The organism is Amycolatopsis pithecellobii (assembly GCF_009707865.1).
GTDB classification, from domain to species: domain Bacteria; phylum Actinomycetota; class Actinomycetes; order Mycobacteriales; family Pseudonocardiaceae; genus Amycolatopsis_E; species Amycolatopsis_E pithecellobii.
In genome coordinates, this window is record NZ_WMBA01000051.1 from 1 (window position 1) to 56,057 (window position 56,057).

The following is a 56,057-nucleotide window of genomic DNA, read 5'->3' on the forward strand; positions in this document are numbered from 1 at the left end:
GCGTGCGGTCACCCCTCGCCCGCCACCAGCCAGCCCACCTCACACCGGAGCCATCAATTCTCCGCGGCCTTCGGTGTCAGGTCGGCCAGCAGGCGGCGCTTGCTTTCGGCCAGGGTGGTGCGCATCTCCTCCACCAGATCCGGCGGCGCCTTCAGTGGCGAGCCCGCGTCGAACGGGGGCTGCGGGTCGTATTCCATCCCCAGCTGGATCCGTTGCGCGACGCGGTCGCCCGCCAGTTCCTGCGCCAGCCGCAGGCCCATGTCGATCCCCGCCGAAACGCCCGCCGCCGTGATGATGCGCCGCTCCGGGTGCACGATCACGCGCTCGTGGTCCGGATCGGCGCCGAACGCGGCCAGCTCGTCGTAGGCGACCCAGTGCGTCGTCGCGCGCAGGCCCTTCAGCAGGCCCGCCGCCCCCAGCAGCAGCGCGCCGGTGCACACCGACGTCGTCCACTGCGTCCGCGGGTGCACCTCCCGCAGCCACTCGATACACGGGTCCCCCACGATACTCATCCGCCGCGTCACGAAACCGCCCGGCACGATCACGATCTCCGGGTCCCGGTAATCGTCGAACGTCCTCGTCGCCGTCACCGCCAGCGCGCCACAATCGTCCACGACCGGACCCGCTTTCGCTGCCACAAAAGAGATTTCCCGCCCCGGCAGCATCGCCATCACCGCATACGGTCCCAGCGCGTCGAGCGCCGTCATCTTGTCGTAGACCACCACCGCGATCTTCATTGTCCGTCCTTCGCTCGTGCGGTCGCGATCACCTGCGCCGCGATCTTTTCCCGGCCCTCCAGCAAATCCACGCTCACCACGTCCAGCAGTTCCGCCACCAGCGCGTGCCCTGCCTGTTCCGCGCCCCACGTATCGATCTGCGGATCCGGCACCCGCCCGGCGAGCGCCAGCGCGGCACGGTAGGCGTCCCGGGCGACCGCACCGTCCACCACGCCGCTCACCGATTCCAACTCGGCCGCGGTACGCGCGGCAGCCACGACCCCGTCACCCACCGGCAACGTCCACGTGTCACGCAAATCCAGTTCGCCGAGCACCGCCAGTACCCGGTCGTTGTCGGCGGCCCGCGCGACGGTGACCCGCACCCCCTTGCCGTCGAACAGCCGCGGCACCAGGCCCCGCTGTTCGAGCGCCTGTGCCAGCCGCGCCGCACCGGAACCCGCCGGCAGCCACAGGAAATTCGCCTGTGACCATCCCAAACCCAGCCCCATCGCGCGGATCGTCGCGGCCATCCGCTCCCGCTCGGCCACGACGCGCTCGGCCCGTTCCCGGACCTGCGCGGCGTGGCGCACCGACTCGATCGCCGCGACCTGCCCCACCGTGCCGATGTGGAACGGCGTCGACAGCGCACCGACCCGGTCGACGATGGCGGGATGGCCCAGCAGGTACCCGATCCGCAGCCCGGCCAGACCGTGTGCCTTGGAGAACGTCCGCAGCACCACGACGTTGTCGTAGCGGTCGATCAACGCCGCCCCCTGGTCGATATGGCACGCCGTCACGAAATCGGCGTAAGCCTCGTCGACCACGACAATGCAGCCTTCGGGTACCCGGCTCGCGATCCGCGCCACCCGGTCCGCACCGAGCGCGCCGCCGGTCGGATTGTTCGGACTGGCAAGGAAAACCAGCCGAGTCTCCGGCCGCAACCCGGCGACGAGCGTGTCCACATCCGGCACCGTGGCCGGCATGTCGGCGACGTGGACCGACGCGCCCGTCCACGTCGACATGATCCGGTAGAGATCGAATGTCGGGCCCGGCACCAGAACCGCGGAATCCCCACGCAACTCCGATCGCACCAGCTGCGCCAGGATCCCGCCCGAACCGGCTCCGACGGCAACGCGGCCGGGGTCCACTCCGTGATAAGCGGCGATTGTGGCGCGCAGTTCCGTCGCCCGTAGATCGGGATAGCGGTTCGCGCCGTCGTCTCCGGTGACGGCCCGCAGGATCGCGTCCCGCACCGAGGGCAGCGGCCCCCATGGCAGCTCGTTCGACGACAGCTTCACGACGTCGGAAATCCCGTACTGCTGCTGGATTTCGGCCGCGGACCGGCCCGCGCGGTAGACGAGGCTCATCGCACCGGGTCCAGGTTTTCGGCCTTGAACTTCTCCAGGAACCGCAAGTGATCGGACAGGGTTTCGTTGCCGATTCCCTTGCTGCTCACGGCAAGGTGGCTCACGCCGAGCTTCGCCCACTCGCGGCATTCCTGCCCCCACTGTTCGGCGGGCATCCGGCTGGTGACCAGCCGCGCCTGGATCCCGAACGCAGCGGGATCACGGCCGTGGGACTCGACCAGCGACCGCACGCGTTCGATCTGCGGCCCCAGCTCCGCGGTGAACGTGCCGCCCGGGATCCAGCCGTCCGCCAGCCGCGCGACCCGGTCGATCGCCGGTTCGGCCGGGCCGCTGCCGAGCCACAGCGGAACCGGCTCGGTGGGCCTCGGGTTGATACCGGCGTCGATGATCGTGTGGAACTCGCCGTCGACCGTGGTCGTGTGCTCGCCCCACAACGCGCGCAGGACCGAAATCTGCTCCTCGTAGCGGGCCGCGCGCCGGCTCCACGGGACGCCGAGCGATTCGTACTCGACCTTGTTCCAGCCGAGGCCGACCCCGAGCCGCAGCCGGTTTCCGCTCAACAGAGCCACTTCCGCGGCCTGCTTCGCAACCAGCGCGGTCTGCCGTTGCGGCAGGATGAACACACCGGTCACGAACTCGATCGAGATCGTCACCCCGGCCAGATAGCCGAACAACACGAACGGTTCGTGAAACAGGTTGTCCGCGTCGTAGGGACCGGTCCAGTCCGGCCGCGTCCCGCGCCCGGCGCCGAGCACGTGTTCGTACTGCAGGATGTGGTCGTAGCCAAGGCCTTCCACCGTCTGCACGAAGTCGCGGAGGTCACCGGGGTGCGCGCCGACCTCGTCATGCGGCAGCAGTGCGCCGATCTTCACTGTCAGCTCCTTTTCAGCGGCTCGAGTGTCCGCGGGAACAGCGACCGCCGCGTCGGCGCGGAAATCGCGGCGGCCGACATCGGGACGTCGACCACCGTCGGCACCGGATCGGCCATGAATTCCTTGACGATGCCGTCGATATCGCGGGGATCGGCGAGGGTGTGCGCGGTCATCCCGAGCGCGCGGCCCAGCGCGGCGAAATCCGTGCGGTGGAACCGGGCCAGCTCGCCGTCCGCGCCCTTGAAGTTCAGCTTGTGGATCTCGGACCCGAACCCGCCGTCGTTCATCACCAGCACCAGGACCGGCAGCCGTTCCACCGCCAGCGTCTGCAGTTCGCCCAGATGCATCAGCAGGCTGCCGTCACCTTCGACGAGCACGAGCGGCGTTTCCGTACCGACCGCGACGCCGATCGCGGTCGGCAACCCGTGCCCCACCGCGCCGAATCCGTAGGCGTAGGTGAACGACGCGGGGCCGGGGCGGGTCAGCCCCATGGCCGCGAACGACCAGAAATGCCCGACACCGAACACGGCGCCGACCGCGGGCGGCAGGGTTTCGTCCAGGACGCTGATGACCTCGGCCGGATCCACGGTGCCCGGTTCGGGCTGGATCGGCGGCACATCGGGAATGGGGTCGGCCAGCTGCGCGCGTATCAGCTGGGTGCGCAGCCCCGCGGCGCGATAGCCCCGCTGGTCCAGTTCCGTGTGCAGCGCGCGCACCCCGAGCCGGGCGTCGGCGTGCACCACGACGGAGTCGAGGATGACGCCTTCGTTCTCCAGCCTCGGTTGCGCGTCGATCCGGATGATCCGCTTGCCGTGCAACAGTGCACCATTGTCGGTGGTGAAGTAGCCCAGCGACGCGCCGACCGCGACGACAAGATCCACCTCGCGCACGATTTCCTTGGCAGCGGCCGAAATCAGGCCGCCGACGAGGCCGACGTCGAACTCCTCACCGAGGAACAGGCAATTCGCCTTGAGGGTGGTGCCGAGTACGGCGCCGATCGTGCCGGCCAGCTGGACGATGTCCTCCCGCGCGGCCACGGCGCCCTGCCCGGCGAGGATGAGCGGCCGTTCGGCGGTCATGATCTCGTCCGCCGCGAGCACGATCTGGTCGTGATGAGATATCACCGGCGGCGCGCTCACTCGCACATCGGCCGAGCGCCGGTACGGGTGCGGTGGCCGCCACGGCACTTCCTGCAGGTCGTACGGGATGCTGAGGACGACCGCCGTCCGGTCCCGGTATGCGAGGGAGAACGCTGAGCGGATCGTCTCGAACAGCTTGCCGGCGTTGCGCAGCGGCAGATAACGCGCCCCGGTGGCCTGGACGAAACCGGCCGTGTCGCCCTGCTGCGGGTTCCACGCCATGCCGGTGGGGATCTCGCCGGCGAAGACCACCAGCGGTGTCCGGTTGCGCACCGCCGCGGTCAGCGCGGTCGAGATCTGCGAGACGCCGGGCCCGCACGTGACCGAGGCGACCCCGACCCGGCCGGTCGCCCTCGCCCACCCGTCGGCCATCGCGACGGCCGCGTTCTCGTGGCGCACATGCACCAGCCGGATCCCATGCCGCGCGGACATGTCCGCCAGCGCGAGCATGTTCCCGTCGCCCATCAACGCGAAGACGACGTCGGTTCCCTCACCGGCGAACGCGTCCCCGATCGCCTGGTACATCGCGGGATCGGTGTTCGGCGCGCCCACGTCAGACCGCGCTGACCCGCGCGCCGTTCTCCGTGCCCTTGCGGTGGATGAAGCCGCCGTCGTCGGCGCCGGTCTCCCACGGCTTGGCGCCGTCGAGCACCTCGCCGGCCCAGGGCCGCCAGCGGCGGATCCGGAACTTCCACTCCCCCTCGACCCGCACGATGGTGTCGACGTAATAGCCGACGAAAACCAGCGAGTGCTCGTTTTCGATGCGGCGCGGCGCGAAACACATGGACTTGACCACGACCTTGTCGGGTCCGTCGCTGTCGTAGACGGAATTGCCGACCCAGTGCTGCAGGCCGCGGGACCGCGGTCCCTGCTTGACCTCGCGAGCGAGCTCGCGCAGCTCGTCCGGGCCGGTGTAATACCCGCCCATGCCGTCGAAAACGCCGTCCTCGGTGAACAGGGCGACGTACTCGTCGAAGCTTCCGGTGTCACCCGCCCACGCATAACGCGCGAACAGTTCGGTGATCTCCGCGCGATCCTGCGCGGAGACGGAGGTGCCTGCCATGGTCACAGCCTTTCTGGGAAATGGTCACGCCGACCAGGGTGCGGGGAGAACGATCGAGGGTTCCAGTTCAGCCGCGGACGTCACGCCCAGCACGGCCAGCGCGATGTCCAGCTCCTTGAGGTACAGCTCGACGCTGTGCCGCACCCCGTCGGCGCCGCCCACGGCCAGGCCCCACAGCAGGGGCCGTCCGATGAGGACGGCATCGGCGCCCAGCGCCAGCGCCTTGACGATGTCGCTGCCGCGCCGGATCCCGCCGTCCACAAGGACATCGACGCGACCGGCGACCTGCTCGACGACGGCGGGCAGTGCCGATGCGGTGGACAACACCGTGTCCAGCTGCCGGGCGCCGTGGTTGGACACCACGATCCCCGCGGCCCCGGCCTGGATCGCCAGTTCCGCGTCGCCCGGTTCGAGCAGGCCCTTCACGATCACCGGCAGCGGCGAGGACGTCACCAGCTCCGCGACGTCCTCCCAGGTCTGTGCGGGTTCGAGGCTGCCGGGCGCGAGATCGGCGAGGTTGGGTGAGCCCGGCCGCGCGAACTGGGCGCGCATCGAGCGGTCCCGGCGCCCGGCGACCGGCTGGTCCGCGGTCAGCACCAGCGCCTCGAAGCCGCCCCGCACGGCCCGGTCGACGAGCCGCTGGGTGATGTCGCGGTCGGGAAAGATGTGGATGTGCATCCAGCGGGTGGTATCGGCCGCCTGCGCGGCGACGTCGTCGGCGTGCTGGGACGCCCAGCAGGACATCGTGTAGATGCCGCCGGCCGCGCCGATTCCCTGGGCGGCGGCGATTTCGCCGCCGGGGTTGGCCAGGGTTTGCCACGCCATCGGCGCCATGATCACCGGATGCGGGCGGCGGACCCCGAGGATCTCCACGGAAAGGTCGCGTTTGGACACATCGACCAGCACCCGCTGCCGCAATGCCAGCCGCTGCCACGCGACCACGTTGTCCGCCAACGTGATCTCGTCACCGGCGGCGCCGGCGAAGTACCGCAGGACACCGTCGGGCAGTACCTCGGCGGCTCGTTCCGCGAACTCGGGGAGGGTCAGCGGTAAGGTCGATGTCATTGCGGCACTCCAACCTCGTCGCGGAACCGCTGGAGCAGTTTCAGGTGTTCGTCCACTGTGGACGCTCCGCTCCAGATCGTGGAAAAGCAGAAGTGCGTGAAACCCATCTCGAGGTAGCGCCGGTAGTGCTCCACCCAGACGTCCGGACCGCCCTGGCGGGCGGAAAGCCGTGCCTGCAACCCCATTTTCCCCGGATCGCGGCCGGCTTTCCCGGTCAGTTCGCGCAGTTTCTCGACCTGCGGCGCGACGATGTCCGGCTCGCGCGAATCGGGCATCCACCCGTCGGCGAGCCTGGCGACCCGGTCGAGCACCGAGTCCGCCCGTGAGCCGTACCAGATCGGGATGGGCCGCTGGACCGGCAGCGGGTTGAGGCCCGCATACGTCACGTCGTGCCACTTGCCGTGGAAATCGACGACGGGCTCGGTCCACAGGTTGCGCAGCAGCTCGATCTGTTCCTCGATGCGCTGTCCGCGCCCACCGAACCGCTCGCCGAGCGCCTCGAACTCCACGTCGTTCCAGCCGATCCCGACGCCGATGCGCAACCGTCCGCCGGTGAGCAGGTCGACTTCGGCCGCCTGTTTGGCCACCAACGCCGTCTGGCGCTGGGGCAGGCAGAGGATTCCGGTGACCAGCTCGATGGTGGAGGTGACCGCGGCGAGGTACCCGAACAATACGAAGATCTCGTGAAACCGGTCTTCGGAATCGTGGAACTCGTTCCAGCCAGGCCGGTGTGCCGCGCTCGCCCCGAGCACGTGATCGTAGGTGAGCAGGTGATCGAACCCCATGCCTTCGACGGCCTGGACGTAGTCGCGGGTCGCGATCGGGTCGAGTTCCAGGTCGCTCTGCAGGAACGTGGTACCGATGCGCATACTCAGCCCGCTTCCCGTCGCACCGCGGCGACCAGTTCGATCTCCACCGACATGTCGGCGGGCAGCGAGGCGACGCCGATCGCCGACCGGGCGTGCTTGCCCGCGTCACCGAACACCCCGACGAGCAGATCGGACGCCGCGTTGATCACGTCGGACTGGCGCGAGAAACCCGGTTCACAGCTGACGAAACCGACGACTTTCACGATCCGCTCCACTGTGGACAGTGAGCCGAGTGCGGCGGACAGCGCGCCGAGCGCGTTGACCACACACAGCTGGGCGGCCGAGCGGGCGTCCTCGATCGACACCGCGGCCCCGACCGGTCCTTTGTAGACGATCTTGCCGTCCTTTGCCGGTGGCTGACCGGAAACCCACGCCAGCCCGCCGTGCACGACCACCATTTCCAGCGGTCCCGGGCGCGCGGGGAAGGCGGCGAGCTCGTGACCGAGGCCGGCCAGTTTGGCTTCCGGCGTACTCATTTACTGCTCTCCTCGTAGGTCGGCCGCACGACGGCGACATCGTCGGGAATCCCGATCCGGGAGACGCCGCGCGCCCGGTCGGCGGGGTTGAGCGCACCGTCGGAGCCGGCGTCGGTGACGAGCCTGCCACCGAGATACACGCGGCGAAGCTCGTCCAGTGCACCGATGTCGTCGAGCGGATTTCGGGCCCACACCGCGAAATCGGCCACTTTGCCGGGCTCGATCGTGCCGATCCAGTCGTCGGCCCGCATCAGCCGCGCGCCGTTGATCGTCGCGGCGCGCAACGCCTCGGCCGCGGTGAGCCCGACGTCCACCAGCCGCTGAATCTCGCGCAGGCCACTTTCGGCGATCGGGTACTTGTCACCGCCGCTGCAGATCGTGATACCGCTTTCCTTGGCACGCAACACAGTCTCGCGATGCGCGGGAGCCAGCCGGGACGCCTTGGCCCTGGTCGCGTCGGGCCACATGTGCTCGCAGGCGAACTCGTCGTCGTGCGTGACGCCGATTGTCGGCACCAGGAACGTGCCGCGCTCGGCCATCATGTCGATCGTCTGCTCGTCGAGGTCGTAGCCGTGTTCGATCGCGTCGATCCCGGCGTCCAGTGCGTCCCGTGTCGCCTGGCCGCCACCGGCGTGCGCGGTGACCTGCCTGCCGCGGCCGTGGGCGATGGTGCAGATCGCCGCCACTTCTTCTTTCGTCAGCTGCAGATCGCCGACTCCCTCACCGGCCTGCATTCCGCCGGTCACCACGATTTTGATGAGATCGACGCCCATCGTGATCTGCTGGCGGGTCTGCTTCATCGCCTCGGTCGTGCCGTCGATCTCGATAGCGTCCCGCACGTACTGGTATTGCTTGGGCCCGCGGTTGAGGTGCCCGCCGGTGCAGCGCATCAGATGCCCGGCACCGAAAATGCGCGGCCCGGTGAACTGACCGGTCGCGAAGGCGTCGCGCCAGGCGAGGTCGATGTACTCGGCCTCACCGGTGACGCGCACCGTCGTGATGCCGACCCGCAGCGCGTCGATGGCGTTCTGCCCCGCGCGGATGCTGCGCCGTGCCTGGGTTTCGAAGAAACCGTAGTTCGTCGGGTCGGGGATGAGCAGGCCGAGATGCGCGTGACAGTCCCACAATCCCGGGGTGACCCACCCGCCGCCGAGATCGACGACCCGCGCGTTCCGGTCACGCCCGCCAGGTGCCCGGCCCACGGCGGTGATCCGCCCGTCCTCGACGTGGATCTCCGCGCCGCTCAGCACATCCCCGTTCTCGACGTCGATGACCGAGCAGTTCGCCAGCACGAGCGGGGTCACCGGTGCACGTTCCGTCATCCGCTCACCCCGACATTCGCCAGGCACGGGAACCCGCCGAGGCACGGGGAGAACCCGCTGATCTTCTTGCCGTACGCGATGATCTCCAGTGGACGGATCACCACGATCGCCCCGAGCGGGTCGGTGACCAGTTCCTTCGAAACCGACTGCAGCTGGCTCCCCTGTGTCGCCGGATCCGCCGAACTCCTTGCCGCGTCGACGGCCTTGTCGACGTCGGGGCTGCTCAGGTTGCCGGGGTTCGTGGTGCCGCCGGGGCCGAAGACCCGGGCCACACCGGTGGCGAGGTCGAACGGGGTGAAGAAGCCGGTCACCGTGGATTCGAGTGTCTTCTTGACCCACATGCCGTCCGAGACCGCATAGCCCGCCGACGGGATGTCGATCTTGAGCTGGATGTTGAGCTTGGCGAGCTGGGCCTGCATCGCTTCGGTGAGCGACTTGTAGGCGGGCGCGATCGTCGTCGTCAGCGGGAATCCGCCCGCGTAGCCCGCCTGTGCCATCAGCTGCTTGGCCTTCTCGAGGTCATAGGGTGCCGTGACATTGCCGCCGTGACCGATCGTGCCCTCTTGGAACACCTGGCCGGAGATGTCGGCCTTGTCGAGGTACAGCGTCTTCGAGATGGCCGCCCGGTCGAGTGCCAGGCTGATTGCCTGCCGTACCAACGGGTTCTTGTACGCGGGCACGTGATCGGGGTTGACCTGCAACGCGATGTACTTCACGCCGGGCGCGTCCATGGTGTTCAGCTGACCCGCCTGCGCGTCGGCGATCTGCGACGGATCGATCTGGGCCGCGTCGTCCCGGCCGGTGCGCACCGCGTTGAGCCGGGCTGTCGCGTCGGGGATGAAGTCGATCGTGACGTTGTCCAGCAGCACCGATTTGGCGTCCCAGTAAGCGGGGTTCTTCTTCAACGTGATGGACACGCCGGGCTTGTAGGCGTCCATTGTGTACTGTCCAAGACCGACCGGGGCGTTCACGAGCCCGTCGAAACTCTTCGGCGACGCCATCATGCCCGCGCGGTCGGCCAGGTCCATCACGATCAGCGCGTCCGGTTTGGTCAGCGTCAGCTTGACGTGCGTGGGATCGAGAACCGCCGTGCTCTGCAGGCTGGTCAGCAACGCGGCCGTCGTCGAGGACGGGAGCGTCTTGGACCGGTCGAGGTTGGCCTTGACCACGTTCGCGTCGAACGGCGTGCCGTCGGGGAAGGTCAGGCCCTCGCGCAGGGTCAGCGTCAGCGTCTTGAGGTCGGGAGAGAACTGCCACGACGTGGCCAGCCCCGGCGCCGGCTTTCCGCCGGCGTCGACGTGGACCAGGGTGTCGTAGATCAACTGCAGGATATTGTAGTTCGGGCCGCCCGAGGTCAGCGCCGGGTCGAGCTTGTCGACCGCGAGGTAGTAGGCCAGCCGCGCCGAACCACCGGGCTTGGGCGCCGAGGTGGACGTGCCGGTACCGGCGGTGTTCGCGCCGCCGCACGCCGACAGCGTGAGGACCGCGGCGAGGGCCATGGACAGGAACGCCAGATGCGCCGGTCGTGCCGAGCGGGCTGATGAGAACACCGCTACCTCCGGGGAGTTTGATTTCAAGTATTTTATCAATTATCTGGCCAGACCGCGACGGCGTTTCCGAACCGTTGCGGCTAGCTCTCCGGCGTCGTCAGCAGGTGACACGCCGCGGAACCACCGCCCGCGACCGGGACCGGCGCCGGTTCGACGTTCCGGCAGATGTCCATCACGCGCGGGCACCGGGTGTTGAACCGGCAGCCCGCCGGGACATGCCGCGGATCGGGAATGTCCCCACCGAGGATCACGCGCTCACGATGCCGCTGCGCCCGTGGTTCGGGCACCGGCACGGCCGACAGCAACGCCTGGGTGTAGGGATGCGCCGGTGCCGCGAAAAGCCGCTCGGTCGGGCTCTCTTCGACGATGCGACCGAGGTACATCACGATGATGCGGTCCGCGATATGCCGCACCACCGCCAGGTCGTGCGAGATGAACAGATACGACATCTCGAGCCTGCGCTGCAAGGTTTCCAGCAGCGCGACGATCTGGTTCTGCGTCGAGACGTCCAGCGCCGAAACGGCCTCGTCACAGATCAGCACATCCGGTTCGACGGCGATGGCCCGCGCGATGGCGATGCGCTGCCGCTGCCCGCCGGAGAACTCGTACGGATACCGGTCCAGGAACGCCGGGTTGAGCCCCACCAGCCGCATCAGCTCGGCGGCCCGATCGGACCTGGCCCTGCGGCCGGAATCGGTGTGCACCCGCAGCGGCTCCGTGATGATCGTTTCGATCGTCATGCTGGGGTCCAGCGACGAGAACGGATCCTGGAACACCATCTGCACCCCGCGCCGGTACCCGCGGAACCGCCGGTCGGACAGCGCACTGATTTCGGTGCCGTTGAGCACGACCCGGCCCGCTTCCGGTTTGACCAGGCGCATGATCGCCCGCGCGGTGGTCGACTTGCCCGAACCGGATTCACCGACAAGGCCGAGCGTCTCCCCACGATCGAGGGTGAACCCGACGTGGTCCACCGCGCGGACATTTGCCTTGCTGCGCAAGGGAAGTCCGCGAACGGGGAAGCTCACGCTCAGGTCCGACACCTCGAGTCGCGTGGTGCCCACCGGGGCGGCCAGTTCACTGGTGGTCATGGCGCGCCCTCACTGTGCCTGTCGTTGACAATCCGACCGCAGTCACGGCTGTCCGCGTGGCGTAGCCCGGCTTCCGGTTGATCACGGGCGGCCTACATTCGGTCGGATTGCCAAGTGGAGTTCGTCGGCACGGATACATCGGTGCTGTTCCCCTTCCGGACCCGTGACCAGTGCGACCGTCTCGTGCGCGCAGGCCTCGACGGCGAACGGGCAGCGCGGCTCGAACCGGCACCCGGTCATCGCGGCCGGATCATCCGGCGGCCGGCCGGGGATGGACACCAGCGGCCCCGATATCCGGTCGATCGTCGGCGTCGCCCGCAACAGGCCACTGGTGTAGGGCTGCCGTGGATGCGCGAAGATCTCCTCGACGGTGTTGTGCTCGACGACCTGTCCCGCGTACATCACCACGACGCGATCGCACACGTCGGCCACCACACCCATGTTGTGCGTGATGAACACCAGCGCCAGCCCGAGTTCCCGCTGCATCCGTTTGAGCAGCTCGAGAATCTGGGCCTGGATCGTGACATCGAGCGCCGTCGTGGGTTCGTCGGCGATGAGCAGCCGTGGATCGGACGCGATCGCCAGCGCGATCATCACCCGCTGCCGCATCCCGCCGGACATCTCGTACGGGTAGCTCTTCGCCCGCGACGCCGCGCCCGGAATGCCCACCAGATCCAGCATTTCCACGGCCCGCTTATGCGCATCGGCACGCGAGCAACCGCGGTGGCGCCGGACGCCTTCCGCGATCTGCGCCCCGACCGTGAACGCGGGGTTCAGGCTCGTCATCGGCTCCTGGAAGATCATGCTCATTTCGTTGCCGCGCAAGTCTTCCAGCTCGGAACGGCGCAGGCCGACGAGTTCCTTTCCGGCGAGCTGGATACTGCCCGAGCCGACCTTCGACGTGCGTTTCGGCAGCAGCCCCAGCACCGCGAGACTCGTGATCGTCTTGCCGGAGCCGGATTCACCGACGATGCCCAGTGTTTCGCCGGCGTGCACATCGAAACTGACGTCGTCGACGACCTTGCGCCAGCCGCCGCCGGACAGCAGTTCCACGTCGAGATCGCGCACCCGCAGGGTCGGTTCGGTCATCGTCGCGACTCCCGGCCGATCGAATCGCGGATCCCGTCCCCGAACAGGTTCAGCGCGAGCACGGTCAGTGCGATCGCGGCACCGGGAAACAGGATCAGCGTGGGTGCCTGGCTGATCCGGCTGAACGCGTCCCCCAGCATCGTCCCCCAGCTGGCATCCGGTGGCCGCACGCCGAGGCCGATGAAGCTCAGCGAGGCTTCGACAAGCATCGTCGCGCCGGCGAGCAGTGACGTGAAGACGATCAGCGGCGGCAGCACGTTCGGCAGGATGTGCCGGAAGATGATCACCGGGGTCGAGGTCCCGATACTGCGGGCGGCCTCCACATAGGTTTCTTCCTTGATGTGCATGGTCGTGCTGCGGACCAGCCGCAGCACCCGCGGGGCGACGATCACGCCGACCGCGAGCATCGCGTTGGTGACCCCGGCCCCGGTCACGCTGATCACGCCGATCGCGAGCACCAGCGCGGGAAAGCTCATCAGCGCGTCGGTCAGCGCCATGATGACCTGATCGACGCGGCGGCCCAGATAACCGGCGGCAAGACCGGGGATCACGCCGATCACCAGCGCCGTCGCGGTGGCCACGCCCGCGGCCTGCAACGAGACCCGGCCCCCGTACAGCAGCCGGGAGAACACGTCACGGCCCAGCAGATCGGTGCCCAGCCAGTGGCTTCCGCTCGGCGGCAGCAACGACGCGCTCAGGTCCTGCGCCAGCGGATCGTACGGGGCGATCAGCGGTGCGAGCACACACGTGACCAGCACCAGCAGCAGGAAGATCAGGGCACCGACGGCGAGCCGCTGACGCACGAACCGGCGCAGGAACCGGTATCGCACGCGCCGCGCCGGAACCCCGCCGTCATCGCCCGTGCCGGCCAGCGCCGCGTAACGGTCCCAGGCGTCGACCGTGGTTTCCGGTCCGGCTCCGATGGCCGGGTCGTTTCGCAGTGTCACGTCGCACGCACCCGCGGGTTGAGGTAGCCGTAAGCGATGTCGGTGAGCAAGTTGACTCCCATCACGATCAGGGCGGTCACCATGACGACGGCCTGAATGACCGGCAGGTCCTTCTGTCCCACCGCGGAGATGGCGAAACTCCCGAGCCCCGGCAGGTTGAAGATCTGCTCGACGACGAGAGAACCACCGAGCAGGAACGAAACCTGGAAACTGAAGATGGTGAGAATGGGGGCGCCGGCGTTCTTCAGCGCGTGCTTGAGATTGACCTTGTGCGAGCGGATGCCGATCATCCGCGCGGTCCGGATGTAGTCCTGCTGCAACGTTTCCGACAGCGCGCTGCGGGTGTGCCTTGCCAGTTCCGCCGCCGCCGCGAGGCCGAGGGTCACCGCGGGCAGTGTGATGTGCTCGAGCCAGCCGCCGGGGTCGGTCGTCCACGGCACGTAGCCGACCGCGGGCAGCACGTTGAGTTTCAGCGAGAACCCGATGATCAGCAACAGCCCCAGCCAGAAGGCGGGCATCGCGATACCGACCGTGCTGAGCGCGGTGATGGCCCGGTCGAGCACCGTGCCGCGGTGCGTCGCCGCGAGAATACCGACCGGAATCCCGATCGCCAGTGCGACCACGAGTGCGGCCACCGTCAGCGAGAGGGTGACCGGGAAGCGTTCCTGGATCGAGGACACAACCGAGGTCTGGTCGTACAGCGAGGTGCCGAAACGGCCCTGCGCCAGCCCGGAAATCCAGTGCCAGTACTGCTCCCAGACCGGCTTGTCGAGGCCGAGCTGGCTGCGGATCGCCGCGACCTGTGCGGGATCCGCATCCTGGCCCGCGATCGCCGACGCCGGGTCACCGGGAATCAGGTAGACCAGGCCGAAAGCGCCGATCGAGACCAGGAACAGCAGCGGGACCATCCGCGCGACGCGCCACGCCGTCAGTCTCAGCATCGCTCACCCACCGTCCAAAGTGCAGTCCGGTCCGCCGCTGGCCGAACCGGAGCCGCACGGTGCACACTGGGACACCGTTTTGGCCTGCCGGGTCGGTTGGTGCGGTTCAGCATGAACTCGGGCTGACCACATGTCAATGTCTTTTGATCTTTGATATGTAATCCAAGCACTCCCACTGCGTTGATCCTCGCGCATCGCCAGAGATTTGACAACAGATCAAATCTGGCCTTAACGTTCCCGCAACAACCTCGATCGATGGGACCCCCGTCATGGAAATGACCGGCGGCGAGGCCCTGGCCCGCCAGCTCGTCCTCGAAGGTGTCACCGATGTGTTCGGCGTCCCCGGTGCCCAACTGGACTGGGCTACCGACGGACTGGCACAGGTGGCCGGCAAGATCCGCTTCCACAACACCCGGCACGAGCAGGCGACGACGTATCTGGCCGACGGTTACGCGCGGGCGAGCGGCCGTCCCGGGGTGGCGATGGTGGTGCCCGGCCCTGGGGTGCTGAATGCGCTGTCGGGTCTGGCGACCGCGTGGGCGTGCTCGTCGCCGGTGCTGCTCATCGCCGGGCAGATCCCGTCGCACACACTCGGCCGTGGTTTCGGGATGCTGCACGAGATCCCGCGCCAGTCCGAGATCATCGGTGCGCTCACCACGTGGCAGCGGCTCGCCCGCCGCCCGCAGGACATCCCGCGGCTGGTCCGGGCGGCGTGCACCGAGCTGGCGACCGGACGTCCGCGCCCGGTGGCGCTGGAGATCCCGCCCGATATCCTGCAGGCCACGGCGGAGGTCGAACTGTGCGCGCCCGAGCCGGGTTTCGACGGGCGGATCCACCCCGATCCGGCGGTCGTGGAGCAGGCCGCGGCCGCGCTGCGCGGGGCGGCTCGTCCGGTGATCGTCGCGGGCTGGGGGGTGCAGGCGGCGAACGGGTCGGCGGCGGTCACCCGGCTCGCGGAGACCATCGGTGCGCCGGTGGTGACGACCCTGAACGGGCGTGGCGCGATCTCCGACCGCCACCCGCTCGCCGTCATGCCCACGCCGGGGGTGGACATCCTCGCCGAGGCGGATGTGGTGGTCGCGATCGGCACGCGGTTCATGTTGCTGTCCGGCGATCCGGTGCCGGTCGCACCCGGGGCGCGGGTCATTTCGGTCAACGCCGACCTCGACGATTTCGCGGCACCACGGCCGGTGGACGTCGCGGTCCAGGCCGATGCGGCACTCGGCGCGGAAGCCATCGCCGAGGCCTACGGTGCCCCGGCCGACACCGGTCCCGCGCGGGAACGGGTGGATGCGGCGCGGCGCGGCGCCGAGGCCCGATATGCCGCGGTCACACCGCAGGCGGAGTACGCGAAAGCCTTACGTGCAGCCATTCCCGATGACGGGATCCTGGTGAACGAACTGACTCAGGTCGGGTATTTCGCCAATGCCGCGTATCCCGTTTACCAGCCGCGGACGTTTCTTACACCGGGGTACCAGGGCACGCTCGGCTACGGTTTCCCGACCGGCCTGGGCGCCAAGGTCGCGCGGCCGGATGTGCCCGTCGTATCGATCAGCGGTGACGGTGGTTTCGGCTGGAACCTGCAAGAACTGGCGACGGCGCGGCGGTTCGGTATCGGGCTGGTGGCGGTGGTGTTCGTGGACGGGCAGTTCACCAACGTCAAACGCCTGCAGCAGGCCAAGTTCGACGGCCGGGTGATCGGCTCGGACCTCACCAACCCGGATTTCGCCGCGCTGGCGGAAGCCTTCGGCGTGACCGCCCGCCGCGCCGACTCCCCGGAAACCCTGTCCCACGAACTACGGTCGGCGATCGCCGCCGATGAACCGGCCCTGATCGCCGTCACGGTCGGGACGATGGCCGACCCCTGGCCGCTGCTCCCCACCCGGCCGGGCTGACTCCGGTCGGGTGGCATGGCCCACCGCCGCCCGCCGGAGCACCACTCACCCGGCCCCGCACAACAGCCACTCACCCGGCCATGCGGCGGACAGCGCCGAAGGGCACACCCGTCACGGCGCGGGCGCCGATACGAGCTACTCCGCCGCCGCGCGGGTTGCGGCCTCCTCGGCGCGTGCCACGGCCACCGCACCGTTGTGCATCACGTGGTCGTACATCAGCTGGCCCGCGGTCGCCGCATCGCCGGCGCGGATCGCGTCGATGATCGCGGCGTGGCCGAGGACCTCCCGGTCGGCCTTGCGGATACTGCGCAGCTCGGAGTTGAGATTGACGAACGGCGCCGACGCGCGCAGGAACCGCACGAGCAGCCCTGACTCGCCTGCGTCGTTGATGCGCTGGTGGATCGTGTGGTTCACGCTGCGCGCGGTGACCGCGTCGCGCGCCCTGATCGCCTTCCACATCTGCTTGTCCAGCTTCTCCAGCTCGTCGAGCTCCGCGCCGGAGAGGTTTTCGACCGCACGTTCGGTGAGCGTCCGCATGATGAACGCGTGCATCTCGAACACGTCCGCGACGTCGGTCGGGGTCAGCTCGACCACCTGGAAACCGCGATGCACGTGGCCGGTGACCAGCCCCTGCCGCTCCAGGATGGCCAGCGCCTCTCGCACCGGAGTCGTACTGACGCCAAGACGTTCGGCGAGAGGCACGAGCCGGAGCGAGCCCGGTTCGCGATGCTCGCCGGCAACGATTTCGGCCCGCAACGTGTCAGCGATCTGGTCGCTGAGCTTGACCGGCCCTACCGAGTCCACCACGAACACGTTGTGCCACACCGGGACCGCACTGTCAAACGCCCACGCCGGAAAACGGCCGACAGTGTTCCGCTGATTTAATATTTGGTTTAAGATTAGATATGCTTCGACAAGACGCGCTCTACCTCGGCGGCGAGTGGATTCCATCGGCGGCACCCGGGCGAATCGAGGTGGTGAACCCGGCGGATGGCAGCGTCGTCGGCGCCGTCCCGGCCGGTGCCGCATCGGATGTCGACGCCGCCGTCGCGGCAGCCAGGGCCGCGTTTCCCGCCTGGTCGCACACCGACCCCACTACGCGCCTGGATTACCTCGACCGGATTCACGCGGGCATCACCGAACGCGCCGAAGAGATCGCGGCCCTCATCTCCCGGGAAATGGGCTCGCCGTTGTGGTTTTCGCGCGCGACCCAGGTCGGCTCGTCACTGGCGGTGCTGGCCTCGATGCGGAGCTCGTTCGAAGCCATCCCGCTGGAGGAGGAGATCGGTTCGGCCGTGGTGGTCCGCGAACCGCTGGGAGTCGTCGGTTGCATCACGCCGTGGAACTACCCGCTGTTCCAGATCACGCTCAAGATCGGGCCGGCGCTGGCGGCCGGCTGCACGGTGGTCGTCAAGCCGAGCGAACTGGCCCCGCTGAGCGCGTTCGTCCTGGCCGAGATCGTGGACGCGGCTGGGCTCCCGCCGGGCGTGGTGAACCTGGTTTCCGGCACGGGAGCCCCGGTGGGTGAGGCGCTGGCGGGCCACCCCGGCATCGACATGGTGAGCTTCACGGGGTCGACCCGCACGGGCTCCCGCATCGCCGCGCTGGCGTCGCAGACCATCAAACGGGTCGCGCTGGAACTCGGGGGCAAGTCGCCCTTCCTGATACTTGATGACGCCGACCTGACGAAGGCCGTCCCGCACGGGCTGGGGAAATGCTTCGGCAACTCCGGTCAGACCTGCGTCGCGCTGACCCGGATGCTCGTGCCGCGCGCCCGGCTCGGCGAAGTCGAGGAGCAGATCGCCGAGCGGATAGCCGAATTCCCCATCGGGGACCCGCTCGCCGAGGGCACCCGGCTGGGCCCGCTGGTGTCGCAGGAGCAGCGCGCGAAGGTTATCAAGTATATCCAGAGCGGCGTCGCGGACGGGGCGCGGCTGCTGGCCGGCGGCGCCGACGTGCCGCCGGAACTGGGGCAGGGTGCCTATGTCGCGCCGACCGTTTTCACGGACGTGAAGCCCGATATGCGGATCGCGCGCGAGGAGATTTTCGGGCCCGTGCTGTGCGTGATCCCGTTCGAGGACGACGAGGACGCGATCCGCATCGCGAACGACACCACCTACGGGCTTTCAGCCGCCGTGTGGTCCAGCGACCCGGCGCGCGCCGACCGCGTGGCACGTGAACTGCGCGCCGGATCGGTGTTCGTCAACAATGCGCAGATGGACCTGCTGGCCCCCTTCGGCGGCTACCGGCAATCCGGTATCGGCCGGGAGATGGGCCGCTACGGTATCGAGGAGTTCTTCGAGCTCAAGACCTTGCGCTCACGGGCCGCGTAGCGGTGTTCACGGGCGGAGCACGGCGATGACCTGCTCGACGGCGCGGCGGTTGAGCGCGCGCAGGGCCGCCGTGCTCACCCCGGCCGCGTGCGGGGTCAGCACTACCCGCCCGGTTGCGACGAGGCCGGAAACCGTTGCGGCGCTTGGTGGTTCCTCGCTGAACACATCGAGCGCCGCAGCGCCGAGTTCGCCCGTGCGCAGTGCCTCGATGACGGCGTTCTCGCTGACCACTCCGCCGCGCGAGGCGTCGATGAGGATGCCGTCCGGCCCGATCCGCTGGAGTTCGTCGCGGCCGATGAGGCCGCGCGTCGCGTCGGTCAGCGGCAGGTGCAGGCTGACGATGTCGCTGCCGTCCAGCAGCTCGTCGAACGACGTGGCCGTCACGCCAGGGACCGGATCGGCGTAGGGGTCGAAACCCAGCACCCGCATCCCGAACGTCGCCGATGCGACGTGCGCGAGGCCGCGCCCGATATGGCCCAGCCCGACGACACCCAGCGTGCGACCGGTGAGCTGGTGCGAGCGCCCGTCCGCGAATCGCGCGCGCCAGTCCCAGGTGCCGTCGTCGAACCGGCGCGCGGCGAAGGCGAACCGGCGGCTCAACCCGATCATCGCCCAGATCGCCCACTCGATCACGGCGTCCGGCGCGGCACCGGCACCGCTGACCACCGTGATCCCCCGTTCTTCTGCGGCCCGTAGATCCACGTGCTCGGTTCCCGCGGTGACGGTGGCGATCACCCGGAGCCGGGGTGCCCGCGCCAGCAACGCCCGGTCCACCACGGTGGGCCACACCGCGATCAGGCCCTCGGCCTCGGTCAGCTCCTCCAGCGCACCGATCCGGATCCGCGCCCGCCCGGCCAGCCAGCGCTGGGCATCCGGATCGGACAGGTTCCGGCTCAGCACGACGATCGGGGCACCGTCCATTGTGGTCACTCGGTCCTTTCGGCATACGGTTGCACCGACAGCTCGTCCAGGCGCCCCGTCGTCGTGAGGCTCACGACGATCGCCTCCGCGACTTCCCCGGGCGTGAGTGAGCGCCGGCCGGCCAGCAAACCCGCGGCACGCCACCGGGTTACGTAGGAGGCGAACTCCTCGGGCGGGAAATGTGCTTCGAAACCGGTGCGGGTGGGGCCGACGACCAGCCGCGTCACCCGCAGCGCGGGGACTTCCGCCCGCACCCCGCGCACGAGTTCCTCCAGCCCCGCCCGCGCGCACGCATACGGCACCATGCCGGGCCACGGCCTGCCGACCATGGTCGAGCTGAGCACGACGAACCGGCCGTCGTGCTCCAGCAGCGGCGGGATCGCCGCCCGCAACGTCTGTGCCGCACCGACCAGCACGGTGCCGAGAACGTCTTGCCACAGCACGGAACCGGCGGCGGTCAGCTCGGCCAGTGGCGAGATCCCGGCGGCGTAGACGACCGCGTCGAGCCGCCCGAAGCGTTCGAGCACCGCGCCCACGGCGGCCGTGCACTCCTCCTCGGCCCTTACGTCGCAACGGATTCCGAGCCCGGCAACCTCCGCGGCGAGGTCACGGGCGAGGTCGTGCCGCCGTCCGGCCACGGTCACGTCGGCGCCGCGGGCGGCGACGGCACGCACGGTCGCGAGCCCGATCCCGGCGGTGCCGCCGACCACCAGAATCGAGCGGCCCGCCAGGTCGTTCACCGGATCGCGACCGGCGACAGGAGCCGGTCGTATTCGGCGAGCAGTCCAGGATCCGGGGTCAGCTCGGCGGCCTTGACCGTGTCGCTCAGCTGCCGTTCGGACGAGGCGCCCACGACGACCGAGCTCATCCCCGGGCGTTCCAGTGCCCACACCAGCGCGAGCTGCGCGAGCGAAATGCCGGCGTCATCGGCCAGCGCGCGGGCCGCGTTCACCGCGCCCACGGTGTCCTCGTTGAGCAGCCGCGCCATCCAGCGTCCCTCCGGCTTGGTGGCGCGCGAGCCGGAGGGCAGCTCGGCCGCGCTGGTATACCGGCCGGCCAGCACCCCCATCGCGAGCGGTGACCACGCCAGCTGCCCGAGTCCGGCCTTCCGGCACTCGCCGAACACGCCGTCCTCGGGTACGCGATACAGCGCGGAATACTGCTCCTGATCGCTGATCGGTAACGCCCAACCTCGTTGCGTGCACAGGGAAACCGCGTCGGCCACCCCTGACGCGGGCCAGCTGGTCACGCCCCAGTAGACGATCTTGCCGAGCCGCACCAGGTCGTCCATGGTGCGGCAGGTCTCGTCGAGCGGGGTGTCGGGTTCGAAACGGTGGCACTGGTAGAGGTCAACGTGATCGACACCGAGCCGGCGAAGCGACGCGTCGCACTGCTCGACGATGTGCTTGCGGGACAAGCCCTGGTTGTTCGGCGGCTCGCCGATGGGAAAGGACACCTTCGTCGCGAGCACATAGGACTCGCGCGGATACCGGCTCAGGGTACGGCCGACGAGCTGCTCACGATGGCCGTCCTGGTAGAAGTTCGCGGTGTCGAAGAACCGGACGCCGGCGTCGTAGGCGTGTTCCAGGATGCGGGCCGCGTCGGCGTCGTCCTCGGCCGCGGCCGGCCACGAACCGAAGCCGATCACTGAAACCTCGAGCCCCCACCTGCCGACGCGACGGAACTTCATCGCTTCACTCTCGGCATTATTTGATTTATTGTCAAGCTTCTGCGGGAAAGGGTGGTGGGATGCGCACGGTGGACGTCCTGGTCATCGGCGGTGGGATCGCGGGCGTGTCCGCCGCTTGCGAGCTCGCGGCGCACCGCGAAGTCTGCCTGGTGGAGCGGGAAAGCATGCTCTCCGCCCATTCCACCGGCCGGTCCGCGGCGACGTTCGTGCTCGCGCTCGGCGCCCCGGGGGTGCGCGCGCTGACCCGCGCCTCCGCCGCCACGATGACCCGCCCACCGGACATCTTCACGTCCCCGCTGCTGTCGCCCCGGCCGACGCTGTGGTTCTGCGGCGCGGAAGATCTGGCCGCGGGCGAACGGTTCCGGGCCGAGGTCGCCACGCCCGAGGTGGAGGTGCTGACCCCGGCCGAGGCGCACCGTGCCTGCCCGATCCTGCGCACGGAGAACGTGGCGCTGGCGATGTGGGACCCCACGGGGTCCGATGTAGACGTGGCCGCGCTGCACGCCGGGTACCTGCGCGGGTTGCTCGCGCGCGGTGGCACCGTCCACCGTGACTGGCGGGTGGCCGCACTGGAACGTGACAGTACAATGTGGACGGTCCGAGCAGCTTCCGGTGACGTGGTGCGGGCTCCCGTGGTGGTGAACGCCGCCGGGGCGTGGAGCGACGAGGTCGCGGGGCTCGCCCGTGTGCGGCCGGCCGGGCTGACTCCGTTACGCCGCACGGTTTTCCTCTCCCCCAGCGACGCTTTTCCGCCGCGGCGCGAATGGCCGACGCTGGCGTCACTGGGCGGGTTGTTCTACCTCAAGCCCGAAGGCCGGGAATTCCTGTGCTCCCCGATCGACGCGACGCCCGAAGCGCCCGGTGACCCGAAACCCGACGAGCCGCGGATCGCGAAGGCCATCGAGGACATCAACACGTGGACGCGCCTCGGGCTGCGCCACGTCCGCCGCAGCTGGGCGGGACAGCGAACCTACGCCGCGGACGGTTTGCCGGTGGTGGGCTTCGACCCGGTGGCCGAGGGCTTCTTCTGGCTGTCCGGGCAAGGCGGTTTCGGCATCCAGACCGCCCCGGCGATGGCCGGCCTGACCCGCGACCTCATCGTGCCTGGCGAGGTCTCCCCCGCTCTCGCGGCGGCGGGTGTGCACGCGGAAACGTACTCGCCCGAACGGTTGGCATCCGGCGCCTGAATCCGGCCGATCGGCCGATGCGTCACCCTCGCAAATCTGCGGTGATGGGAAACAGTCCAGCTGAGGGAAGGCGCAGATGAAATCCGTTGAGGCACAAGCCCGCGAACTCGCGGCGAGCTCCGGGCGTTCCTACGAAGACGCACTCCGGCTCGTCCGGATCGAACACCAGGCCCGGCTGACCGTGGCGGACGCGAGCTTCGCGCTCGGGCATCCGGTCGCGGTGCTCGCGGACTCCGGACTCGAGCCGTCGGTCACCGGCACGACGGGCCTCGGCCCGCACCTGCGCGATGTCCGCATCGGATACGGCGGCGGAACGTTTCCCGACATCATGGTCGTGACCAGCATCCCGTTACCCGGCGAGAAACCCGACGAGAACCTGCTCGCGACGGTCCTGCACAACTTCCTCGTCTTCCACGACACGCGCCGGGAAGATGCCCCCGACCGGCGGCTCACCTGGCAACAGGCGACGGCGGCCACCCCGGTACCGGTGGAAGTTTCCTTCGCCGGCACCGAAACCCCGGCGACCCAGCTCACGGTCGGCCGGGTGAAAGCCGTGCGCGTACCCTATCTGACCGGTCAGGTCGTCATCGGCAGTCACGGAACCGGCATACCCGCCCTCGCTTTGACGGGCGAACAGGCCACCGGTGAGCGCGGCTAAGCCACCTTCTCCGCCAGCAGCCAGCACGCGCCCACGCCGCCGCCGTCGACCGGGAAATCGGGCGGGGTCTGCTCGCGGCACAGGTCCATCGCTTCCGGGCAGCGGCCCGCGAACGGGCAGCCCGCGGTGGTCGTCCCGCTGAACGCGTCGCCGCGGATCGAGGGGCGGCGGCCCGCCTGCTGGACTTCCGGGTCCGGGACGGGCACCGCCGCGAGCAGGGCCTTCGTGTACGGGTGGGCGGGCCGGCTGAAAACCCGTTCGGCAGGCCCGGTTTCCACGATACTGCCCAGATACATCACCGCCACCCGGTGCGCGATATGGCGCACCACAGCCAGATCGTGCGAAATGAACAGCAGCGAAACGCCGAACTGTGCCTGTAAATCCTTGAGCAGGTTGATGATCTGGTTCTGCGTCGACATGTCCAGCGCCGACACGGGTTCGTCGCACAGCACGGCCTCCGGGTTCAGCGCGACGGCTCGCGCGATCGCCAGGCGCTGGCGCTGGCCGCCGGAGAATTCGTAGGGATAGCGGTCCAGATGCCGTGCCGAAAGACCGACGACGTCCAGCAGTTCGGCCACCCGGTCATGGCGCTCGCGGCGGTTCAGGTTCGTATGCACCACAAGGGGTTCCGCGATCGACTCGGCCACCGTCATCGCCGGGTCCAGCGACGAGTACGGGTCCTGGAACACCATCTGGACCTTCCTGCGCAGCGCACGGAACTCCCGGCTGCGCATCGAGGTCACGTCGACACCGTCGATACGGACCGTGCCGCCGCGCAACGCCACCTGCCGCAGCACAGCCCGCGCCATCGTCGACTTCCCCGAGCCGGACTCGCCGACGACGGCGACCGTCTCGCCCCGCCCCACCGACAGGCTCGCCCGGTTGACCGCGCGCAACAGTTCCCGCTTGCCGCGCCTGCCGGTGCGGACCTTGAACGCGACCTCCAGATCGCTGATCTCCACAATGGACGGCTCGCTCACGACACACCTCCGCCGAGAGTCAGTTCGGCCGAGCGGACACACCTGACCTGACTGTCCTTATGGGACAAAGTCAGCGGAACCGGTTCGTCACAGGAAGCCGAGTGGTACGAGCAACGCTCACCGAACCGGCAGCCCGTCGCGAACTCCGCCGGCAACGGCGTCGAACCGGGAATCACCGGCAGCCGGTCCGCACGGCCGGACAGCCGCGGCGTGCAGCGCAACAACCCTTCGGTATAAGGATGTCGCGGGTTCCGGAACAGCGTCCGCACGTCGGCCTCCTCCACGATCTGCCCCGCGTACATGACGGCGACCCGGTCGCAGATATCGGCGACCACCCCCATGTTGTGGGTGACGAACACGATCGCCATGTCCAGCTGCGCGCGCATGTCCCGCAACAGGTCCAGGATCTGCGCCTGCACCGTCACGTCGAGCGCCGTAGTGGCCTCGTCCGCGATGAGCACGCTCGGCTCGCACGCGATCGCCATCGCGATCATCGCGCGTTGCTGCATCCCGCCGGAGAATTCGAACGGGTAGGCGCCCACGCGGCGCGTGGCGTCCGGGATGCCCACCCGGTCCAGCACCGCGATCGCCGCCGCCCGCGCCTGCTTGCGTGGCATCGACCGGTGCCGCCGCAGGACTTCGCCGATTTGGTCGCCGATCGTGAACGCCGGGTTCAGGCTCGTCATCGGTTCCTGGAACACCATCGCGATCTCGTTGCCACGGCGGTTTTCCAGTTCACGCTCGGACAGTCCCACCAGCTCGACGCCGTCGAGCTGAATGGACCCCTTGCGGATCCGGGCCCCGGAGTCGCCCGCCAGACCCATGACCGCCAGGCACGACAGGCTTTTGCCGGAACCGGATTCGCCGACGAGCCCGAGCACTTCCGAGCCCTGGACGGAAAAACTCACGTCGTCGACGACCGTCACCCAATCCTTGCCGGCGCGGAACGCGACTTGCAGCCCGCGCACGGAAAGGCGCGGAATCTCTTTGCCCACAGTCATTTCCGCCTCAGCTCCCGGCCCAGCGAATCGCGGATACCGTCGCTGAGCAGGTTCAACGCCAGCACCGAGAGCATGATCGCGACGCCGGGATAAATTATCAGCGCCGGTGCCTGCGCGGTGTACTGGTAGCCCTGCCCGAGCATCGCGCCCCAGCTCGCCTGTGGCGGCTGCACACCGAGCCCGAGGAAACTCAGCCCGGCCTCCGCGACCATCGCCCACGCCATCATCAATGACGTGGAGACGATCAATGGTGACAACACATTCGGCAGCACGTGTTTGCGCAGAATGCGCAGCGTCGGGGTGCCGATCGTGGCCGACGCTTCGATGAACGTCTCGTGCCGGATGTCGAGCACCGACGCCCGCACCAGCCGGATCAGCCGCGGCGCGAACACGATCCCGATCGCCAGCATCGAGTGCGTGAGGCCCGGCCCGAGCGCGCCGGCGACCGCGATGGCGAGAATGAGCGCCGGCAACGCCATCACGGCGTCGTTGGCGGCCATCACCGTCCGGTCGAACCATCCCGAGAAGTAGCCGCAGACGATCCCGATCGGCACGCCGATGAGCACCCCGACGCCGGTAGCCTCGGCCGCCGCGACGAGGGAAACCCTTGTCCCGGAAATGATCCGGCTCAGCACGTCACGGCCGAGCTGGTCGGTGCCGAGCCAGTGCCCGCCACCGGGGCCGCTGAACGCGATGCTCAGGTTCTGCTGGTCCGGATCGTAGGGTTGCAGCCACGGCCCGAAAATCGCCACGATCACCAGCAGCACCAGGAAAGCGAACGCGACGACGGCCAGCCGTTCGCGGGCGAACCTGCGCTGAAACCGGCGCCGCGCCGGCACCGGACGATGTGCCGGGCCCGCCGTGGTTTTCCGGGCGGCCGGGCGCCCTGTGGTCGTCGAACTCATCGCAACCGTGCCTTCGGGCTGAAATATCCATAGGAAAGATCGACGAGCAGGTTGACCACAAGGACCGCCAGCGCGGCAATCACCACCACCGCTTGGATGACCGGCATGTCCCGGTCCAGCACGGCGGTCACCGCGAGGCTACCCAATCCGGGGATGGCGAAGATCTGCTCCACGATCACCGCGCCGCCCAGCAGGTAGGAAAACTGCGAACCGATCACCGTGACGACGGGAACGGCCGCGTTCTTCAACGCGTGCTTCAACACCACAGCCGACCGCCGGACGCCTTTCGCCCGCGCCGTGCGGACATAGTCGTTGCCCAGCACGCCGACCATCGCCGCCCGCATCTGACGGGCGATCTCGGCGCCAGGGGCCGCCGCCAGGGTCACCGCGGGCAGCAGGATGTGCACCAGCCAGCCACCCGGGTTCTGGGAAAACGGCACGTAACCGATCGAGGGCAGCAGGTGTGCCTTGACCGAGAACAGCAGGACCAGCAGCAGGCCCAGCCAGAACGCCGGCACCGCGACGCCCAATGAGGACAGCGCCGAGATCGCCCTGTCCACGAACCGGCCACGCCAGGTGGCCGCGACGATCCCGAGGCTCAGCCCCACCACGACCGCGACGAACGTCGCCGCCACGGCCAGCGCCACCGTGATCGGCAGCCGGCTCGTGATCAGCTCGCTGACCGGGAACGTAGTGAAGATCGACCGGCCGAAATCACCGTGCAGCGCATTGCCCGCCCAGTGCAGGTACTGCTCGACGACCGGCCGGTCGAGACCGAGGTTGTGCCGGATCAGTTCCACCTGGCCGGGGGTCGGGCTTTCCCCGGCCAGCCCCACCGCCGGGTCGCCCGGCACCAGGTAGAGGAGGCTGAACGCGATGATGGACACCAGGATGAGCGACGGGATCATCGCGAGGATGCCCCGGCCGACGAGCCGTACCATAGTCGATTTCCCTGGCTGCTAAAGCACTCCGACAGGAGAGCGCGACGGTTTGTGCTCCGGCCATTCGCGGAAGTGCCGCCGCGCGAACCGCCAGCCCTGCGGGGTGTTGCGGATGATGTCGTCGTACCAGCCCAGCTGCAACACCATGCCACCGTCGTCGGCGGTGCGCGGGCCGATGAGCTGTGCGACGAACCGGACTTCTTCGCGGTCGCCGCGGAGTACGACGTTCGACACGTTGTGGAAATGGCTGCGCGGCCCGCCCTGCTCACGCTTTTCCAGCAGATACTTCGCCAGTTCCCGCAGCGAACTCTGGCCTTTGAACACCTGCCTCGGGGTGACGAACTCGCCGTCATCGGTGAACGTCGAGACGAAGCCGTCGGCGTCGTCGGTGTCCAGTGCCCAGTTGTAGACGGCCAGCAGATCCAGGATTTCGAGACGGTCGGCCACGGTGATCTTGTCGCCGGATGATGTCTCTGCCATGCTCGGGTTCCTTTCCCGTCGCGCTACTGCGACTTGCCGACTCCGATGAGCTGCCAGAAATTGGTTGGTGGGACGGTGAATCCGGTGACGCTGCCGTTCATCACCCAGGTCGCGGTGTTGCCGTAGAGGGGCACGATCGACAACGGGTGCAGCGAAATCGTGTGCGTGATCCGCTGCAGCACGCTCGTCCGCTGCGCCTGGTCGTCGATCGTCTGCGCCTGCGCGGCCAGCGCCGTCACGTCCGCGTTGGTCAGGTTCCCGGGGTTGCGGTAGTTGCCGGGCAGGAAGTACGGCATCGCCAGTGACGGGTCGACGACCGAGTTGCACGGGAAGAACAGCGCCTGCCCCGATTTCTCCTGCCACATCTTGGTGACACCGTCGTTGCCCTGGATGTGCACGAGCTTCATGTCGATGTTGACGGCCTTGAGATATCCCGCGATCGCTTCGAGTTCCGCCTGCGGTGTCGTGCCGAACATGGCGGAGAACGAAAATCCTCCCGCATATCCGGCTTCCGCGAGCAGCGCCTTGGCTTTCGCCACGTCGTACGGATACGGGTCGGGCGTGGCCTTGTCGAACGCGATGGACGTCGGCGGGAAGATCTGCGACGTCGGGGTCGCGTTGCCGGCGAGCACGTTCTTCACGATCGTCGGCCGGTCGATGGCGTAGTTGATCGCCTGCCGCACGCGCTCGTCGTTGTACGCCGGGACGGTCACGTTGTTGACCTGGAAACAGGTGAGGGTGTTCAACGGGGACGCGAGTACGTTGAGCCCGCTCGACTTCGCACTGTCGGCCTGCCCAGTGTCCAAAATGGCCATATCGAGCTGGCCGCTTCGGACGGCGTTGAGGCGCTGCGCCGAGTTGAGCACGCTGACCTGGACCTTGGCCACCTTGACCGCCGGAGCGTTCCAGTACCCGTCCCAGCGTTCGACGGTGTAGCCGGTGCCCGGCTGGAAACTCGTCAGCTTCCACGGCCCGGCACCGACCGGGTCGGTGCCGAGATCGGCCTTGTCCGCCAGCGCCTTCGCGCTGACGATCATTCCGTTGCGGCTGGACAGCAACGGCAGGATCGACACGTCCTTCTTCTTGAGCGTGGCGGTGACGGTCATCGGGTCGGTCACGGTGACCGACTGGATGTTCGACAGCTCCGCGGCCAGTGTCGAGGTCGGGAAGGTCGCGCCGCGGTTGCGGTCGAGGTTGACCTTCACGGCCTGGGCGTCCAGCGGCGAACCGTCCTGGAACTTCACCCCGGGCCGCACGTGCATGACCAGGTCGTTGCCCCGGAATTCCCAGGTCTGGACGAGGTTTCCGGAGATCGAACCGTCAGCGCCCTGGGAAAAAAGCCGGTCGTAGACCATTTCCAGGCCCGGGGTGTCTGTGGTGACGGGTGAAAGGGCGGGGTCCCACTGGGTGTTGACGATGGCGAGACCCACCCGCATGGTCGCGTTCGGATCGGGCGCACCACCGCCGGACGCGGTCGTCGAGGCGCAGGCACTGGCGGTGAGTCCCACCGCGGCTGCCACGGCGCACAGCACCGCACGGCTCTTTGTGATCACTTGGCCTCCACTGTTCGCCATCCGTCCTCGAAGGACGATTTGGGGTGACCGCTGTCGGAGTGGACCTCAGTGAACAGCCGCGCTCATATGTTGTCAAGATATATAATCAAATACCTTTGACAAAGGTTGAGCGGCTGGACGCCCGGTCCGGCCGGCCGGCATCATCACGCCCGGCCGGACCCGGCACGTCGAGCCCCAGGTGTTCCCGCAAGGTCGTTCCGGCGTACTCGGCGCGGAAATACCCGCGCTCACGCAAAATCGGCACCAGTTCCCCGGTGATCGCGTCAAGTCCTCCCGGCAGATGCGGCACGAGCAGGTTGAACCCGTCGGCCGCACCGCCGTCGAACCATTCGATCATCTCCTCGGCGACCTGCCCGGCCGTCCCGATCACCGGGTGATGACCGGCCGCCCTGGCGCGGTACCGCAGCAACTCGCGAATCGTGTACCGCTCGTGCACGGCAAGCCGGTAAAGAATCTCGTACCGGGTGCGTCCCCCGTCGAACTCTTCCGGTGGTTTCAGCAACTCCACCGGGAGCGGGCCGTCCGGGTCGCGATCGGCGAGACCGAGATCCCCGAGCACCCATTCCAGCGCCCGCACCGCGGACGGATAGTCGATGGCGTCGGCGATCTCGTCGGCCAGTTCCCGTGCGGCGCGTTCGCTCGGGCCGATGATCGGCATGAGGCCCGGCAAGACCTTGACCGAACCGGGATCGCGGCCCCGCACACGAACCCGGCCGCGGAAGGTCTCCCGGAAACGCCGCGCCGAAGCCAGATCCGGTTGCGCGGTGAAGATGACGTCACCGAACGTCGACCCGAACGCCATCCCGGCCTCGGACGAACCGGCCTGCGCGAAAACCGGGCGCCCCTGCGGGGAACGCGGGATGTTGAGCGGTCCGGCCACCTGGTAGTAAGGACCGGCGTGGTCGATGCGGTGGATCCGGTCCGCCCTTGCCCAGGTGCCGCCCGCCCGGTCGTTGACGACGGCGTCGGCATCCCAGCTGTCCCACAGCGCGCACACGACCTCGAGGTATTCGGTCGCGCGCGCGTAACGCTCGTCGTGCGGTTCACGGTCGCGGCCGAACTGTTCTCCGCCACCGTAGGACGTCACGATGTTCCAGCCCGCCCTGCCGCCGGAAAGATGGTCCAGCGAGGCGAAATACCGGGCCAGGTTGTAGGGTTCGGTGTACGAAGTGGACACCGTCCCGATGAGACCGATGCGCTCGGTCAGCCCCGCCAGCGCGGCGAGCGTCGTGATCGGCTCCAGCGGATGCATCCGTGGGTGCTTGCCGAAATCGTTGTCGTGCCAGCCGAGAAGGTCGGCGATGAACACCGCGTCGAGTTTCGCGTCCTCGGCCTGCCGCACGATTTCGGCGGTACGGCCCAGTGTGGTCAGCTCCTCGACACGGCTGTCCGGGCGCCGCCATGCGCCGGCGTGGTATCCCGCGACCGACAGGAACAGGTTCAGGCACATCTGAGGAGAATCCGGCATCATCGCCTCCCACACTTGACAATAAATCAAATATTGGGCACGGTAAAGGCCCGCTGAGGGGAGGCAGAGTGAGCGAACAACCGGGCTCGGCCACGTGGTTGAGCCGGCTGGTGTCCATCCCGAGCGTCAACCCCGCGCACGCGGGGCCGCGGTCCGGCGCCGGGGGCGAGGCCGCGATCAGCGCCGCCGTGGCAGGCTGGGCCGAGGAGCTGGGTGCCGAGTGGGTACGAACCCACGGCGAAACCGAGCGGCGCAACGTCTACGCGTTCTTCCCCGGCCGGTCCCGCCGGCTGCTGGCCCTCGATGTCCACTTCGACACGGTCGGTGTCGAGCAGATGACCGAAGATCCCTTCTCCGGCGCCATTTCCGGCGGCCGGGTCTGGGGCCGTGGCGCGGTGGACGCCAAGCCGATGCTGGCCGCGGCGCTGGCGATGCTCGAGCAGTTCGCCGCCGACGGCATCCGGCCCGAGCGTGACTTCCTGCTCGTCGGCACGATCGCGGAGGAGTCCGGCGGTTTCCGCGGCGCAGAGCTGTTCGCCGAATGGGTCCGCGAGAACTCCTTGCCCCTCAGCGAACTTCTCATCGCGGAACCGACGGCGGGCGCCCCGGTCTTCGGCCATCAGGGCGGGGTCGGCGTCGAGTTCGTCATCGAAGGGCGCACGGCGCACTCATCACGGCCCGAGGTGGGCGCCAACGCCATCGACGCCGCCGCGGACATCGTGACGGCCATCCGCACCGAACACGGCCGGCTTCGCCAGGCCACCGCCGGCGCGTTACTCGGGCCGGCCAGTGTGTCCACAGTGGAAATCTCCGGCGGCGGGGTGCGGAACATGGTGCCGGGCAAGTGTTCGGTGTTCGCCACGCGGCGGCTGACCGACCACGAAACCATGCAGCAGGCGGCGGACGAGCTCATCGCGATCGCCCGCGCCGCTTCCCCGTTGCCGTTCACGACGACCGTCGGCCGCGGCGGCAACCCGTTCCTGACCTCGGCGGACGATCCGCTGGTACGGCGCCTCGCCGAGCTGTCCGGCCGCAAGCCCGGGGTTTCTTCCTTGGGTACCAACGCGTTCCGCTACGAGGGGCTGGCCGCGCACACGGCGGTCTTCGGTCCCGGCTCCCCCGATCAGGCGCACGCGCCGCAAGAATGGTGCGAGATCGGCGAACTCGAAAAAGCGCGGGCGGTGCTGACGGAGTACCTGCTCACCCCGGTCGAAGACAGTCCACAGTGAACCGAAAGGGCCGCCGGTGATCCCCATCCCCACCGATCTTCCGCTCAAGGTCGACCTCTACAGCGACACCCTGACCAGACCGAGCGACGAGATGCGCGAAGTCATGGCCGCCGCCGCGGTCGGAGACGAACAAAAGGGCGAGGACCCGTCGACCAACGAGCTGCTGGATCTGGTCAAAGCGTTGCTGGGCAAGGAAGAAGCCGTGTTCCTGCCGTCCGGGACGATGTGCAACGAAATCGCCTTCGCGGCGCATTGCCGGCCGGGTGACGAGATCCTGCTCGACGAGAAATCGCATGCGCTGCAGTACGAAGGCGGCGGTCCCGCCGCGCTGGCCGGTGCGCTGGTGCGACCACTGCCCGGCGAGCGAGGGGTTTTCACCGCGCGGCAACTGGAAGGCGCGATCAAACCCGTCAGCCGGTACACGCCGCGCACCCGGCTGGTCTCCGTCGAGCAGCCGTCCGTGGGTGCGGCCGGGCACTGCTGGACCCTGCCGGAAATCCGCGACGTCACCGAGGCGGCGCACCGGCACGGGCTGCGGACCCATCTCGACGGGGCGCGGCTGTTCAACGCGGTGGTGGCGACGGGAACGAGCGCACGGGAGTTCGCGGACGGGTTCGACTCGGCGTGGATCGACCTGAGCAAGGGCCTCGGCGCGCCGTTCGGCGGGGTGCTGGCCGGGGACCGCGAGTTCATCACGGAGGCGTGGCGGCTGAAACAACGCTGGGGCGGTGCCATGCGCCAGTCCGGCATCATGGCGGCGGCGGGCACCTTTGCGTTGCGGCACAACATCGACCGGCTCGCCGAGGACCATGAGAACGCCCGTGTGCTGGCGGACAGGCTGGCCGCCAGCACGCGGATCTCGGTCGATCCCATTGAGGTCGAGACGAACATCGTTCTTTTTGATCTCGTGCACACCGAGATGAGTGCCATGGAACTCAACGAGCGGCTGATCAAAGAAGCCGGCGTGCGGGTCAGCGCCTTCGGCCCGTCCACTGTCCGGGCCGTCACGCATCTCGACGTGTCCACACCGGACATCCTCTACGCGGCGGACGCCATCGCCGGGATTCTGGCCGCCTGAGCCGCCGTCAGCCCCCGGTCCACTCCCCCAGCGCGTCGCGCCATGCCCCGCCCGCCGACGGCCCGGCCCAGGCGATGTAGCCGTCGGGCCGGACAAGGACGGCGGGGCCGTCGTCGGTGCGCTCCGCGTGCCGCAGACCCGGCGCCTCGGGCCGGGCCGCGGCCCGCTCGCGGATCAACACGAAACCCGGCGCGCGTTGCACCACCGTCAATCTCTCGCCGGCGAGCGGGATTTCGGTGGCGCGGGTCCCGACGAGCGCGTGTTGCCCGCCGCGGCGCCGGTACCGCAGCCCCGTCCCGGCGAAGCTGCCGGCGATCGCGTCACGCACCGCCGGGATGCGCGCAAGTCGCGGTGCGACGACGTCACGCAGCCCCCGCGCGACACGCGGATTCAGTGTGACGGCGCGGGCGATGAGCCCCGATTGCCGCAGCACCCGCCTGCCGATCGGATGGCGTTCCGCGTGATACGTGCCGAGCACGGATTCCGGGGCGCCATCGAGCACGGCGGCGAGCTTCCACGCGAGATTGGCCGCGTCCTGGATACCGGTGTTCATGCCTTGCCCGCCCATCGGCGAATGCACGTGCGCGGCGTCGCCGGCGAAGAACACCCGGCCGTGCCGGTAACGCTGGATCTGCCGCTCGTCCGAATGAAACCGTGACAGGGAACCGATTTCCCGCACCCCGAGATCGGCGCCCATCGCCCGGCCCAGCACGTCGATCACCTCGGACGGCTCGGCGGCGACGCTGTCGGGGACCTGGTGGCCGCGGTCCCACACCATTGTCCGGTACCAGGAACCGTCCGGCTCGTCCCGGCCATACGGGGCCAGGAAAGCGAATTCCCGGCGTGTGCTGCCGAGCCTGAGTCCGCCGCCGGGACCGTTACGCAGCTTGACATCGGCGAGCACGACCGACGACAACATCGTCTTCCCCGGGAAGTCGATGCCCAGCAGGCCGCGAACCGTGCTGTGCGCACCGTCCGCGGCGACGACGTAATCCGCCCGCCACGTGCTGCGCTGCCCTGGATCGTCCTTCGACCGCGCGGTGACGGTCACGCCGCCGGAATCCTGATGCAGCGCAACGACTTCCATCCCACGCTGGATGTCGGCGCCCTGCTCCTTCGCGTACTCCCCGAGCGCAGTGTCCACTTTGGTCTGTGGCGTGACCATGACGTACCGGTACCGCGAACGCAGCTGCCGCAGGTCGATCCGCGCACCCCCGAAGATCGAGACGGTCGGGGCCCGGTTCGCGCCCGCGAGCAGATCGTCGGCAAGACCCCGGGCATCGAGCACTTCGAGCGTGCGCGCCATGGTCGCGAACGCACGGCTCGACGGGTGGATCTCCGGCCGGCGTTCGAGGACGGTGACCGACCGGCCGGCGCGGGCCAGATCGCCCGCCGCCGTCATGCCGGTCGGCCCGCCACCCACGACGACGACGTCCGTGACGTTCACCGTGCCGGGGTGGCGTTGCCGGGCTGGGGGTACCAGCGCCGGACGTCGCGCGGCGTCGATTGGGGCGCGAAGTTGAACACGAACCGGCAGCCGGGCTGCGTGCGGTGCGCGTCGTTGACGATCGACTCGAACAGCTCGGTGTGCTCCGCGACGAGCCGGATTCCCGCGCCGATCAGCACGGCGTCATAACGCCTGGCTTCCAGCCATTTCCGGGCTTTCGCGGCACCGGCCTCGCCGAAGCCGATCAGGCAGTTGTCGACCTCGTACCCCGCCGCTTGCAGCCCGGCGACGTTGTGGTCATTGGCCTTGCGCAGTTTTTCCTTGGTGAGCCCGGGAAACTGCCGGAACGCGGGCGAGGAGTAATCGATGGCGTCGGCATCCAGTCCTATTTGGATGACGGTCACGGTCATGGTGCTCTCCTTCCGGGCCAGCCTTGTCAACGGCTGTTGACTTCAACATAGGACCGCGCGCGTGCCATGTCAACGGACGTTGACTAGACTGACGTCATGAGTCGAAGGCCACGCGACGCCGACGCCAGCCGGACCTCGATACTGGCGGCCGCCAGGCTGCAGTTCGGCAGGCACGGATTCGAGCGGACGACGATCCGGTCCGTCGCGGCGGAGGCCGGTGTCGATCCGGCACTCGTCATGCGCTACTTCCAGAACAAGGACGGCCTGTTCGCCGCGGCCGCCCGGCTGGACGTCGAGCTGCCGGACCTGTCCGAAGTGGACCCCGATCGGATCGCCGACGTCCTGCTGCCCGTGTTCATCGGACTATGGGGCCCCGACGGGCCGTTCCTGCCATTGCTGCGCGCCGCCACTTCGAATCCGGTCGCGACCGAGGCGCTGCTGGGCGTGCTGACCGAGCAGGTCACCCCGGCGCTCGCCGTCCTGGCGCCCGACCGGCCCGCGGAACGCGCGGCACTCGTCGGCGCTCAGCTCCTGGGCATCTCCGTGGCCCGCTACGTGCTCGGCGTCCCGCCCATCGTCTCGATGGACGACGCCACGCTGATCGAGTGGTTACGCCCCACCCTGGCCCACTACCTCACCGGCGAGCCAGGAGTTTCGTGACCCCGAATTCGAATCGCTCGTCGAAGGATTCCTCACTGAGAAAGGAAAACACGCTCCGCAGCGCGGGACGCTCCCCGACGGAGGGATGCGACAGGGAACGCTCCGGCAGGGACTGCTCCTCCTGGGCAAGGCCGAGCGTGAAGTAGATCAGGCTCCAGCAGGTCCACGCGGCTTCGCGCGGGGGAAGGCCGCCATCCAGCAACGCCTGGACGAGCGCTTCCGCAGTGTCCAAAGTGGCCGGTTCGGCGGCGTAGGTGCCGGCCACGACGGCGGCGCCGTCACGGTGGGCCAGCAGGGCCTCCCGGTAGCGCCGGACGATCTCGGCGGCGCGTTCGTGCCAGTCCCGCGGCAGGTCGTCGAGCGAGGCGCCGGCGACGATCGCGTCCGCCATCAGCTCCGCCAGCCGCGCCTTGCTCTTGGCATGCCAGAGCACGGTGTTCATCCGCACCCCGAGCCGCTGCGCGATGGCACGCAGGGAAACGGCGTCGGCACCGTGCTCGTCGAGGATCTCGAGGGCAACCCGCACCACATCGGCTTGACTCTTGGTCACTGACCTAGTGTACTGGAGGCGCATTGTTGGTCACTGACCAAGGGAGAGAGTTCATGGAGGACGTGGTCATCGTGGGCGCCGGGCCGACCGGTCTGTGGCTCGCCGGGGAACTACGGCTGGGCGGGGCGTCGGTCACGGTGCTGGAGACCAGGCCGGAACGGGACCCGAATTCGAAGGCGCTCACCATCCATCCCCGCACGCTCGAAATCTTCGACTGCCGGGATATCGTGGAACTGTTTCTGGGCGAAGGCATCCGTATTCCGAGCGGGCATTTCGCCGCGCTGCCCGACCGGCTCGATTTCGCGGCGCTGGACACGCCGTATCCGTTCACTCTGGTGCTGGTACAGGCCCGCACCGAGGAAATCCTCGAAGCGCGTGCCCGCCGGATGGGTGCGACCGTCCGCCGGAATTGCGCGGTCACCGGATTGACGTCCGGTGGTGTCGAATTGCCGGACGGAGAAATCGTCGAAGCGCGTTATGTGGTGGGCTGCGACGGAACGCGCAGCACCGTGCGCACGGCCGCGGGCATCGACTTCCCCGGCACCGATTCGACGACCTGGGGCTGGCTCGGGGATGTGAAGCTCGATGCGCCGCCGGAACGGGGTTTCGCCAACAAGGCGGGCGCCGAGGGCGGCCTGATGATCGTGCCGATGCCCGGTGGTATTCATCGCATAGTGGGCGGTGACCCGAACTCGGACCGGCCGGGCACACTGACGCTCGAGGAGCTACGGTCGGCCGTCCGCCGGATCGCCGGCACCGACTTCGGGATGCGGGACCCGGCGTGGTTGTCGCGTTTCGGCAACGCGACCCGGCAAGCCACGGCTTACCGTAAGGGAAACGTGTTACTGGCCGGGGACGCCGCGCACATGCATTTCCCGACCGGCGGCGTCGGCATGAACGTCGGTATCCAGGACGCGCACAACCTTGGCTGGAAGCTCGCCGCCGTGGTCACCGGCCGGGCGGATGAAACACTGCTCGACACGTATCACGAGGAACGTCACCCGGTCGGCGCGGATCTGCTCGAACACACCCGCGCCCAGACGGCGCTGATGACGACGTACTCCCCCGAAGGGCAGGCGCTGCGCGCGGTGCTGAGCGGGTTGATCACGACGGCTCCCGATATGTCCCGGCAACTCGCCGGGCGGCTGTCCGGGCTCGACGTCACCTACGCGTCCGGCCCCCGCGTCCCGAACCTGCCGTTTTCCGATGGGAGCACGCTTTTCCAGCGGCTGCGCAGCGGCGAACACGTGAAGACCGAAGCCGGGCTGGTACGACCGGACGGACATCTCGCCTGACCGTCCACAATGGAGCGCTTGGGGTTCACCAGTCGTGGAACCCGCGCCCCGTCTTGCGCCCGAGCTCGCCCGCCGCGACCTTGTCCCGCAGCAACTGCGGCGGGACGAACCGCTCACCCAGGGTGGCGTGCAGGTACTCCGCGATGGCCAGCCGCACGTCAAGGCCGACGAGGTCGGTGGAGCGCAACGGTCCCATCGGGTGCCGGTAGCCCAGTTCCATCGCCTTGTCGATCGACTCGGCGTCGGCAACGCCTTCCTCCAGCATCCTGATCGCCTCCAGCCCGAGCAGCACGCCGAGGCGGCTGGTGGCGAACCCGGGCGAGTCCCGCACGACGATGTCGGTCTTGCCGAGTGCCCGCACCCAGCCACGCACCCGCCGCACGACCTCGTCGCCGGTCTGGGGCGCGACCACCACCTCCACCAGCTTCGATGCCGGGACCGGGTTGAAGAGATGGGTGCCGACGAACCGTCCCGGTTCGCGGAGGGCGGCGCCGAGTTCCGCGACGGACAGCGAACTGGTGTTGGTGGCGAGGACACTCTCCGGGCCGACCCTCGCCTCGGCCCTGGTGAGTACGTCGATCTTGAGGTCGGCGCGTTCCGGCACCGCCTCGATCACGAGGTCGGCCTGCGGGGGCAGGGCGGCGAAATCGGTGAGCACGGTCAGCCGGCCCAGCACGGTTTCCGGGTCCTGCGGCAGGGCGCCGCGCTCGGCGGCCTTCGCCAGCCCGTCGGCGACTCGCCGGCGGGCCGCGGAGGCGGCCTCGTCGCTACTCTCCACAATGGACACTTCGCTGCCGAGCCCGGCGAAGACCTGCGCGATACCCGCACCCATCCGCCCGCCCCCGATCACCACGACCACATCCGGCGCACTGTCCACGTTCACGAGCTCCTCCCGTCCGTCGCGTACCACCTTAACCGACCGAACGTTCGGATATTCGCGTGAGCCGCACCACGTGGCCCGCGGGTCAGGAATTGCCGTCGCCGTCCGGGATCCACTCGCCGTGGAAGCCCAGTGGCACGCGGCGCGGGAGCTCCACCGTGGCCACCGGCCCGGCCGCCACATCGCCGGCGTCGAGGACGACCAGGTTCGCCGCGTTGCGGGTCTCGTGGGACACGATCGAGATCAGCCACCCATCGTCCTCACGGGTGCCGCCCAGCGCCGGCACGAACTCCGCCTCCCCCGGCACCCAGCCGTGCTCGAAAGTGTAGGTGGACCGGCCGCCGTTTTTGGTGTCGTACTTGATGATCGACGGCTGCAGGCGGTCACCGATCAGCAGCGGCGCGCTCACCGCATAGACCGACTCGCTCCCCTCGCCGATGCGGTTCTCGTTGATTGTCGGGAATTCGATCGCGAGGTCGTCCAGCCGCTCCTCGGTGGCGGTGCCGGTGGCCACGTCGACGATCCAGCGGTGCAGGCGGCCACCCCCCACGGCGGTGGTCAGCGCCTCGCGCAGTGTGCTGGTCCCGCCGAGATCGGCCCAGATGCGGTTGAACGAGGCCGGGTCGTACTGCACGGCATCCAGCACGAGCTTTCCGGACGCGGTCTCGCGTGCGTTCGCGACATGAAAGGCGTATCCGGGTTCCACCTCGATCCACTTCACGTCCGCGTCCCCACCCCCACGCGGCATCACGCCGATCCGTGCGCCGTAGGTGTCGCTCCACCGGAACGGCATGCCCGGACGCACGGTGAGCTCCCGGTCGAACACGACGGGCAGATCGAGCCACAGCACATAGTTCGGGGTGATCGCGAAGTCGTGCATCATCGTGTATCCGGGCACCGTGATGGGCACGCTGCGCAGCAGTTCGCCGGTCGCGTCGATGTGGTGGAACGTCACGAACGGCGGTCGCGGGCTGACCCCGAAGATGTAGAGGTCACCGGTCGCCGGGTCGAGCTTGGGGTGCGCCGTCATCGCGGTCTTGAGCTTGCCGTGGAAGTCCCACGGCCCGACGCTCTCCAGCTCCTCGCTGATCTCCCACGGAAAACCGTTCTCCACCAAGGAAAGGATCTTGCCGCCGTGGTGGATCACGCTGGTGTTGGAGGTGTTGTGCAGATGCCCGCTCGCCGGATCGGACCGGTCGAACGGCTTGCCGTCCATCAGCGGCGTGTGCACCCAGCGGTTGCGGTACCACTGCGCGCGCCCGTCCCGGATCCGGACACCGTGCAGCATGCCCTGGCCGGTGAAGTTGTGCCCGGGATCGGTGCCCGGCAACGGGTTGGAGCCGTTGCGGAAATACCGTCCGGACAGTTCGGACGGCAGCGTGCCGGTCACCCGCAGGTCGGCGGCGTCGATCTCGTCGGGCACGGGTGCCATCGCACCGCTGAGGTAGCCCGGCCGCTCGGTGGTCGTCATGGTCACTCCTGTTCGAGGGGAACTAAACACCCGTAAAGATACGTCAGCCGGACCGCGGTCGCAATTACTTGCGCGAGGTTATAAACGGCCGTATACTTCCGGCGATGACCAGACCAGCCGTATCACACCAGCGGAACAAACCAGGGGAAGGTTCCCGGCTGCGCGGCCGGATTATCGCTGCGGCGTTCGAGATCCTGGACGAGGAGGCGACCGTCGACGCGGTGACCCTGCGGGCCGTCGCACGGCGAATGGGAGTGACGGCACCCGCGCTCTACGGTCATTTTCGCGATCTCAACGACCTGCGCGGCGAATTGCAGCGCACGGCTTTCGCCGATTTGCACGCGGCGTGTGATGAGGCAGCCGGCGGAATGGAAGATCCGGTGCGGGCCCTGCTCGCCCGCTGTCAGACGATCGCGACGTGGGGCATCGAGCACCTCGGCCGCTACCGGCTGATGTTCACCAAGATCGACGGCGTGCCCAACGTCGCGGGCCAGGCGTCCGTCGACCGCCTGGTGGCGGCCGTCGAGGAGTGCGTCAGCGCGCGACGGTGCGACAGCGACGACCCGCAGACCGACACCGCCCATCTTTTGGCCGCGCTCAACGGACTCGTGCTGACCCGGACGGTCATGGACGGCTTTCCCTGGCCCGCGCTGACCCGGGCGGTGCACGACATCGCGACGAGGATCCTGCGCCTGGCGCCCTGAAATCAGGCGTGCAGAAGCGCGGCGACCGCGGCGTGGATCTTCTCCGCGTCCGGTTCGTCGCCGGTGATCATGTCCGCGTAGAGGAACGATTCGATGATGCGGACGATGAGGTAGGCCAGATCGTGCAACGCCATCCGGTGCGACAGGTGGCCCCGGTCGTGCTCCTGCTCCAGCATCCGCTCGAAGCAACCGACGATGTAGCCCTGCAGCGGGCTGGCCTTCGAAGTCAGCAGCCGCAACGCCCGCTCCGCCTCGCGCCGCAGAAAGGCTTGGAAGAACTGGGTTTCGATGAGCGTCTGCGCGTAGTTGCGGGCGACCATCGCGATCCGCGCGCCACCGACCCCCTCGGCGGCCTCGGCGGCGTCGCGCAACGTGGGATCGGTCAGCGAGATCAGGATGTTGACGACGAGCTGATCCCGGTTGCCCAGCCAGCGAAAGAGGGTCGTTCGGTCGACGCCGAGCCGCGCGGCGAGCTGTTGCATGTCCAGCCGCTCCCCCGCCACGAACGCGCGGCGCGCCATCCGGAAGGCCTTGCCCGCGTCCGGGCGCTCGCCGGAGCGCGACGTCCCGGCGAGGTCTGCGGGTCGCGGTGTGGTCATGGCGAGCATCCTAGGCGTGGTTCATAAGCGGCGGAGCCGCTTGCTGTGGGCCGTCAGCTTGCACCGCTGCGGGTTCTCAGGTGGTTCCTCGCGAGGACAGCGCCGACGTGGTGTATCGGCATACATGAGGAGGCGATCCCGGAGCGAGGGGCCGCCTGAGGTTCCGCCACGCAAACCACATTCGAAACAGTCTTAGGCGTGGTTCACGAGGTTACGCCCGCGATGGCGCTCGTCTCCGGTCATGCGTCCAGCTCCGTGCGGGGCGGAAGACCGGGGAAAGCCGGCGGCCGCCGTTCGAGGTAGCTGGCGACGCCTTCCTTGACGTCCGGACCGCGAAACGACGCCAGCATCAACCGGTCCGCATCGGCGACCGCGGTGGCGAAGTCGGTTTCGAGGGCGCGATGCACCTGGCCCTTGATCTGCGCCATCGCCCACGGCGAGCAGGCGGCGGCCAGGGCCTCGGCGTATTCGACGGCCTCGTCCACCACCCGGCCGGCTTCCTCGACGACCCGGTCGACGAGGCCGATCCCGAGCGCTTCCCGGCCGAGCACTACGCGTGAGGACAGCAGAAGGTCGAGGGCGCGGCTCGTGCCCACGAGGCGCGGCAGCAGCCAGGCGATGCCGTATTCCGCGATCAGCCCGCGCTTCGCGAAGGCCGTCGTCAGCTTCGCGTCCGGTGTCGAGAACCGCAGATCGCAGTACAGCGCCTCGACCAGGCCGAGTCCCGCGGCCGCCCCGTTGATCGCGGCGATCAGCGGTTTGCGCACGGTGAGGGGATACCACCGCGGCCTCGGGCGTGGTGGGAGCTCGTCGAACTCGGTCTCGCCGACGGCTTCGAGGTCGGCGAGATCGGCGCCGCCGCAGAAGCCGCGCCCGGCTCCGGTCAGCACGATCGCCCGGACACTCGCGTCGGCCTCGGCTTCGTCCAGGCGCGCGTAGTACTCCTCCTCGAGCGCGTCGTTCCAGGCGTTCATCCGGTCCGGCCTGTTGAGCGTGAGGACCAGAACAGCTCCTCGCCGCTCGGCGAGGACGAGTGGGCCTTCGGCCATCGGAGCTCCCTTCGTCACCCGAGCACGGTAAGCGGGATCGGATCAGGATGCAACACTTTGTGAATGTGTTGTATCTCAGCTCGGCCGGGAGAGGGCGAGCCGGATCCCGTAGCTTACGGCCGAGGCCAGGAACAGGGCGAGCACCAGCCAAAGCCACCGGGCCAGGTACGGCTGCTGGCTGAGTCCGGTGGCGGCGAGGTGAGTGCCCTCCGAGTCACGGAGGATGCCGGGCAGGAACATCACGAACGTCAGGCCCGCGCCGAGCAGCGGCAGGCGGATGTGGTTGATCAGCGGGATCCGGGTGCGCGGCAGGCGGGTCAGCATGCGGTCCGTGAGTGCGTAGGCGGGGAACAGGACGAGGTCGTGGACCACGGCGGCGCCGACGAACCAGAGGAGAACCGTCGGTGCGGAGGGATCGCCGAGCAGGAACGAAGCGGCGTATGCGGCGAGTCCGAGGCCGGCGAGCATGACGAGAAGTTTCATCGCGGATCCGGGAAATCGAGGGAGCGCACCCACTTCGTGCAGTGGACGCCGGGTAACGCGGGCACGATGATCCGGGCCGGGTACCCGTGGTCGAGGCTCAGGTCGGCACCGTTGACGCGGAGTGCGAGCAACGCGTCCGGGTCGGTCACCTGCCCGGCGGTCAGCGTCGCACTGGCGAAGGGACCGTCCTCAATGGACTTCACGTGCGCCGAACTCGGTTGTGTCACACCGGCGAGCGCAGCCAGGTCGCGCAGCCGCACCCCGGTCCACGTCTGGACGGTGGACCAGCCTTCGACGCAGGCGATGGGCAGCCGCGCGGTGTACTGGGGCAGGGCGAGGAGGTCGTCGCGGGTCAGCGTGCGCTCGACGGCGCCGTTGAGTACCAGGCGCCAGCCGGCCACGGTGATTCCCGCGGCGGCCGCGGTTCTGTTGATGGGAAACCCGTTCGGCCCGTCTCCGGGTTCCCGGCCGCGGGGCAGCAGCAACGCGAGATCGCGGAGCGGACCACCGATGGTCTGCCCGGCGGTGAGGACGGCGACGAGAAGCGACCCGCCGCCGACCACCCCGAGAAACCCGCGGCGGCTGAGCGTCGGCGGCGCAGGATCGGCGGCGACAAGCCCCGTGTCGTCCGGTGACTCCGGTGCGGTGCCCGGGGTTGTCAGTTCGGCGCGCAGCGAGCGGGACCGCAGCGCGCGCACCATGCGGGGCAGTTTCAGCGCGACGTGCACGACGAACGACGCGATGAACACCCAGGCGCCGAGGTAGTGGCCGGTGTAGAAACTGAAGCCGAACGCGTAGTCGTACTGAATGTTGAGCAGCCCGGTGACGATCTCGAACAGGATGCTGCCGACGAGGAGCAGCAGCGATGTCCGTTCGAGGGCGTGGACGAGTGCCCGTCCCGGTGTCCGGGTGAACAGTTTCGGGATGACCGACCAGAGTTTGGCCAGCACCACGGGGACGAGCACGAGCCCGAGCCCGACGTGCAGCCCCTGGGTCAGCCGGAACAGCCACGAGGGGCGGGTGGGCCAGTCGAACGCGGGCAGATGCAATGGCCCCACGTCAGCCGGAATGCCTTGGCCCGGCCCGTAGGCGACGTAGTCGAGCAGTCCGGTGACGATGACCAGCGGGAGGCAGCCCAGCAGGACTGCACCCAGCACCGAGGTGAGCCAGGGCCCCCGCAAGGGACTGCGAAATCTGGGCGGTCGCAGGATGGCGAATCCTTTACCGGTGCGGCGAAACCGGGGCAACGGCACGGCGATCACTCCCTCACCAAGGCGGCGAACCAGCGCCCGCCGCGGTGGGCGAACCACGCCGGGCGCAGACCGCTGCCGCGGGCGGTGTGGTGCAGTGCGTCGACGCCGAGCCACGCCCAGGCGAACCACGCTCCGGGAGGGTGGCCTCCCTCGGTGACGCGGACCTGCCGTCGGCGCAGGCCGGTGCCAGGCCGGTCCAGCTCGACCAGCGCGGTACCGCCGGTGCACAGCAGTTCACCGACGCGGCGCAGCAGCCCGGCGGGGTTGCCGCCGATGCCGATGTTGCCGTCGGCGAGCAGCGCGTGCCGCCAGCGTCCTTCGCCGGGCAGGCGGGTGAACAGGTCCCGCCGAACGGCGGCGGCACCCCGGTCGCGGGTGAGCGCGACCGCGACCGGCGAGAGGTCGACGCCCAGCGCCGGCACCCCCCGCTCGGCGAGGGCGGCGGTCAGGCGCCCCGGGCCGCAACCGAGATCGAGGGTCGGCCCTTCGCACGCGCGCACAAGGACCTCGTCACCCGGATTCGACCTGGCCCGCCACCGATCGACAGGCAGGGAAATCCGCGTCCCTCCGGGCAATTCGAGACTCACCCGGCGACCGAGGAGACCCGGCTCGAACCCGGTCAGCATGGGACCGCCCCACTCACCCGATGCCCCAACCGGCTTGGTCCCAACCCGGCACCACCCCAGCGAACCGGCGACCCAGGACCACCCCCGCGAAACCACCCCGCACCAACGCGCCCCGCCGACCCCATCAACGCGACACCTCGGTGACCGCGGCGGCGAAGCGGCTTCCGGGGATCAGGGTGGCGACCCGGTGCGCGTCGGCGAGAGTGTCCACATCGGACATCTCCGGGAGAGTGCCCACGGTGTGCCCGCGCCGGGCGAGGGCGGTCGCGGTGCGAGCGCCCGTGTCGGCGCGCGAAGTGGGCACGGCACGCAACGCGCCCGCGGCTCGTGGATCGCGCAGGCCCAGGCACCACCAGCCACCGTCCTGGGCGTGGCCCAGTACGGCATGGTAAGCGTCGAGCCGGTCGAGTGCGCCGGCCAGCAAACCGGTTGTCACCTGGGGAGTATCCATACCTATTTGGACGGTGCGGGCTTCGGCGTGCCGCGCGGCGAGGTCGGCGTGCGCGTTGGCGAGCCGGGCGGGAAAGTCGTTGCCGCGCTGGGGAAAAACCTCACACGCGCCCAGCAGTTCAGCCAGTTCACCGCCATGGACCGCATCCCGGAGGTCACCGTGGAGCGCCACCGCGACCTCTGCGCCGGGGGTCGCCAGCGCAGTGTCCACAGTGTCCAGAAGGGCCGCGGCCGCGATCGTCGCGGCCTGCCGCGCGGTCACCGCCGGAGTGAGCCGCGTCTTGACCCGCCCCGGCACCGGAGCCTTGGCGACCACGAGCACGATCCGCTTCACCGCAGCACCGCCGCCATGTCCCGGACCGCCCGCAGGGTCCCGCGCACGGACCCGGACACCTTGCTCCGGGTGCCGGCCGCACGCGGGCGATAGGTGACCGGAACTTCCGTGATGGTCCAGCCCGCGGCCCCCGCACGCAGCAACAGTTCCAGTGGGTAACCGAAAGCCCGGTCGGCCACGCCGAGCGCCACCAGATCCTCGCGCCGGGCGGCCCGCACCGGCCCGATGTCGGTCACCGGTACCCCTCGCCGCCGCACCAACGCCGCCAGCAACCGGTTGCCCGCCCTGGCATGCCACGGCCACGCTCCCCGGCCGGCCGGCCGCCGCGCGCCGACCACCAGCGTCCGCGGCCGGGTCAGCGCCACCAGTGCGGGCAGTTCGGCCGGGTCGAGTGAGCCGTCGGCGTCGAGCACGCACACCACATCGGCGGTCGCCACCTCCAGTCCGGTGTGGACGGCCGCGCCATAGCCACGCCGGGGCTCGTGCACGACCTTGGCGCCATGCTCGGCCGCGATCTCAGGCGAGCCGTCGGAGGAGCCGTTGTCCACGACGATCGGCCGGTACCCCGGCGGTATCGCGGCGAGTACGCGGGGCAGGGCGGCGGCCTCGTCGAGGCAGGGCAGGATCACATCGGGGAAGTCGGTCACGAGGGCTACGGTATGTCCACCTTGGACGGACAGAAACCCTTTCGCTCCTTACGAAATCCTGACGGTACCGCGAATATTACGGACTTCTGACGGACGCCGGCGCACACTCGCCGGCAGCCGTGCGAGTCGGCTACGGTCGGCCCGGTGAGCGCGCTCGTGTCCGCCCCGCCGGCCACCCGCCACGGCCACCGCGCCGACGTGGTCGCCGGGTGCGTGGTCGTCCTGTTGGTGGCGGCCGCCGTCGCGGGCTGCCTGTGGTGGAATCCCGGACGCCGGCTCGGCCCGGGCGCGTTCGCGGGCGCCGGCCCGCGGTTCGGCGAGTGGCCGGTCCTCGGCACCCTCCTCCCCCACGCCGGCCCGGCGACCGTGACGACGGTGTTGTTCGCGGTCGCGGTCGTGTTCTACGGTCCCGGTCTCGCCGAACGGCTGCCGTGGCACCGCGCCCTCGCCGCGGCGTACGGCGGCGCGGTCGCGTGGACGTTCTCGCTCGCGCTGATCGACGGCTGGCAGACCGGAATCGCCGGACGGCTCACCGCGAGCGGCGAGTACCTGGCGGAAGTGCCGCATATCACCGATATCGGCGTCATGCTCCGCACGTTCACCGGGCGAATCCTCGATTTCCAGCCGGATTCCTGGCCCACGCACGTCTCCGGGCATCCACCCGCCGCGACGCTCGTGTTCGTGTGGCTGGACCGGATCGGCCTCGGCGGCGGAGGCATCGCCGGGGTGGTCTGCATTCTCGCGGGCGCAGCCGCCGCCGTCGCCGTTCCCGTGACGATTTCCGCGCTGGGCCACCGGGATCTGGCGCGCGCCGCGATCCCGTTTCTCGTGTTGTTCCCGGGCGCCGTGTGGGTGGGTGTGTCCGCGGACGGGCTGTTCACCGGCGTCACCACCACCGGGATCGCGTTGCTCGCCCTCGGTGCCACCGGACGGCTCGCCTGGGCAGTCGCCGGCGGTGTGGTGCTCGGGTTCGGGATCTTCCTGTCCTACGGGCTGGTTCTGCTGGGTGCGATCGCGCTCGCGGTCGTGCTGGCCGCCCGCCGCTGGGCCGCATTGGCGCTCGCACTCGCCGGTGCGCTCGCGGTGGTCCTGGTGTTCGCCGCGGCCGGGTTCTGGTGGCCGGCCGGATACCACCTTGTCGTCGAACGCTACTACCAGGGGATCGCCACCCAACGACCGTACGGGTACTGGGTATGGGCGGACCTGGCGTGCCTCGCGCTGGCCACGGGACCGGTGGCCGGCCCAGGGCTACGCCGCGCGTGGCTTTCCCGGCGCACCGGTCTCACCGCCGTCCTCGCGGGAGCGGCCGTCGCGGTGCTCGCGTCGGACGTTTCGGGCCTGTCCAAAGCCGAAGTCGAACGAATCTGGTTACCGTTTGGGGTGTGGCTGGTGGCCGCGGCGGCGTTTCTGCCATGCTCATCGCGGCGCTGGTGGCTCGCCGCGCAGGCGGTGACGGCGCTCGCGGTCAACAGCATTCTGGTGACGAACTGGTGAGGTGGAGATGCGGCAGGAACCGGTGACCGGCCGGGTGCTCGTCGTCGACGACGACGTGACGGTGCGGGATGTCGTGTGCCGCTACCTGGAGCGGGACGGGCATGAGGTGACCGCCGCGGGCAGCGGTGAGGAGGCGCTCGCCGCGTTCGCCGCCCGGCCACCGGATCTGGTGGTGCTCGACCTCATGCTGCCCGGCATCACCGGACTCGAAGTGTGCGACCGGTTGCGGCGGACGAGCGCGGTGCCGGTGATCATGCTGACCGCGCTCGGCGAGGAGGAGCACCGCATCGCGGGGCTGCAACGGGGCGCCGACGACTACGTGGCCAAGCCGTTCAGCCCCCGCGAGCTCACGCTGCGCGTCGCGTCGGTGCTGCGCCGCGCGCAAGGCGTCCCGGAGGAGACCGCCGCTCCCGTGTCCGACGGCGATCTCGTGATCGACCCGCGGGCCCGCAAGGCATTGATGCGCGGCGCCGAACTGCCGCTGACCGGCCGCGAATTCGACCTGTTGTTGTTCCTGGTGACTCATCCGGGCACCGTGTTCAGCCGGGAGGAACTGCTGGACCGGGTGTGGGGCTGGAACTTCGGCGATCAGTCCACTGTGACCGTCCACGTGCGACGGCTGCGGGAGAAGGTGGAAAAGGACCCGGCCGAGCCCCGGCGCATCGTCACCGTGTGGGGCGCGGGTTACCGCTACGACCCGGAGCGCACGGAATGATCACCTCGGGCGAACCGCTCGGCACGCTTGTCGAGCACGCACTGCACATTCTGCCCGTCGCGCTGGCGCTGGTGCTGCCGGTGGTCGCGGTCGGCGCGGTGCTGCTGCACTGGGTGCGTGCGCGCGCACTGTCCACGACGATGACGCTGCTGGTGCTCATCCCGCTGGTCGCGATGCTCGCCGGGGTGCTTGGCGTCAGCGGGTTCATGTTCACCGCCACGCTCGCCACCACACTGCTGGTGTGCCTGCTCGTCGCGGTCGTCGTCGTGCCCGTCGCAGTCCTGATAGGACGGTTGATCGCACGCCGCAGCGTCTGGGAACGTGAGGCGCGCCAACGGGAACGCGCCGCCGAGGCGTCGCGGCGTGAGCTGGTGGCGTGGATCAGCCATGACTTGCGCAGCCCGCTGGCCGGAATCCGGGCCATGGCCGAAGCGCTCGCCGACGGCGTGGTGACCGATCAGGGCGAGGTCGCCGGGTACGCGGCCCGCATCAGCGACGAGTCCACCCGGCTGTCCGGCATGGTGGACGATCTGTTCGAACTGTCCCGCATCACCGCCGGTGCGCTGCGGCTGACGATGGCGGCCGTGCCGCTGCGTGAGGTCGTCGGCGACGCGCTCGCCGCGCAAACCCCGGTGGCGCACCGGAAAGGCGTGCGGATGCTGGCCGACGCCCAGACTTGGCCGACGGTACTCGGCAGTGACACCGAACTCGGCCGCGTAATCCGCAACCTGCTCGCCAACGCGATCCGGCATACCCCGCCTGACGGCACCGTCACGTTGCGGGTGCGCCTCGACGAGGGTGACGCGGTTCTCGCCGTGGACGACGCCTGCGGCGGCATTCCGGAAACCGAACTGGCGCGGGTGTTCGACGTCGCCTTCCGCGGCGCCGCCGCCCGCACACCCGAGTCCGGCGACCAGCCCGCGGGCGCCGGACTCGGCCTGGCGATCGCGAAAGGACTGGTGGAAGCGCATCACGGGCGCATCGACGCCAGTAACCACGGCCCCGGCTGCCGGTTCGAGGTACGCCTGCCGCTGGCCGCGAGCTGACTCAGCCCGCGACGGGATCCCGCAGCGGGTCCCGCGCGAACGCCGACACACCATCCACAAAGGACACTTCGGCCCGGAAACCCAGTGCTGTCAAGGCCCGCCGTGGATCGGCCACCACATGCCGCACATCCCCCGGCCGCGCGCCACCGACGACCCGCGGCGCCGGACCAGCGCAGGCCCGCGCCAGCTGACCGGCCAGCTCCCCCACCGTGTGCGGGTCACCCGAGCACACGTTCACCGGTGTCAGCGCACCCCGCTCGCCGGCCCGCTCGACCGCGAGCGCGTTGGCCAGCGCCACATCGTGGACATGCACGAAATCCCGGCACTGCAAGCCATCCTCCAGCACCGTCGGCGCCTCGCCACGGGACAACGCCGACCGGAACAGCGAAGCGACCCCCGCATACGGCGTGTCGCGCGGCATCCGCGGGCCGTACACGTTGTGGTAGCGCAAAGCCCACACCTGCCCGCCGGTCTGGCGCGCCCACGCCGACGCCAGATGTTCCTGGGCGACCTTCGTCGCCGCATAGGTGCTGCGCGGATCGAGCCGGGCGTCCTCGGTCACCAGCCGCCATTCCACCGGACTGCCACACTCCGGGCACGATGGCTCGTACCGTCCTCGCTCGAGATCCTCCGGCGTCCGGGGCCCCGGGCGCACCGGGCCGTGCCGGTCACAGGCGTAGGCGCCTTCGCCGTAAACGACCATCGACGAGGCCAGCACCAGCCGCTTGCGCCCCGCCGCGAACATCGCCGCCAGCAGGACGGCCGTGCCGTAGTCGTTGTGCGCCGTGTACGCGGGGCCGTCGGACGGGTCGAGCCCGTGGCCCACCACCGCCGCCTGATGGCACACCACATCCGCGTCCCGCACCAGCTTCGTCACGAGCTCCTCGTCACGCACGTCTCCCCGGACGAAGTCGTGCTCGGCCACCCACGGCGGCGCAAGGTTTCCGCCGTGTGCCTTGTCGAGCAACACATCCAGCAACCGGACCTCATGCCCTCGCGCGGCCAGCACATCCGCGACGTGCGACCCGACGAAACCAGCACCACCCGTGATCAGCACCCGCATGCGGCCCACCCTAGGGGCGGCTGAACTGGCGGACAGGCCGGCGGGCGAGTTGGTCAGGGACTCGTAATATCTCGTCTCCTACGGCCGGAGTGTCCACAATGGAGTCCTTACCGCTCCTCGCGGATCAGGTCCCCGGCGCGCCAGGCCAGTGCCATGGTGGGGGCGGCGGTGTTGCCGGCCGGCTGCTCGGCGAACACCGACGCGTCAATGACCCGCAGACCGTCCACACCGCGCACCCGCAGCCGGTGATCGACGACGTCTTCCGCGTTCGGGCCCATCGCGCACGAACCGATGGCATGATAAATACCGAGCGGGCCGGCGATCGCATGGTTGATCACCTCGTCCGGCGTCGAGACCGACGGCCCCGGCCGGTCCTCTGCCTCCACGAGGTCGGCCAGCGGGCTCTGCGCGACCATTTCCCTTCCCCAGTCCAGAATGCGTGACGTCGCCGCGCGGTCTTCCGGTGTCTCCAGGAAACGCGGGCTGATCACCGGAGCGTTCTCCGGCAGGGACCCGCTGATGTGCACCTGACTGCGGGTCGTCGGGCGGACCTGGTAACCGACGAACATCGCGCCGGAATACTTCGCCAGTTTCATCTTGTCCGCACGGGTGTCCAGCGCCATCGGCAGCCAGATGCCCTGGATATCCGGCCGGTCGAGCGCGGCCGAGGATTTGCCGGCGCAGACGAGGTCGTATCCCGCCGTGGCGATCGGCCCGCGACGGGTCAGCAGGTATCTGGCGCCCTGCAAACCCTGTTTCGGCACGGTGTTCAGCTTGTGGGTCAACCCGATCCTGCCCTTCAGCTTCACCTGCATGCTCACGCCGCGTTGCTCGATGACCCGCTCGCCGAGGTTGGGACTCTCGACGCGCACCGTCACCCCGGCCGCGGCCAGCGTCTCCGGCCTGCCGATCCCGGAACGTTCGAGGAGCAACGTGCTTTCCACCGTCCCGGCGGACACGATGACCTCGCGTGCGGCCGTGTAGTCCTGATAGGACGGACCGGTTTTCGCACGCACACCGGCAACCCGGTTCCCGTCGAAGCGCAGGTACCCCACCCGGGTCCGGTACAGCACCGTCAGATTCGGCCGTTTCGCCGCCCGCCGTAGGAACGCACTTGCCGCACTGACCCGGATTCCGTGCTTGATGGTCGACGGCGTGAAACCGATCCGCTCGTCATCGTCCTCATTGAAGTCCGCCGTCTGGCGAAGGCCCATTTTCCGGCCCGCACCGAGAATCGCGTCGCACACCAGATCATCCTGGGCGGTAATGGACACACCGAGCGGCCCGCCCGCGCCACGCGAAGCCGACGGCCCCAGATCATGGTCTTCCATCGTCCGGAAAACCGGGAGCATGTCCTGCCAGCCCCAGCCGGGATTCCCCCGCTCGACGATCGCGTCGTAGTCCGCCCGCGCCCCGCGGATGTACATCATCCCGTTGACCGAAGTGGATCCGCCGCCCACCTTGCCCCGCGTCCACGACTCGGGCCGGCCGCCGGGACCGACGGGCTGCGTCGGATAGTGGTAGCAGTAACGATCTCCCTGGAGCGTGAAGTAGAAGCCCTTCGGGATGTACAGCAAGGGATTGCCGGCACGACCGCCGAACTCCAGCACCAGCACGCGCACCGACGGATCCTCCGTCAGCCGGTCGGCCAGCACACACCCGGCCGCGCCGGCGCCGACAATGATGTAGTCGTAAGTAGTCATGAGTCATCGTCCTCGGTTACCTCGGTGAAAGCTCAGCAGTGCGCCGGAACTCGCTGGGGTTGATGCCGCGGACCCGTTTGAACGCGGCGCTGAACCCGAACGGGTCGGAGTAGCCCACGGTGCGGGCGATGTCCGCGATGGTCGCGGCTTTCCGCTCGAGCAGCAAGTCCGCCGCGAGCGTCATCCGCCAGCGCGTGAGGTAGGTCAGCGGTGGTTCGCCGACCAGGCAGGCGAACCGTTTGGCGAGCGTCGAGCGGGACACCCCGGTGCGGCCGGCCAGCGCGGCGACCGTCCACGGTGCCGCCGGTTCGTCGTGCAGCAGGCGCAGCGCGGCGCCGATCACCGGGTCACGCTGGGCCGCCCACCAGGCCGGGGGTTCCCCGCCGGGGCGGTCGAACCATTCGCGCAGCGTGCAGACCAGCAGCCAGTCCAGCAGCCGGTCGAGCACGACCTGCTGGCCCGGTGTGTCGACGGCGACCTCGGCGGCGAGGTGGTCCAGCACCGGGTCGGCCGTGCCCCCGGCGTCCGCGCGCACCACGACGGGTAGCGCGTCCAGCAGCCGCCGGCTCAGCTCGCCGCGCACCGGGTACGCGCCGACGATCAGGGTCGTCGCATCGCGGCCGGTGTCCTCGCCGGGGTCGTGCCAGCCGCGCCGGTGCCGGGCCCCGCCCTCCTCCGGCGCGGCGCAGTGCTCGCCGAACGCGATCGGTTCGGCGCGGCTGCCGACCTCGTCGACGAAGGTGAACGTCGCGGGCCCGCGCACGATGATCGTCTCGCCGGCACGAAGCTGCTCGGGCGGGCGGTGCTCCGGCACGATCCAGCCGCCCCCGGTGAGGACGGTGCACAGGGTCAGCGGCGCGCCGTCCACGAAATGCAGCGTCCACGGCGGGGACAGGGTCGAGCTGCCGAACAACGAACCGTGTGCTCGCACCTCGCGGAGCAGATCGCTGAACGTGTCCACCCCGGCGAGGTTAGACGAATACACAGGCAATCCGGCTTTTCACCTATGGGATTGTCCGAGCCGGCCAGGTTGACTGATGATCAGCCCGCGACCACACCCTCCCGGAAAGGCTGAGATGAGCAGTTCGCTGACCACCGAAGATCTCGCGTTCCTCCGGCGCCCGCTGCACGGATTCCTGTCCGTCGCCGACGGGCCGGTGCCGCCCCAACCCCGGCCGGTGTGGTTCGAGGTCACCGCCGAGGGCACGATCCAGCTGTTCACCGCTCCGGATTCGGTCAAGGCGCGGCGCCTGCCTCGTGATCCCCGTGCCTCGATCGTCGTCGCCGCCCCGGTCGGTGAACGCGAACGCTGGCTGTCGATCGCCGGCCACGCCACGGTCGAACCCGACGGCGGACACGACCTGGCCGCCCGCCTCGCCGCCCGTTACTGGAACCTCGACGACCCCACCCGGGCCGACGACCTCGCCGGAATCCTTGCCACAGAACAGGTTCGGTTCGTCATCCAGCCGGAAACCGTGCGTCGCTACGCCTACTGAAGGGCAGCCGGCTCGTCGTCAGCGGTCCACGACTTGCCGGCCAGGAAAGCGCGGAGGCGGGCGATCAGGTAGCCGGGTTGCTCCTCGCCGACCCAGTGCCCGCATCGCGCGATGGCGCCACCTTCGACGTTGACCGCCGCCATTTCCAGGCACGCCTTGGGCAACTCACCGAGACACGCCTCTCCGCCCATCGCGAGAACCGGCATCTCGAGTTTGACCTTCGCGTGCTCGCGGTTCTGTTCCGCGGAAACGAAATAGTCCCGGTAAAAGCCGAGGCTCGCATGGAGCGCACCCGGATGTCGCATGGACCTGACGTACTGGTCCATGCGTTCCGGGCGGACGGCGTCGGGGTTGTACGCGTAGGACTGGAAAAGGTTGTTCAGATAGTCCGCCTCGCGCCCCGATATCAGCACCTCCGGCATCACCGGCACGGACTGGAATCCCATGTGCCACAAGAAGTTCCCGCCCGCCTTGGGGACCATGGCCTCCTCCATGAGGCCGAAGCCCGGCAGGACCATCTCGAAGATCGCGAGCCGCTTCACCTGATCCCGGTACCGCGCGGCATAGGCATACGCCGCCGCCCCACCCCAGTCGTGACCGACCAGGGAGATCTGGTCATACCCCAAGTGCGTTACCAGCGCGTGGACATCGGCGGCGATGTTGTCGGTGTCGTAACCACTTTCGGCCTTCGCGGTGAAACCCAGGCCCCGCAGATCCGGTGCGATCACGGTGTAGCTGGACGCGAGATCCGCGATGGTCTCGGTCCATGCGGCCGCGGTCTGCGGCCAGCCGTGCAGGAGAACGACCGGCTCGCCCTCGCCGGCTGTCATGTAGTGCACCCGGTGATCGCGGACCGTGGTCGTGTGATGTTCGATCGGATGCTCGCCCATGCTGACGGCCTTCACCTTTCGTTCGAGCGGTGCCTGTGACGACCCGGCGAGCCACACGGTAAACTGTATGTAGTTTTGCTGTCAACCCGCGTACGGTGAACCCGCTTTGCTAATGGCGCCCTGATACTGAATACACTTTTGAGGTGCGGCGGGCGTCAGCGGGCGGTACCGGGGCGGCGTTTGCGGGGCGCGGCGGAGCGGGGCGGCCGAGCCCGCATGTGATCACGAACGCGGGTCATGACCTCGCCGAGGTGACGCACGTCGGTGGCCGACAGCGGCTCGAAGAGCAGCCGCCGGGACACCTCGATGTGACCGGGAAGGACTCGCTCGAAGAGGGCGGCGCCCTTCTCCGTGAGGGTCACGACCGTCGCGCGCTCGTCGTCAGGGAAGGTGCTCCGGGTGATCAGGCCCGCCTTTTCCAGCAGGCCGGCCTGGTAGGTCAGGCCGCTGCGGCTGTAGACGACGCCGTCAGCCAGTTGCGTCATGGTCAGCGGCCGGTCCGAGTCCGCGAGGCGAGCCAGGAGCTGGAACTGTACGTAGCTGATACCGCCTTCGGCGCGGAGCTGTTGCTCGACGTGGTGCTGGAGCAGGCTGACCGCTTCCATGAGGGCGAAGTAGGTCTCGAGCTGCCCGGGATCGAGTGGCCGGGCACCGCTGGTGGTCATACCCCTCAACGTACCTGCTGCGAATTCGCAGCACTGTGACGACACCCACGCCGATGCGGACTGTTGCTTCGAACTCGAAGCGGTCTAGGGTGGCGTCAGCTGCTTCGAGTTCGAAGCGAATGACGGAGGGAAGATCATGAAGGCCATGCGGTACCACTCCTACGGCGACAGCGACGTCCTGACCTACGAGGACACCGACCGGCCGGTGGCCGGGCCGGGACAGGTGGTGGTGCGGGTCGCCGGCACCGCGTTCAACCCCGTCGACGTGGCGATCCGCGCCGGCTATCTACGGGAGGTGTTCCCGCTGACCTTCCCGCATGTGCCGAACTTCGACGTCTCCGGCGTCATCGACGAGGTCGGCCCGGGGGTCGACGGGTGGACGGCCGGGGACGCGGTCGTGGCGTTCCTGCCGATGACCGCGCCGGGAGCCGCCGCCGAATACGTCGCCGTGCCGGCCGAGACACTGGCCGCCGCGCCGAAGATCGGTGAACTGGCCGACGCCGCGGCGCTACCGGCGACGGGACTGACGGCCTGGCAATCGCTGTTCGAACACGGCAAGCTGACGGCCGGGCAGACGATCCTGATCAACGGCGGCGGCGGTGCGGTCGGTGGGTATGCCGTTCAGCTGGCCAAGCAGGCGGGCGCCACGGTCACCGCGACCGGGAGCGCTCGCAGCAGCGACCGGCTGCGTTCGTACGGCGCCGACCGGATCGTCGACTACACCACCACGGCGGTTCTGGACGCGGTGGCGGGCGAGCGGTTCGACGTCGTGCTCAACCTGGCGTCGACCAGTCCGGAAGAGACCGGGCGGCTGGTGGAACTGGTCACCGACGGCGGGGCGTTCGTCAGCGCCACCACTCCCGGCCCCGAACAGGCCGGGCGCGGGGTGCGGACGGTGCGGGTCTTCGTGCGCAGCGACGCCGCCCAGCTCGCCGGACTGGTCGCCCGCATCGACGCCGGTGAGCTGCGGATCGAGGTGGCAAACCGGCGGCCGCTGACCGACCTTGCCGCCGTGCACGACGAGGCCGCCGCGGGCCGGCTGACCGGCAAAACGGTCCTCATCCCCTGAGCCTGCGGCTCAGGAGCAGACATGTCCCGCCGCCGTGCAGGAACAGCACAGCTGGGCGGCATCGCCTTGCGCGATAAGGGCTTCCAGCACCGTGCGGCGGGTGGGCACATCGCCGACCGGCGGCGGGACATGCTCGGCACGCCGGGTCACCGCCGACCGCCTCCGGGTGAGCTCACCGCCTGGCTTATGCGGGCAGCGTGGCGGCCCACTC

58 protein-coding genes (1 of these 58 running past the window's edge) are annotated in these 56,057 nt (G+C 69.1%); 14 read left to right on the plus strand and 44 right to left on the minus strand.

All coding sequences use genetic code 11. The features are described 5' to 3' along the window. Positions 1–53: 53 nt before the first annotated feature. From GKO32_RS26930 to GKO32_RS26995, 14 genes are all read right to left on the minus strand, one after another. Complete coding sequence (locus GKO32_RS26930) at positions 54–737, minus strand: DJ-1/PfpI family protein (protein WP_154759710.1); 684 nt, start codon at positions 735–737, stop codon at positions 54–56. Continuing rightward, entirely contained in the window at positions 734–2,083 is a 1,350-nt protein-coding gene (locus tag GKO32_RS26935; RefSeq protein WP_166459748.1) for a pyridoxal phosphate-dependent aminotransferase, read from the minus strand. Before GKO32_RS26935 ends, GKO32_RS26930 begins: the two co-directional genes overlap by 4 nt. After that, on the minus strand, positions 2,080–2,955 hold the full coding sequence (locus tag GKO32_RS26940; RefSeq protein WP_208024556.1) for an LLM class F420-dependent oxidoreductase: 876 nt from the start codon (positions 2,953–2,955) through the stop codon (positions 2,080–2,082). The genes GKO32_RS26935 and GKO32_RS26940 overlap by 4 nt, the downstream gene beginning before the upstream one ends. A 2-nt stretch (positions 2,956–2,957) precedes the next feature. Further along, positions 2,958–4,646 (minus strand): thiamine pyrophosphate-binding protein, encoded by a 1,689-nt coding sequence (locus tag GKO32_RS26945; protein ID WP_154759713.1) that lies wholly within the window; start codon positions 4,644–4,646, stop codon positions 2,958–2,960. 1 nt (position 4,647) lies between these two features. After that, positions 4,648–5,157, minus strand: coding sequence for a nuclear transport factor 2 family protein (locus tag GKO32_RS26950; RefSeq protein ID WP_154759714.1), 510 nt, complete (start codon positions 5,155–5,157; stop codon positions 4,648–4,650). 24 nt (positions 5,158–5,181) lie between these two features. After that, complete coding sequence (locus tag GKO32_RS26955; protein WP_154759715.1) at positions 5,182–6,222, minus strand: alpha-hydroxy acid oxidase; 1,041 nt, start codon at positions 6,220–6,222, stop codon at positions 5,182–5,184. Further along, positions 6,219–7,091, minus strand: coding sequence for an LLM class F420-dependent oxidoreductase (locus GKO32_RS26960; RefSeq protein WP_154759716.1), 873 nt, complete (start codon positions 7,089–7,091; stop codon positions 6,219–6,221). Before GKO32_RS26960 ends, GKO32_RS26955 begins: the two co-directional genes overlap by 4 nt. Before the next feature lie 2 nt (positions 7,092–7,093). Next, a complete protein-coding gene (locus tag GKO32_RS26965) occupies positions 7,094–7,567 on the minus strand; it encodes a RidA family protein (RefSeq protein WP_154759717.1) in 474 nt (157 codons plus the stop codon). Beyond that, positions 7,564–8,889 (minus strand): amidohydrolase family protein, encoded by a 1,326-nt coding sequence (locus GKO32_RS26970; protein WP_154759718.1) that lies wholly within the window; start codon positions 8,887–8,889, stop codon positions 7,564–7,566. Before GKO32_RS26970 ends, GKO32_RS26965 begins: the two co-directional genes overlap by 4 nt. Beyond that, on the minus strand, positions 8,886–10,439 hold the full coding sequence (locus GKO32_RS26975; protein WP_154759719.1) for an ABC transporter substrate-binding protein: 1,554 nt from the start codon (positions 10,437–10,439) through the stop codon (positions 8,886–8,888). Before GKO32_RS26975 ends, GKO32_RS26970 begins: the two co-directional genes overlap by 4 nt. Before the next feature lie 80 nt (positions 10,440–10,519). Continuing rightward, entirely contained in the window at positions 10,520–11,530 is a 1,011-nt protein-coding gene (locus GKO32_RS26980) for an ABC transporter ATP-binding protein (RefSeq protein WP_154759720.1), read from the minus strand. An 81-nt stretch (positions 11,531–11,611) separates the two neighbouring features. Then, complete coding sequence (locus GKO32_RS26985) at positions 11,612–12,619, minus strand: ABC transporter ATP-binding protein (RefSeq protein ID WP_154759721.1); 1,008 nt, start codon at positions 12,617–12,619, stop codon at positions 11,612–11,614. Next, positions 12,616–13,566, minus strand: coding sequence for an ABC transporter permease (locus tag GKO32_RS26990; RefSeq protein ID WP_208024557.1), 951 nt, complete (start codon positions 13,564–13,566; stop codon positions 12,616–12,618). Before GKO32_RS26990 ends, GKO32_RS26985 begins: the two co-directional genes overlap by 4 nt. Continuing rightward, entirely contained in the window at positions 13,563–14,507 is a 945-nt protein-coding gene (locus GKO32_RS26995) for an ABC transporter permease (RefSeq protein ID WP_154759722.1), read from the minus strand. The genes GKO32_RS26990 and GKO32_RS26995 overlap by 4 nt, the downstream gene beginning before the upstream one ends. A gap of 275 nt (positions 14,508–14,782) precedes the next feature. Between GKO32_RS26995 and GKO32_RS27000 the strand changes: the two genes are divergently transcribed. Next, a complete protein-coding gene (locus tag GKO32_RS27000) occupies positions 14,783–16,402 on the plus strand; it encodes a thiamine pyrophosphate-dependent enzyme (protein ID WP_166459746.1) in 1,620 nt (539 codons plus the stop codon). A 135-nt stretch (positions 16,403–16,537) separates the two neighbouring features. Here the strand turns inward: GKO32_RS27000 and GKO32_RS27005 are convergent, their stop codons facing one another. Continuing rightward, positions 16,538–17,206 carry a GntR family transcriptional regulator gene (locus GKO32_RS27005; protein ID WP_166459749.1) on the minus strand — a complete coding sequence of 223 codons (669 nt, stop codon included), beginning with the start codon at positions 17,204–17,206 and terminating at the stop codon, positions 16,538–16,540. 101 nt (positions 17,207–17,307) lie between these two features. Here GKO32_RS27005 and GKO32_RS27010 point away from each other — a divergent pair, with 101 nt between their 5' ends. Next, positions 17,308–18,735, plus strand: a complete 1,428-nt coding sequence (locus GKO32_RS27010) for an aldehyde dehydrogenase family protein (RefSeq protein WP_154759724.1) — start codon at positions 17,308–17,310, stop codon at positions 18,733–18,735. A 6-nt stretch (positions 18,736–18,741) separates the two neighbouring features. Here the strand turns inward: GKO32_RS27010 and GKO32_RS27015 are convergent, their stop codons facing one another. Genes GKO32_RS27015 through GKO32_RS27025 form a run of 3 tightly spaced genes read right to left on the minus strand, consistent with a single transcriptional unit; the run spans position 18,742 to position 21,346 of the window. Further along, positions 18,742–19,656 carry an NAD(P)-dependent oxidoreductase gene (locus tag GKO32_RS27015; RefSeq protein WP_246244766.1) on the minus strand — a complete coding sequence of 305 codons (915 nt, stop codon included), beginning with the start codon at positions 19,654–19,656 and terminating at the stop codon, positions 18,742–18,744. A gap of 5 nt (positions 19,657–19,661) precedes the next feature. Further along, positions 19,662–20,396, minus strand: coding sequence for an SDR family NAD(P)-dependent oxidoreductase (locus GKO32_RS27020; RefSeq protein WP_154759726.1), 735 nt, complete (start codon positions 20,394–20,396; stop codon positions 19,662–19,664). Further along, positions 20,393–21,346 carry an aldo/keto reductase gene (locus tag GKO32_RS27025; RefSeq protein ID WP_154759727.1) on the minus strand — a complete coding sequence of 318 codons (954 nt, stop codon included), beginning with the start codon at positions 21,344–21,346 and terminating at the stop codon, positions 20,393–20,395. Before GKO32_RS27025 ends, GKO32_RS27020 begins: the two co-directional genes overlap by 4 nt. 59 nt (positions 21,347–21,405) lie before the next feature. Here GKO32_RS27025 and GKO32_RS27030 point away from each other — a divergent pair, with 59 nt between their 5' ends. Both GKO32_RS27030 and GKO32_RS27035 read left to right on the plus strand, forming a co-directional pair. Then, on the plus strand, positions 21,406–22,533 hold the full coding sequence (locus tag GKO32_RS27030) for an NAD(P)/FAD-dependent oxidoreductase (protein WP_154759728.1): 1,128 nt from the start codon (positions 21,406–21,408) through the stop codon (positions 22,531–22,533). Between the two features lie 76 nt (positions 22,534–22,609). Continuing rightward, positions 22,610–23,191 (plus strand): hypothetical protein, encoded by a 582-nt coding sequence (locus GKO32_RS27035; protein WP_154759729.1) that lies wholly within the window; start codon positions 22,610–22,612, stop codon positions 23,189–23,191. Here GKO32_RS27035 and GKO32_RS27040 read toward each other — a convergent pair. The 7 genes from GKO32_RS27040 to GKO32_RS27070 all read right to left on the minus strand — a co-directional run bounded on the left by GKO32_RS27040 (position 23,188) and on the right by GKO32_RS27070 (position 30,540). Next, positions 23,188–24,171: an ABC transporter ATP-binding protein gene (locus tag GKO32_RS27040; RefSeq protein WP_312868596.1), complete on the minus strand. Its 984-nt coding sequence runs from the start codon at positions 24,169–24,171 to the stop codon at positions 23,188–23,190. The genes GKO32_RS27035 and GKO32_RS27040 overlap by 4 nt on opposite strands. Continuing rightward, positions 24,168–25,172, minus strand: a complete 1,005-nt coding sequence (locus GKO32_RS27045) for an ABC transporter ATP-binding protein (protein ID WP_154759730.1) — start codon at positions 25,170–25,172, stop codon at positions 24,168–24,170. The genes GKO32_RS27040 and GKO32_RS27045 overlap by 4 nt, the downstream gene beginning before the upstream one ends. Continuing rightward, complete coding sequence (locus tag GKO32_RS27050) at positions 25,169–26,077, minus strand: ABC transporter permease (RefSeq protein WP_154759731.1); 909 nt, start codon at positions 26,075–26,077, stop codon at positions 25,169–25,171. The genes GKO32_RS27045 and GKO32_RS27050 overlap by 4 nt, the downstream gene beginning before the upstream one ends. Further along, positions 26,074–27,018: an ABC transporter permease gene (locus GKO32_RS27055; protein ID WP_154759732.1), complete on the minus strand. Its 945-nt coding sequence runs from the start codon at positions 27,016–27,018 to the stop codon at positions 26,074–26,076. Before GKO32_RS27055 ends, GKO32_RS27050 begins: the two co-directional genes overlap by 4 nt. Before the next feature lie 18 nt (positions 27,019–27,036). After that, positions 27,037–27,498 carry a nuclear transport factor 2 family protein gene (locus GKO32_RS27060; RefSeq protein ID WP_154759733.1) on the minus strand — a complete coding sequence of 154 codons (462 nt, stop codon included), beginning with the start codon at positions 27,496–27,498 and terminating at the stop codon, positions 27,037–27,039. Between the two features lie 23 nt (positions 27,499–27,521). Next, on the minus strand, positions 27,522–29,051 hold the full coding sequence (locus tag GKO32_RS27065; protein WP_166459750.1) for an ABC transporter substrate-binding protein: 1,530 nt from the start codon (positions 29,049–29,051) through the stop codon (positions 27,522–27,524). A gap of 106 nt (positions 29,052–29,157) precedes the next feature. Then, on the minus strand, positions 29,158–30,540 hold the full coding sequence (locus GKO32_RS27070) for an NtaA/DmoA family FMN-dependent monooxygenase (RefSeq protein WP_166459751.1): 1,383 nt from the start codon (positions 30,538–30,540) through the stop codon (positions 29,158–29,160). 68 nt (positions 30,541–30,608) lie between these two features. On the opposite strand from GKO32_RS27070, the gene GKO32_RS27075 reads away from it, so the two are divergent. Further along, on the plus strand, positions 30,609–31,769 hold the full coding sequence (locus tag GKO32_RS27075) for a M20 family metallopeptidase (protein WP_166459752.1): 1,161 nt from the start codon (positions 30,609–30,611) through the stop codon (positions 31,767–31,769). 16 nt (positions 31,770–31,785) lie between these two features. After that, a complete protein-coding gene (locus GKO32_RS27080; RefSeq protein ID WP_208024558.1) occupies positions 31,786–32,847 on the plus strand; it encodes a threonine aldolase family protein in 1,062 nt (353 codons plus the stop codon). A 7-nt stretch (positions 32,848–32,854) separates the two neighbouring features. On the opposite strand, the gene GKO32_RS27085 is transcribed toward GKO32_RS27080, so the two are convergent. Next, complete coding sequence (locus GKO32_RS27085) at positions 32,855–34,294, minus strand: FAD-dependent oxidoreductase (RefSeq protein WP_208024559.1); 1,440 nt, start codon at positions 34,292–34,294, stop codon at positions 32,855–32,857. Continuing rightward, complete coding sequence (locus tag GKO32_RS27090) at positions 34,291–34,704, minus strand: hypothetical protein (RefSeq protein WP_154759737.1); 414 nt, start codon at positions 34,702–34,704, stop codon at positions 34,291–34,293. Before GKO32_RS27090 ends, GKO32_RS27085 begins: the two co-directional genes overlap by 4 nt. A gap of 96 nt (positions 34,705–34,800) precedes the next feature. Between GKO32_RS27090 and GKO32_RS27095 the strand changes: the two genes are divergently transcribed. Beyond that, positions 34,801–35,364: a TetR/AcrR family transcriptional regulator gene (locus GKO32_RS27095; protein WP_154759738.1), complete on the plus strand. Its 564-nt coding sequence runs from the start codon at positions 34,801–34,803 to the stop codon at positions 35,362–35,364. Here GKO32_RS27095 and GKO32_RS27100 read toward each other — a convergent pair. Beyond that, positions 35,339–35,914, minus strand: a complete 576-nt coding sequence (locus GKO32_RS27100; RefSeq protein ID WP_312868597.1) for a TetR/AcrR family transcriptional regulator C-terminal domain-containing protein — start codon at positions 35,912–35,914, stop codon at positions 35,339–35,341. The two genes, GKO32_RS27095 and GKO32_RS27100, sit on opposite strands and share 26 nt — an antisense overlap. A 53-nt stretch (positions 35,915–35,967) precedes the next feature. On the opposite strand from GKO32_RS27100, the gene GKO32_RS27105 reads away from it, so the two are divergent. Then, positions 35,968–37,209, plus strand: coding sequence for an FAD-dependent monooxygenase (locus tag GKO32_RS27105; protein WP_154759740.1), 1,242 nt, complete (start codon positions 35,968–35,970; stop codon positions 37,207–37,209). 25 nt (positions 37,210–37,234) lie between these two features. On the opposite strand, the gene GKO32_RS27110 is transcribed toward GKO32_RS27105, so the two are convergent. Then, entirely contained in the window at positions 37,235–38,092 is an 858-nt protein-coding gene (locus GKO32_RS27110; RefSeq protein WP_312868598.1) for a 3-hydroxyacyl-CoA dehydrogenase family protein, read from the minus strand. An 82-nt stretch (positions 38,093–38,174) separates the two neighbouring features. Beyond that, the gene (locus GKO32_RS27115; RefSeq protein WP_154759742.1) at positions 38,175–39,560 is read right to left on the minus strand and encodes a carotenoid oxygenase family protein; all 1,386 of its coding nucleotides are present in this window, start codon (positions 39,558–39,560) and stop codon (positions 38,175–38,177) included. Positions 39,561–39,664: 104 nt separating this feature from the next. On the opposite strand from GKO32_RS27115, the gene GKO32_RS27120 reads away from it, so the two are divergent. Then, complete coding sequence (locus GKO32_RS27120) at positions 39,665–40,264, plus strand: TetR/AcrR family transcriptional regulator (RefSeq protein WP_154759743.1); 600 nt, start codon at positions 39,665–39,667, stop codon at positions 40,262–40,264. A gap of 2 nt (positions 40,265–40,266) precedes the next feature. On the opposite strand, the gene GKO32_RS27125 is transcribed toward GKO32_RS27120, so the two are convergent. From GKO32_RS27125 to GKO32_RS27155, 7 genes are all read right to left on the minus strand, one after another. Beyond that, a complete protein-coding gene (locus GKO32_RS27125) occupies positions 40,267–40,863 on the minus strand; it encodes a QsdR family transcriptional regulator (protein ID WP_166459753.1) in 597 nt (198 codons plus the stop codon). 239 nt (positions 40,864–41,102) lie between these two features. Next, on the minus strand, positions 41,103–41,930 hold the full coding sequence (locus GKO32_RS27130) for an enoyl-CoA hydratase-related protein (RefSeq protein WP_312868599.1): 828 nt from the start codon (positions 41,928–41,930) through the stop codon (positions 41,103–41,105). A gap of 57 nt (positions 41,931–41,987) precedes the next feature. Then, complete coding sequence (locus GKO32_RS27135) at positions 41,988–42,395, minus strand: hypothetical protein (protein WP_154759744.1); 408 nt, start codon at positions 42,393–42,395, stop codon at positions 41,988–41,990. Further along, positions 42,392–43,648: a molybdopterin-dependent oxidoreductase gene (locus GKO32_RS27140; RefSeq protein ID WP_312868600.1), complete on the minus strand. Its 1,257-nt coding sequence runs from the start codon at positions 43,646–43,648 to the stop codon at positions 42,392–42,394. Before GKO32_RS27140 ends, GKO32_RS27135 begins: the two co-directional genes overlap by 4 nt. Positions 43,649–43,653: 5 nt before the next feature. Next, positions 43,654–44,274 carry a methyltransferase domain-containing protein gene (locus GKO32_RS27145; RefSeq protein ID WP_166459754.1) on the minus strand — a complete coding sequence of 207 codons (621 nt, stop codon included), beginning with the start codon at positions 44,272–44,274 and terminating at the stop codon, positions 43,654–43,656. Between the two features lie 124 nt (positions 44,275–44,398). Beyond that, positions 44,399–45,058, minus strand: coding sequence for a TIGR04282 family arsenosugar biosynthesis glycosyltransferase (locus tag GKO32_RS27150; RefSeq protein WP_166459747.1), 660 nt, complete (start codon positions 45,056–45,058; stop codon positions 44,399–44,401). Continuing rightward, on the minus strand, positions 45,055–45,705 hold the full coding sequence (locus GKO32_RS27155; RefSeq protein WP_312868601.1) for a glycosyltransferase family 2 protein: 651 nt from the start codon (positions 45,703–45,705) through the stop codon (positions 45,055–45,057). The genes GKO32_RS27150 and GKO32_RS27155 overlap by 4 nt, the downstream gene beginning before the upstream one ends. A gap of 144 nt (positions 45,706–45,849) precedes the next feature. Between GKO32_RS27155 and GKO32_RS27160 the strand changes: the two genes are divergently transcribed. From GKO32_RS27160 to GKO32_RS27170, 3 genes are read left to right on the plus strand one after another with little or no spacing between them, the layout of a single operon-like run. Further along, complete coding sequence (locus GKO32_RS27160; protein ID WP_312868602.1) at positions 45,850–47,199, plus strand: hypothetical protein; 1,350 nt, start codon at positions 45,850–45,852, stop codon at positions 47,197–47,199. 7 nt (positions 47,200–47,206) lie between these two features. Beyond that, positions 47,207–47,914, plus strand: coding sequence for a response regulator transcription factor (locus GKO32_RS27165; RefSeq protein WP_154759745.1), 708 nt, complete (start codon positions 47,207–47,209; stop codon positions 47,912–47,914). Further along, on the plus strand, positions 47,911–48,960 hold the full coding sequence (locus tag GKO32_RS27170; protein ID WP_154759746.1) for a sensor histidine kinase: 1,050 nt from the start codon (positions 47,911–47,913) through the stop codon (positions 48,958–48,960). Before GKO32_RS27165 ends, GKO32_RS27170 begins: the two co-directional genes overlap by 4 nt. A 1-nt stretch (position 48,961) precedes the next feature. On the opposite strand, the gene GKO32_RS27175 is transcribed toward GKO32_RS27170, so the two are convergent. The 3 genes from GKO32_RS27175 to GKO32_RS27185 form a co-directional block, all read right to left on the minus strand. Continuing rightward, positions 48,962–50,023, minus strand: coding sequence for an NAD-dependent epimerase/dehydratase family protein (locus tag GKO32_RS27175; protein ID WP_154759747.1), 1,062 nt, complete (start codon positions 50,021–50,023; stop codon positions 48,962–48,964). 107 nt (positions 50,024–50,130) lie between these two features. Further along, positions 50,131–51,726, minus strand: a complete 1,596-nt coding sequence (locus GKO32_RS27180) for a GMC family oxidoreductase (protein WP_154759748.1) — start codon at positions 51,724–51,726, stop codon at positions 50,131–50,133. A gap of 16 nt (positions 51,727–51,742) precedes the next feature. Continuing rightward, complete coding sequence (locus GKO32_RS27185; protein WP_312868603.1) at positions 51,743–52,687, minus strand: AraC family transcriptional regulator; 945 nt, start codon at positions 52,685–52,687, stop codon at positions 51,743–51,745. Between the two features lie 115 nt (positions 52,688–52,802). On the opposite strand from GKO32_RS27185, the gene GKO32_RS27190 reads away from it, so the two are divergent. Further along, a complete protein-coding gene (locus GKO32_RS27190) occupies positions 52,803–53,222 on the plus strand; it encodes a pyridoxamine 5'-phosphate oxidase family protein (RefSeq protein WP_154759750.1) in 420 nt (139 codons plus the stop codon). Here the strand turns inward: GKO32_RS27190 and GKO32_RS27195 are convergent. Together GKO32_RS27195 and GKO32_RS27200 are read right to left on the minus strand one after the other, a co-directional pair. Beyond that, positions 53,216–54,112 (minus strand): alpha/beta fold hydrolase, encoded by an 897-nt coding sequence (locus GKO32_RS27195; RefSeq protein ID WP_154759751.1) that lies wholly within the window; start codon positions 54,110–54,112, stop codon positions 53,216–53,218. The two genes, GKO32_RS27190 and GKO32_RS27195, sit on opposite strands and share 7 nt — an antisense overlap. A gap of 155 nt (positions 54,113–54,267) precedes the next feature. Further along, positions 54,268–54,777 (minus strand): MarR family winged helix-turn-helix transcriptional regulator, encoded by a 510-nt coding sequence (locus GKO32_RS27200; protein WP_154759752.1) that lies wholly within the window; start codon positions 54,775–54,777, stop codon positions 54,268–54,270. A gap of 136 nt (positions 54,778–54,913) precedes the next feature. Here GKO32_RS27200 and GKO32_RS27205 point away from each other — a divergent pair, with 136 nt between their 5' ends. Beyond that, positions 54,914–55,846, plus strand: a complete 933-nt coding sequence (locus GKO32_RS27205) for an NADP-dependent oxidoreductase (protein WP_154759753.1) — start codon at positions 54,914–54,916, stop codon at positions 55,844–55,846. Between the two features lie 9 nt (positions 55,847–55,855). Here GKO32_RS27205 and GKO32_RS27210 read toward each other — a convergent pair whose 3' ends face one another. Beyond that, entirely contained in the window at positions 55,856–55,996 is a 141-nt protein-coding gene (locus GKO32_RS27210; RefSeq protein WP_154759754.1) for a hypothetical protein, read from the minus strand. Positions 55,997–56,030: 34 nt separating this feature from the next. Continuing rightward, positions 56,031–56,057: the end of an alpha/beta fold hydrolase gene (locus GKO32_RS27215; protein WP_154759755.1), read on the minus strand. It continues 921 nt past the right edge of the window; only the last 27 of its 948 coding nucleotides appear in the window; its start codon lies off the right edge, out of view; the stop codon is at positions 56,031–56,033.

Excerpts from the sequence above, each read along its gene's own strand:
- GKO32_RS26930 (WP_154759710.1), bottom strand. The coding sequence starts at position 737 with ATGAAGATCGCGGTGGTGGTCTACGACAAGATGACGGCGCTCGACGCG.
- GKO32_RS26935 (WP_166459748.1), bottom strand. The coding sequence starts at position 2,083 with ATGAGCCTCGTCTACCGCGCGGGCCGGTCCGCGGCCGAAATCCAGCAG.
- GKO32_RS26950 (WP_154759714.1), bottom strand. The coding sequence starts at position 5,157 with ATGGCAGGCACCTCCGTCTCCGCGCAGGATCGCGCGGAGATCACCGAA.
- GKO32_RS26955 (WP_154759715.1), bottom strand. The coding sequence starts at position 6,222 with ATGACATCGACCTTACCGCTGACCCTCCCCGAGTTCGCGGAACGAGCC.
- GKO32_RS26960 (WP_154759716.1), bottom strand. The coding sequence starts at position 7,091 with ATGCGCATCGGTACCACGTTCCTGCAGAGCGACCTGGAACTCGACCCG.
- GKO32_RS26965 (WP_154759717.1), bottom strand. The coding sequence starts at position 7,567 with ATGAGTACGCCGGAAGCCAAACTGGCCGGCCTCGGTCACGAGCTCGCC.
- GKO32_RS26970 (WP_154759718.1), bottom strand. The coding sequence starts at position 8,889 with ATGACGGAACGTGCACCGGTGACCCCGCTCGTGCTGGCGAACTGCTCG.
- GKO32_RS26980 (WP_154759720.1), bottom strand. The coding sequence starts at position 11,530 with ATGACCACCAGTGAACTGGCCGCCCCGGTGGGCACCACGCGACTCGAG.
- GKO32_RS26985 (WP_154759721.1), bottom strand. The coding sequence starts at position 12,619 with ATGACCGAACCGACCCTGCGGGTGCGCGATCTCGACGTGGAACTGCTG.
- GKO32_RS26995 (WP_154759722.1), bottom strand. The coding sequence starts at position 14,507 with ATGCTGAGACTGACGGCGTGGCGCGTCGCGCGGATGGTCCCGCTGCTG.
- GKO32_RS27000 (WP_166459746.1), top strand. The coding sequence starts at position 14,783 with ATGACCGGCGGCGAGGCCCTGGCCCGCCAGCTCGTCCTCGAAGGTGTC.
- GKO32_RS27010 (WP_154759724.1), top strand. The coding sequence starts at position 17,308 with ATGCTTCGACAAGACGCGCTCTACCTCGGCGGCGAGTGGATTCCATCG.
- GKO32_RS27015 (WP_246244766.1), bottom strand. The coding sequence starts at position 19,656 with ATGGACGGTGCCCCGATCGTCGTGCTGAGCCGGAACCTGTCCGATCCG.
- GKO32_RS27025 (WP_154759727.1), bottom strand. The coding sequence starts at position 21,346 with ATGAAGTTCCGTCGCGTCGGCAGGTGGGGGCTCGAGGTTTCAGTGATC.
- GKO32_RS27030 (WP_154759728.1), top strand. The coding sequence starts at position 21,406 with ATGCGCACGGTGGACGTCCTGGTCATCGGCGGTGGGATCGCGGGCGTG.
- GKO32_RS27035 (WP_154759729.1), top strand. The coding sequence starts at position 22,610 with ATGAAATCCGTTGAGGCACAAGCCCGCGAACTCGCGGCGAGCTCCGGG.
- GKO32_RS27045 (WP_154759730.1), bottom strand. The coding sequence starts at position 25,172 with ATGACTGTGGGCAAAGAGATTCCGCGCCTTTCCGTGCGCGGGCTGCAA.
- GKO32_RS27050 (WP_154759731.1), bottom strand. The coding sequence starts at position 26,077 with ATGAGTTCGACGACCACAGGGCGCCCGGCCGCCCGGAAAACCACGGCG.
- GKO32_RS27055 (WP_154759732.1), bottom strand. The coding sequence starts at position 27,018 with ATGGTACGGCTCGTCGGCCGGGGCATCCTCGCGATGATCCCGTCGCTC.
- GKO32_RS27060 (WP_154759733.1), bottom strand. The coding sequence starts at position 27,498 with ATGGCAGAGACATCATCCGGCGACAAGATCACCGTGGCCGACCGTCTC.
- GKO32_RS27070 (WP_166459751.1), bottom strand. The coding sequence starts at position 30,540 with ATGCCGGATTCTCCTCAGATGTGCCTGAACCTGTTCCTGTCGGTCGCG.
- GKO32_RS27090 (WP_154759737.1), bottom strand. The coding sequence starts at position 34,704 with ATGACCGTGACCGTCATCCAAATAGGACTGGATGCCGACGCCATCGAT.
- GKO32_RS27095 (WP_154759738.1), top strand. The coding sequence starts at position 34,801 with ATGAGTCGAAGGCCACGCGACGCCGACGCCAGCCGGACCTCGATACTG.
- GKO32_RS27105 (WP_154759740.1), top strand. The coding sequence starts at position 35,968 with ATGGAGGACGTGGTCATCGTGGGCGCCGGGCCGACCGGTCTGTGGCTC.
- GKO32_RS27115 (WP_154759742.1), bottom strand. The coding sequence starts at position 39,560 with ATGACGACCACCGAGCGGCCGGGCTACCTCAGCGGTGCGATGGCACCC.
- GKO32_RS27120 (WP_154759743.1), top strand. The coding sequence starts at position 39,665 with ATGACCAGACCAGCCGTATCACACCAGCGGAACAAACCAGGGGAAGGT.
- GKO32_RS27125 (WP_166459753.1), bottom strand. The coding sequence starts at position 40,863 with ATGACCACACCGCGACCCGCAGACCTCGCCGGGACGTCGCGCTCCGGC.
- GKO32_RS27135 (WP_154759744.1), bottom strand. The coding sequence starts at position 42,395 with ATGAAACTTCTCGTCATGCTCGCCGGCCTCGGACTCGCCGCATACGCC.
- GKO32_RS27145 (WP_166459754.1), bottom strand. The coding sequence starts at position 44,274 with ATGCTGACCGGGTTCGAGCCGGGTCTCCTCGGTCGCCGGGTGAGTCTC.
- GKO32_RS27165 (WP_154759745.1), top strand. The coding sequence starts at position 47,207 with ATGCGGCAGGAACCGGTGACCGGCCGGGTGCTCGTCGTCGACGACGAC.
- GKO32_RS27170 (WP_154759746.1), top strand. The coding sequence starts at position 47,911 with ATGATCACCTCGGGCGAACCGCTCGGCACGCTTGTCGAGCACGCACTG.
- GKO32_RS27175 (WP_154759747.1), bottom strand. The coding sequence starts at position 50,023 with ATGCGGGTGCTGATCACGGGTGGTGCTGGTTTCGTCGGGTCGCACGTC.
- GKO32_RS27180 (WP_154759748.1), bottom strand. The coding sequence starts at position 51,726 with ATGACTACTTACGACTACATCATTGTCGGCGCCGGCGCGGCCGGGTGT.
- GKO32_RS27190 (WP_154759750.1), top strand. The coding sequence starts at position 52,803 with ATGAGCAGTTCGCTGACCACCGAAGATCTCGCGTTCCTCCGGCGCCCG.
- GKO32_RS27195 (WP_154759751.1), bottom strand. The coding sequence starts at position 54,112 with ATGGGCGAGCATCCGATCGAACATCACACGACCACGGTCCGCGATCAC.
- GKO32_RS27200 (WP_154759752.1), bottom strand. The coding sequence starts at position 54,777 with ATGACCACCAGCGGTGCCCGGCCACTCGATCCCGGGCAGCTCGAGACC.
- GKO32_RS27205 (WP_154759753.1), top strand. The coding sequence starts at position 54,914 with ATGAAGGCCATGCGGTACCACTCCTACGGCGACAGCGACGTCCTGACC.